This window comes from Pseudogracilibacillus sp. SO10305, from assembly GCF_037072005.1.
Classification (GTDB): Bacteria; Bacillota; Bacilli; order Bacillales; family Amphibacillaceae; genus Pseudogracilibacillus; species Pseudogracilibacillus intestinigallinarum.
Genome location: NZ_JAXHDE010000002.1, coordinates 230,686 through 274,586, shown reverse-complemented (window position 1 = coordinate 274,586; position 43,901 = coordinate 230,686). Strand labels below are relative to the sequence as shown.

The 43,901-nt window shown below is 34.2% G+C and carries 43 protein-coding genes and 1 tRNA gene (1 of these 44 running past the window's edge); 29 read left to right on the top strand and 15 right to left on the bottom strand.

Translation table 11 applies throughout. The features are described from left to right. Positions 1 to 168 precede the first annotated feature (168 nt). From SPD45_RS03925 to SPD45_RS03910, 4 genes are all read left to right on the top strand, one after another. Positions 169 to 1,224, top strand: coding sequence for a DUF5105 domain-containing protein (locus SPD45_RS03925; protein WP_336266378.1), 1,056 nt, complete (start codon positions 169 to 171; stop codon positions 1,222 to 1,224). Continuing rightward, positions 1,225 to 2,274 (top strand): TcaA second domain-containing protein, encoded by a 1,050-nt coding sequence (locus SPD45_RS03920; protein ID WP_336266376.1) that lies wholly within the window; start codon positions 1,225 to 1,227, stop codon positions 2,272 to 2,274. Between the two features lie 119 nt (positions 2,275 to 2,393). Continuing rightward, entirely contained in the window at positions 2,394 to 3,605 is a 1,212-nt protein-coding gene (gene dpaL, locus SPD45_RS03915) for a diaminopropionate ammonia-lyase (RefSeq protein WP_336266375.1), read from the top strand. Between the two features lie 57 nt (positions 3,606 to 3,662). After that, positions 3,663 to 4,724, top strand: coding sequence for a DUF5105 domain-containing protein (locus tag SPD45_RS03910; protein ID WP_336266374.1), 1,062 nt, complete (start codon positions 3,663 to 3,665; stop codon positions 4,722 to 4,724). A 150-nt stretch (positions 4,725 to 4,874) separates the two neighbouring features. Here SPD45_RS03910 and SPD45_RS03905 read toward each other — a convergent pair whose 3' ends face one another. Beyond that, the gene (locus SPD45_RS03905) at positions 4,875 to 5,303 is read right to left on the bottom strand and encodes a MarR family winged helix-turn-helix transcriptional regulator (protein ID WP_336266373.1); all 429 of its coding nucleotides are present in this window, start codon (positions 5,301 to 5,303) and stop codon (positions 4,875 to 4,877) included. Positions 5,304 to 5,502: 199 nt separating this feature from the next. On the opposite strand from SPD45_RS03905, the gene SPD45_RS03900 reads away from it, so the two are divergent. Then, a complete protein-coding gene (locus tag SPD45_RS03900) occupies positions 5,503 to 6,663 on the top strand; it encodes an MFS transporter (RefSeq protein ID WP_336266393.1) in 1,161 nt (386 codons plus the stop codon). A gap of 133 nt (positions 6,664 to 6,796) precedes the next feature. On the opposite strand, the gene SPD45_RS03895 is transcribed toward SPD45_RS03900, so the two are convergent. Beyond that, positions 6,797 to 7,018: a hypothetical protein gene (locus tag SPD45_RS03895; RefSeq protein ID WP_336266372.1), complete on the bottom strand. Its 222-nt coding sequence runs from the start codon at positions 7,016 to 7,018 to the stop codon at positions 6,797 to 6,799. A gap of 311 nt (positions 7,019 to 7,329) precedes the next feature. On the opposite strand from SPD45_RS03895, the gene SPD45_RS03890 reads away from it, so the two are divergent. The 4 genes from SPD45_RS03890 to gnd are packed head-to-tail and all read left to right on the top strand — an operon-like array spanning position 7,330 to position 12,413. After that, entirely contained in the window at positions 7,330 to 8,064 is a 735-nt protein-coding gene (locus tag SPD45_RS03890; protein ID WP_336266371.1) for a GntR family transcriptional regulator, read from the top strand. Between the two features lie 4 nt (positions 8,065 to 8,068). Beyond that, positions 8,069 to 9,580 (top strand): gluconokinase, encoded by a 1,512-nt coding sequence (gntK, locus tag SPD45_RS03885; protein ID WP_336266392.1) that lies wholly within the window; start codon positions 8,069 to 8,071, stop codon positions 9,578 to 9,580. A gap of 16 nt (positions 9,581 to 9,596) precedes the next feature. Beyond that, positions 9,597 to 10,955, top strand: a complete 1,359-nt coding sequence (locus tag SPD45_RS03880) for a gluconate:H+ symporter (RefSeq protein ID WP_336266370.1) — start codon at positions 9,597 to 9,599, stop codon at positions 10,953 to 10,955. A 60-nt stretch (positions 10,956 to 11,015) separates the two neighbouring features. After that, positions 11,016 to 12,413 carry a decarboxylating NADP(+)-dependent phosphogluconate dehydrogenase gene (gene gnd, locus SPD45_RS03875; RefSeq protein ID WP_336266369.1) on the top strand — a complete coding sequence of 466 codons (1,398 nt, stop codon included), beginning with the start codon at positions 11,016 to 11,018 and terminating at the stop codon, positions 12,411 to 12,413. Positions 12,414 to 12,468: 55 nt separating this feature from the next. On the opposite strand, the gene SPD45_RS03870 is transcribed toward gnd, so the two are convergent. The 4 genes from SPD45_RS03870 to SPD45_RS03855 all read right to left on the bottom strand — a co-directional run bounded on the left by SPD45_RS03870 (position 12,469) and on the right by SPD45_RS03855 (position 16,001). Continuing rightward, positions 12,469 to 13,026, bottom strand: a complete 558-nt coding sequence (locus SPD45_RS03870) for a hypothetical protein (RefSeq protein WP_336266368.1) — start codon at positions 13,024 to 13,026, stop codon at positions 12,469 to 12,471. Then, a complete protein-coding gene (locus SPD45_RS03865) occupies positions 13,023 to 13,670 on the bottom strand; it encodes an SCO family protein (RefSeq protein ID WP_336266367.1) in 648 nt (215 codons plus the stop codon). The genes SPD45_RS03870 and SPD45_RS03865 overlap by 4 nt, the downstream gene beginning before the upstream one ends. Before the next feature lie 150 nt (positions 13,671 to 13,820). Next, the gene (locus SPD45_RS03860; RefSeq protein ID WP_336266366.1) at positions 13,821 to 15,512 is read right to left on the bottom strand and encodes a cbb3-type cytochrome c oxidase subunit I; all 1,692 of its coding nucleotides are present in this window, start codon (positions 15,510 to 15,512) and stop codon (positions 13,821 to 13,823) included. A 21-nt stretch (positions 15,513 to 15,533) separates the two neighbouring features. Further along, a complete protein-coding gene (locus tag SPD45_RS03855; RefSeq protein WP_336266365.1) occupies positions 15,534 to 16,001 on the bottom strand; it encodes a cytochrome c oxidase subunit II in 468 nt (155 codons plus the stop codon). A 300-nt stretch (positions 16,002 to 16,301) separates the two neighbouring features. Here SPD45_RS03855 and SPD45_RS03850 point away from each other — a divergent pair, with 300 nt between their 5' ends. From SPD45_RS03850 to SPD45_RS03825, 6 genes are all read left to right on the top strand, one after another. Continuing rightward, positions 16,302 to 17,003, top strand: coding sequence for a Crp/Fnr family transcriptional regulator (locus tag SPD45_RS03850; protein ID WP_336266364.1), 702 nt, complete (start codon positions 16,302 to 16,304; stop codon positions 17,001 to 17,003). Between the two features lie 17 nt (positions 17,004 to 17,020). Then, the gene (locus SPD45_RS03845) at positions 17,021 to 17,980 is read left to right on the top strand and encodes a carbohydrate kinase family protein (protein ID WP_336266363.1); all 960 of its coding nucleotides are present in this window, start codon (positions 17,021 to 17,023) and stop codon (positions 17,978 to 17,980) included. Positions 17,981 to 18,146: 166 nt separating this feature from the next. Continuing rightward, entirely contained in the window at positions 18,147 to 19,004 is an 858-nt protein-coding gene (locus SPD45_RS03840) for a DMT family transporter (RefSeq protein ID WP_336266362.1), read from the top strand. A 90-nt stretch (positions 19,005 to 19,094) separates the two neighbouring features. Further along, on the top strand, positions 19,095 to 20,021 hold the full coding sequence (locus tag SPD45_RS03835) for an AEC family transporter (protein WP_336266361.1): 927 nt from the start codon (positions 19,095 to 19,097) through the stop codon (positions 20,019 to 20,021). Positions 20,022 to 20,090: 69 nt separating this feature from the next. Beyond that, positions 20,091 to 20,522: a nucleoside 2-deoxyribosyltransferase gene (locus SPD45_RS03830; protein ID WP_336266360.1), complete on the top strand. Its 432-nt coding sequence runs from the start codon at positions 20,091 to 20,093 to the stop codon at positions 20,520 to 20,522. Between the two features lie 252 nt (positions 20,523 to 20,774). Further along, positions 20,775 to 21,668: a 3-hydroxyacyl-CoA dehydrogenase gene (locus SPD45_RS03825; protein ID WP_336266359.1), complete on the top strand. Its 894-nt coding sequence runs from the start codon at positions 20,775 to 20,777 to the stop codon at positions 21,666 to 21,668. A 54-nt stretch (positions 21,669 to 21,722) separates the two neighbouring features. Here the strand turns inward: SPD45_RS03825 and SPD45_RS03820 are convergent, their stop codons facing one another. Further along, entirely contained in the window at positions 21,723 to 22,199 is a 477-nt protein-coding gene (locus SPD45_RS03820) for a hypothetical protein (RefSeq protein ID WP_336266358.1), read from the bottom strand. A 132-nt stretch (positions 22,200 to 22,331) separates the two neighbouring features. Beyond that, complete coding sequence (locus SPD45_RS03815; RefSeq protein ID WP_336266357.1) at positions 22,332 to 22,925, bottom strand: class D sortase; 594 nt, start codon at positions 22,923 to 22,925, stop codon at positions 22,332 to 22,334. 268 nt (positions 22,926 to 23,193) lie between these two features. Here SPD45_RS03815 and SPD45_RS03810 point away from each other — a divergent pair, with 268 nt between their 5' ends. The 4 genes from SPD45_RS03810 (at position 23,194) to SPD45_RS03790 (ending at position 27,890) form a co-directional block, all read left to right on the top strand. Next, the gene (locus SPD45_RS03810) at positions 23,194 to 23,598 is read left to right on the top strand and encodes a hypothetical protein (RefSeq protein WP_336266356.1); all 405 of its coding nucleotides are present in this window, start codon (positions 23,194 to 23,196) and stop codon (positions 23,596 to 23,598) included. 563 nt (positions 23,599 to 24,161) lie between these two features. Beyond that, positions 24,162 to 25,244, top strand: coding sequence for a CdaR family transcriptional regulator (locus tag SPD45_RS03800; protein ID WP_336266352.1), 1,083 nt, complete (start codon positions 24,162 to 24,164; stop codon positions 25,242 to 25,244). 146 nt (positions 25,245 to 25,390) lie between these two features. Next, entirely contained in the window at positions 25,391 to 26,518 is a 1,128-nt protein-coding gene (locus SPD45_RS03795) for a glycerate kinase (protein WP_336266351.1), read from the top strand. Between the two features lie 16 nt (positions 26,519 to 26,534). Further along, complete coding sequence (locus SPD45_RS03790; protein WP_336266350.1) at positions 26,535 to 27,890, top strand: GntP family permease; 1,356 nt, start codon at positions 26,535 to 26,537, stop codon at positions 27,888 to 27,890. A gap of 111 nt (positions 27,891 to 28,001) precedes the next feature. On the opposite strand, the gene SPD45_RS03785 is transcribed toward SPD45_RS03790, so the two are convergent. The 3 genes from SPD45_RS03785 to SPD45_RS03775 form a co-directional block, all read right to left on the bottom strand. Next, complete coding sequence (locus SPD45_RS03785) at positions 28,002 to 28,307, bottom strand: DUF3243 family protein (protein ID WP_336266349.1); 306 nt, start codon at positions 28,305 to 28,307, stop codon at positions 28,002 to 28,004. Positions 28,308 to 28,462: 155 nt separating this feature from the next. Continuing rightward, positions 28,463 to 28,711 (bottom strand): GlsB/YeaQ/YmgE family stress response membrane protein, encoded by a 249-nt coding sequence (locus SPD45_RS03780; protein ID WP_336266348.1) that lies wholly within the window; start codon positions 28,709 to 28,711, stop codon positions 28,463 to 28,465. A gap of 1 nt (position 28,712) precedes the next feature. Continuing rightward, a complete protein-coding gene (locus SPD45_RS03775; RefSeq protein WP_336266347.1) occupies positions 28,713 to 29,213 on the bottom strand; it encodes a TspO/MBR family protein in 501 nt (166 codons plus the stop codon). Between the two features lie 775 nt (positions 29,214 to 29,988). Between SPD45_RS03775 and SPD45_RS03770 the strand changes: the two genes are divergently transcribed. Further along, positions 29,989 to 30,150 carry a hypothetical protein gene (locus SPD45_RS03770; protein ID WP_336266345.1) on the top strand — a complete coding sequence of 54 codons (162 nt, stop codon included), beginning with the start codon at positions 29,989 to 29,991 and terminating at the stop codon, positions 30,148 to 30,150. A gap of 187 nt (positions 30,151 to 30,337) precedes the next feature. On the opposite strand, the gene SPD45_RS03765 is transcribed toward SPD45_RS03770, so the two are convergent. Further along, positions 30,338 to 30,604 carry a hypothetical protein gene (locus tag SPD45_RS03765; protein ID WP_336266344.1) on the bottom strand — a complete coding sequence of 89 codons (267 nt, stop codon included), beginning with the start codon at positions 30,602 to 30,604 and terminating at the stop codon, positions 30,338 to 30,340. 567 nt (positions 30,605 to 31,171) lie between these two features. Here SPD45_RS03765 and SPD45_RS03760 point away from each other — a divergent pair. Further along, complete coding sequence (locus tag SPD45_RS03760; protein ID WP_336266342.1) at positions 31,172 to 31,378, top strand: hypothetical protein; 207 nt, start codon at positions 31,172 to 31,174, stop codon at positions 31,376 to 31,378. Between the two features lie 161 nt (positions 31,379 to 31,539). Then, on the top strand, positions 31,540 to 32,559 hold the full coding sequence (locus SPD45_RS03755) for a hypothetical protein (RefSeq protein ID WP_336266341.1): 1,020 nt from the start codon (positions 31,540 to 31,542) through the stop codon (positions 32,557 to 32,559). Positions 32,560 to 32,665: 106 nt separating this feature from the next. Here SPD45_RS03755 and SPD45_RS03750 read toward each other — a convergent pair whose 3' ends face one another. Continuing rightward, entirely contained in the window at positions 32,666 to 32,962 is a 297-nt protein-coding gene (locus SPD45_RS03750; RefSeq protein WP_336266340.1) for a DUF378 domain-containing protein, read from the bottom strand. Between the two features lie 166 nt (positions 32,963 to 33,128). Between SPD45_RS03750 and SPD45_RS03745 the strand changes: the two genes are divergently transcribed. From SPD45_RS03745 to SPD45_RS03735, 3 genes are all read left to right on the top strand, one after another. Beyond that, a tRNA-Val gene (locus SPD45_RS03745) sits at positions 33,129 to 33,201 on the top strand. Positions 33,202 to 33,381: 180 nt separating this feature from the next. Then, positions 33,382 to 35,043, top strand: coding sequence for a ribulokinase (locus SPD45_RS03740; protein ID WP_442961982.1), 1,662 nt, complete (start codon positions 33,382 to 33,384; stop codon positions 35,041 to 35,043). 224 nt (positions 35,044 to 35,267) lie between these two features. After that, positions 35,268 to 36,359, top strand: coding sequence for an N-acetylmuramoyl-L-alanine amidase (locus SPD45_RS03735; protein ID WP_336266337.1), 1,092 nt, complete (start codon positions 35,268 to 35,270; stop codon positions 36,357 to 36,359). Between the two features lie 110 nt (positions 36,360 to 36,469). On the opposite strand, the gene SPD45_RS03730 is transcribed toward SPD45_RS03735, so the two are convergent. Continuing rightward, entirely contained in the window at positions 36,470 to 37,399 is a 930-nt protein-coding gene (locus SPD45_RS03730) for an alpha/beta hydrolase (RefSeq protein ID WP_336266336.1), read from the bottom strand. Between the two features lie 215 nt (positions 37,400 to 37,614). Between SPD45_RS03730 and SPD45_RS03725 the strand changes: the two genes are divergently transcribed. After that, complete coding sequence (locus SPD45_RS03725; protein WP_336266335.1) at positions 37,615 to 39,168, top strand: fatty acyl-CoA synthetase; 1,554 nt, start codon at positions 37,615 to 37,617, stop codon at positions 39,166 to 39,168. 103 nt (positions 39,169 to 39,271) lie between these two features. On the opposite strand, the gene SPD45_RS03720 is transcribed toward SPD45_RS03725, so the two are convergent. After that, entirely contained in the window at positions 39,272 to 39,646 is a 375-nt protein-coding gene (locus SPD45_RS03720; RefSeq protein ID WP_336266334.1) for a nuclear transport factor 2 family protein, read from the bottom strand. 312 nt (positions 39,647 to 39,958) lie between these two features. Between SPD45_RS03720 and SPD45_RS03715 the strand changes: the two genes are divergently transcribed. From SPD45_RS03715 to SPD45_RS03705, 3 genes are all read left to right on the top strand, one after another. Next, the gene (locus SPD45_RS03715; RefSeq protein ID WP_336266332.1) at positions 39,959 to 41,992 is read left to right on the top strand and encodes a copper-translocating P-type ATPase; all 2,034 of its coding nucleotides are present in this window, start codon (positions 39,959 to 39,961) and stop codon (positions 41,990 to 41,992) included. 128 nt (positions 41,993 to 42,120) lie between these two features. Then, positions 42,121 to 42,720, top strand: coding sequence for an alpha/beta hydrolase (locus SPD45_RS03710; RefSeq protein WP_336266331.1), 600 nt, complete (start codon positions 42,121 to 42,123; stop codon positions 42,718 to 42,720). A 291-nt stretch (positions 42,721 to 43,011) separates the two neighbouring features. After that, a protein-coding gene (locus SPD45_RS03705) for a YjiH family protein (RefSeq protein ID WP_336266330.1) crosses the window boundary here: on the top strand, positions 43,012 to 43,901 show its 5' portion. The gene runs 421 nt beyond the window's last position; only the first 890 of its 1,311 coding nucleotides appear in the window; it begins with the start codon at positions 43,012 to 43,014; its stop codon lies beyond the right edge, outside the window.

Sequence of the window (43,901 nt, the reverse complement as noted above, 5' to 3'; positions counted from 1 at the left end):
ATATAATTTTAGCTAATTTCAGCGAATATATAATAATATAAATGAAAATAGTTGCATATATATGAGAGGTAAAATAGGGACTTTTAATGGTAAATTATAATAATGTTTTTAGATATATATACATATATAACTATTTTCTTTCGCAAAGGCATGATAAGGGGGATTTAAATGAAGAAAAGTATTAGTGTTGTTTTAGCAATCGTTATGTTGCTAATATTTACGGCTTGTAGTGCTGGTGAGGATAAAAAAGCAGATTCATCTGGGAAAAGTAAAGTGTTAGAAGCAACAGTAGAAGATGGGGCGTTCATTTTATCGTCTAAAAATGATGAGTTTGATCCTGAAGGAGATACAGGGACGATTAAATTAAATGTTGCTGTAAAAAATAAAACAGACAGTTCAATTAATATATTTCCAGAAAATGATATGCAATTATTTGATGGAGAGGAACAAATTGACGCGGTAAGTATTTTTGATGCTTCCATTGAATTAGAAGTCCCATCAAACACATCAATAGGAGCAGATAAAAAGAAAACGTTTAGTGTGTTATTTGAAGTGGAACGAGACAAAGAATATGAATTAAATATTGAACCACTTTTAATGTCAGGTGAAGAGGTGGAGCCGGTAACATTTAGTGTGGATATGAGTGAATTCGAGGATACATATGAGGTGTTGCAAGAACCAGTAGATGCATTAACGGCTTATATTGACACCATTTATTTTGATGAGAAAGACGATAAGCTAGAGGAAATGATGCAAGTAGATGTGGAAGAGCAGTTAAAAGATGCTGAAAAGGAATTTACGCAGTTTTTAGATGATGCAACATTTAAAGAGATATCCAGTAAACAGGCGGCGAAACTTTATGATACATATGTAGAAACATTAAAAGATAAGGGAGAATTTCATATTCAATTAAAAGGAAACTCTGGTGAAAAAGCGGTAGTGGAAATGGAGTATATTGGTATTTCGGCAATGGATGTTGGTGATGAATTTTCGAATGTCCGAAAAGATTACCTAGAGAAATCTGCTGACTATAATACGAAAAAAGCAGATGAATATGCAATTTCTAAGTTAGATAAAATTATTAGTGGGGTAGATTCTAAAGAGAGCCGTAACAATCTTGAGATTAGAATGGTGAAAAAAGACGGAAAATGGGCATTTGAAAGTGGATACTCAGATGTTGCAAAAGAGTTAAATGAAATCTTTGCAGGTGGAAGAATTTATTAGATGAATAAAAAAATTGGTATTATTATAGGAATAGCAATCATAGTTTGTGCTGTGATTGCTATTTTTCTTCATATGAACCGTTCTAATGATATTGTATCCACATTTAATGATGCTATCGAAAATGAGTCTGTCGATCAGTTAGAAGACTTGTTTAGGATGGAAGATAATCAGTTAGATCGTTTGATTTTAGAAAATTTTTTAGCATTACTTTTAAAAGATGAGAAAAAATTGCATGAAGTAATAACTAGTATAGATCAACAAATAAAAGAAGGGCTGAAAGATACTACTGCGGTCGTACAAGTGAACGAGGAAGAAAAACAGTACGGAATATTTCCGACTTACTCGTTAACATTGCAGAAAAATCAATTACAACTGGAAGGATTAGACTTAAAAGATATAGTTGTAAAGGCGGATAACTTTACATTGAACGAAACGAAAAAAGGTTCTTTCACTTATGGTCCGCTATATGCTGGAACACATACGATAGAAGTGGAGTTTGAAAATGAATTAGGTACATTCCATACAGCAGAAGAAATAACGGTTTGGAAGGAAGATAACATAGAAATTACAATAGACGAAGAAGAGATTGTGAGAAAAGACTCGCATATAATGGAAGAGTTGTTTGAATTTGCTGGGTTAATTACAAAAAGCTTACCAGAAATTCCAATAAATGAGTTTGATGATCGTAGACTTCGTATTGAAGATGGTTTAGAAGAAAAACTTCTGAATGAGAGTAGTTCTGTCTTAGATCGTCCCGCTTTAACGTTTCAGGAAGCAAGTGTGGAAGAAGCCTCTTATCATATGCTCTTCATTGATCATCTATGGCAAAGCGAAGTACGTCTTATAGCAAAGTATAAAGATGATAAAGGGAAAGAATTATATGTTTTATATGAAATGGACTTTTTCTTTGACAGTTATATAAATGAATGGATAGCACAATTTATTCATCTTAGTGAAGGGGAAAAATCAGTGCTTGAATTATGGGATAGTGAGTACTATTATCATTCGGATGATTTAATAGAAGGCGGTACATTTGATTCTGTTATGTGAATAAGAGGGTAGATTTTGTCTCATTTTTTCTTTTAAACCTCGTTATCCATCTCATATTGACGAAATTCGATTTCATAGTATGCTTATCTTTATATATATTGTAAAGGGGATAAAGCAAAATGAGAGACAAAGTGAAAGCGGTGCAAAATACATTTTTTGATGCAACATTTAATGAAACCGAGTTACAATATTTTTCAAAAGACGTTATGCAAAAAGTTTTTCAATTTCAACAGACGAGTGAAAAGTTTACGAAAACCCCATTCATCCCATTAGATCAATTAGCTGCTTATATAGGTGTTGAAAAAGTCTTTGTAAAAGATGAATCTAAACGATTTGGCTTACATGCGTTCAAAGTAATGGGTGGTATTTATGCAATTGGAAAATATATCGCTCAATTACTAGGAAAAGATATAAGTGAAGTGACATTTGAACAATTACGATCTGAAGAAGTAAAAGGAAAAATTGGAGAAATCACGTTCATTTCTGCAACGGATGGAAATCATGGACGAGGTGTTGCTTGGGCAGCAAGGGAATTAGGACAAAAAGCGATCATTTATATGCCAAAAGGTTCTTCCAATCATCGTCTACAAGCGTTAAAAAATGAAGGGGCACAAGCAGAGATAACAGATGTAAATTATGATGAAACTATTCGTATTTGTCACCATCTTGCGGAAGAAAATGACTATGTCATGGTTCAAGATACGGCATGGGAAGGATATGATGAAATTCCATTATGGATTATGCAAGGCTACGCAACGATTGTCCAAGAAATTTATGAAGACTTAAAAACGATGGATGAAGCACCACCAACACATGTATTTGTTCAAGCTGGTGTCGGTTCTTTTGCGGCGGGAATAGTTGCTTCATTTATCCAGTTATATGGAACCGAGGAGATGAAGTTTTTCGTTGTAGAACCTAATTTAGCAGATTGCTATTATCGCTCCTTTGCGAATAATGGTGGAAATATGGAGGCGGTCACAGGGGATATGAATTCGATCATGGCAGGATTATGTTGTGGAGAACCGAACGTAAGAGCATTTCGGATTTTAAAACAATATACGAATACATTTTATTCTTGCGAGGATGATGTCGCTGCATTAGGTATGCGTATATTAGGGAATCCTTTAGAACGTGATGAAAAAATTGTTTCAGGGGAATCTGGTGCGGTTTCTCTTGGATTAGTATATTATTTGAAAAAGTATGCTACTTCATTGGCAGAACAAATTGGTTTAGATGAGCATGCACGTATCCTTGTTATTAATTCAGAAGGGGATACAGACCCTGTCCATTATCGTGATGTCGTTTGGTTAGGTAAAAATGCAAATATGTAATTAAACCGTTTCCATTTAATGGTATAATATGTGTAAAGGCATTAGGAGTGGTATGGTATGGGAAGGTTAGTTTCAATCCTCGTTATTATTGTTGCAACAATTTTACTTATCTTTAACATTTATCGGCAACAAGCGCCGGAGGATGTTCAAAAAGATAGTAAAACTAACGGGAATTTAGAAGTGCATATTGAAGATGTACAGTTTGTTCAAGTGGAAAATGGTCCTTCATATAATCCTGAAAATGAAGAAGGTACGGTAAAGATAGAGTTGAAAATAAAAAACAAAACATCAAACACTTTACCGGTCCGTCCAGAATTCGATATTGTTTTATATGACGATGATAAACAAATAGATGCATTACAAAACGTATCAGATCCACTTATAAGGAATCAGCTTTATCAATCAAGTTCCATCTTGGCTGGAAAGCAAAAATCATTTATTGCTTTTTTTACGGTAGCATTTGATACAACATATGATATGCATATTTCACCTAAAGCGAACTACGGAAATGAAGAAGTGGATGATGTTACGATTCCATTAGATGTTAGTGAATATGAGGAGACATATGAACAAATCAATGAGCCAGTAGAGGTATTACAAGCTTATGTAGATGCAGTCTATTTTCAAGAAGATGTAGATGTAGATTTAGAGGGGGAAATGGATGTAGATATTAAAGCACTACAAGCGGAGGCGAAGAGTGATCTCCTTCAATTAATTACATTTAGACGTTCGGAAAAATTACCAGATAAAATCGCTGACCGATTTTATCAAACATATATTAATATGTTAAAGAAAGAGGGAGAAGTGAATAGCTCGATCATCTCTTATAATGAAAATAATGCGAGAATGCGTTTAACATATCGCTTACCAGATTACTCCAAAATATTAACAGATATGTCTGAAGTTCGGTTAACATTACGAGAGGAAAAGCAAATAACCGAATTAAAAAATGCAGACGAAGATACGTGGAAAGAAATAGATGGATTAATTGAAGGGGTACAGATGGGAAGTGGCCAAATTGAAGTTGATTTGATTAAAAAAGACGATAAATGGATGTTTGATTCTAATTATTCCGACGGTGAAAAGCGAATTAAACGTATATTTGGTAAAGGGTATTAATGAAAAGATGAGGCGGGAACAGTGTAGAACAGAAGAAAGACTTTCGGTGAAAAAATTTACCGAAGTCTTTTTTTATTAGCTTCATTGTTTGGAGTTTTTTTACTGATTTATTTGTTAAGGATAAAGGGTCTAATCAAATCTTAGCCTCTTTTATGATTCGTTTTGTTCCAAATTTTCGCTTAGTTGCTGCAAGATTCTTCGTAAGATTAACTTTTCTTCTACTATAAGGCCATCTAATAAAATGTCCCGATGTTCTCGCCAAATCTGATAGACAGGTTCTTTCAAGTTTCGTCCTTTTTCAGTTAAAAAGACGTTGATGACACGACTATCCGTTTCCCCACGTTTGCGTTCAATAATACCATCATCTGCTAATTTTTTAAGCATATTGCTAATCGTAGATGCTTCTGTTCCAATGCGTTCACGTAATTGTGTTTGTGTTAAACCATCTTCTATCCATAAATGATATAAAACATGCTCTTGTCCACGATGGAGTCCTATTTGTCGAAAGGCTTTTGCAAATTGTTTTCGTGTTAAAGAAGAAATGGTATGAAGGTGTTCTCTAATTTCTTGATCTATCATCATGCATTCCACCTTTTAGTTAGTATGCTAATTATAATATTTGTTCGTACATTTGTCGAATCATGTACATATATATAGTTAGTTTCCTAACTATTATTAATTCGATTTTCCTTTACAAATCATTTATTGCTCTTTATAATGGGCTTTATGTTTAGTTAGTGTCATAACTATTTTTGAAAGGGAGATTGAATTGAATCGAATGCTTAAGCCGACGATCATATCGATCGCAATGGCAACTGTCATGGCAGCTGCTGCAATATCTCCTGCACTTGGACTTATTGCACAACATTTTTCGGAAGCGGATGAAATTTGGATTAAACTCGTTTTAACTGCACCGTCCTTAACCGTTATTCCATTTTCGTTTCTATCAAGTTATTTAACGAAAAAGTTGCCGAAAAAGGTTATCGTATTAATCGGGATATCTATTTATATTATTGCAGGTGTAGGGGCACAATTTTCTCCTTCTATTGAAGTATTATTAGTATTACGGTTCTTGTTAGGGGCAGGAGTAGGACTTGTGATGCCACTTGCACTGACATTAATTAGTGACCATTATGATGGGAAAGAACGAGCAAAAATGTTCGGATATAACACCGCATTTAGTAATGTTGGTGGAATTGTTACGATACTACTAGCTGGATATTTAGCTTCCTTAAGTTGGAATGCTGCATTTAATGTTTATTGGTTAGGGCTCGTTATTTTTGTGCTCGTTTTATTTTATTTACCAACGAATGAGCCGATAAAAGTAGATAAACATAAACGTCGTGAAAAAGTGCCGTTTTATGTCTATGGATATGCGTTAGCAGCTTGTGGTGTCATGCTCGCGTACACGGCAATCGGTACGAATATGGCATTGTTTTTAGAACAAAATAATTTTGGTAGTTCACAAACTGCTGGTCTTGTACTAGCATTCTCCACAGTGGGTGGATTAATGACGAGCTTATATTTCGTTCATTTGCAATTTTTGTTTAAGGATCATTTAATTGCAGCTGGATTGCTAGTGATGGGGCTAGGATTTGTCATCATTATATTCAGTCCAATCGTTTGGCTTATTTTAGTCGGTGTTTGTTTCGTTGGATTTGGACAAGGAATTTTATTCCCTGTAATTAATATGAAAGTATTAGCAGAAGCATCTCCGACAATTAGTGATAAGGTTGTTTCGATAGTATCAAGTATGATTTATGTAGGACAGTTTATTTCACCAATTTTATTAGATGGAATTGGAAAAATAATGTCGATGGGAACGGTTCGTTTTCAATACGGTGTATTAGCGACTGCACTTATTATTTCAGTTGTTAGCATGTATGTATATCGCTTCTTTTTTACGAGGAAAAATGAATCTGTATCTTCATCTGCGTAATAGGAAAGATGGAGTTTGGAACAATGTGTATGTTCTTTACAGGACAGAAATTGTTGAAAAACATTAAAGTTTACAAAGTAATTTTATTATTTACTTTTAATGTCTTGTGTAACATGTTCCAAACTCCATTATTTTATTGTTGTACGAGAGATTTCAGTGTTGCAAATGCGTCTTTTGCGTGTTCTAGATTTTCATGAATTTGATGCACATACTCTCTTGGTGATCCAAGATGTGCATAAATTGATCGACATTGCACTTTGAATTTTGAACCAATTTTTACAATTTCTACAAATACTCCTTTTTCTCCTTTGTACGTGCCATCCTCAAACTTTTCTTGTTTTACAATTTCAGCCAAATAAAACCCTCCATCATAAAATTTTACTCCGTATAAGGAATGTAGAGTAATTATGTACCTCATTCCCTTTGCTTAAAAGATAAAACGTCTTTTCTTGTTTATTTTTAAAAATATCTTTTCTACAAAATGAAATCGCTTTAAAAATGTCATACTTTTAATTGTGTACTTGTATACAAGTTGTGGTAAAATGAATTTGAATATAAAAACAGTACAAAAATGAACAGATAATTGTTCGACTTTTGGGAAATGAAAAAACGACGAAGCTCTATATATAGCAATAGATAGGAAAGAATATGTAAAGGAGAATGCATATGGGTGTCATTAACATATATCCGAATAAATATGTGTTACAACATTTATCTATCGGAAAGCAATTAGAGAAAGAATTGCGTATACGAATTATTTCACAACATATTCAAGTGGGGGAAATATTATCAGAGAATCAAATTGCGAAAGCGTATAATGTTAGTCGTTCGCCAGTTCGTGAGGCGCTACGTACATTAGAAAGTGAACGATTGCTCCGTCTAGAACGAATGGGTGTCGTCATATTAGGCATGTCAGAAAAAGATATTGAAGAAGTATATGATGTTAGATTAATGATTGAATCATTTGTCATGAAGCGACTGTTAGAAAGGGAAAATAACGATGCACTCGTAAAGGAATTAAGAAAAATACATGAAATGATGCATGTTGCGATTAAATTTCAAGATATGGATGAGTTTTCATTACAAGATATGAATTTCCACGAAACGATTATTCGCTCAATCCAACATCAACAAATGACCATCGTTTGGGAACAACTTCGCCCTGTGATGGAATGTTTAATAATATTATCGATGCGTTATCGTGGATTAACGAATTACAGAGATTTCGAACGAATCCTTACGAACCACGAACTCATTATTGATGCGATTGAAACGAAAGAGAATACTAAAGTAGATTTAGCATTTGAAAGCAATTTTAATGACGTTCAAAATGGTGTCGAAGATTTATGGACGAATCCCGAGATGTTAAAAGAAGTGAGGGAGTATGTTGAAGAGAACTAATTATATGATCGGTGTCGATATAGGAACGACAAGTACGAAAGCTGTTTTATTTAAAAAAAATGGAGAAGCCGTCTATAAATCGGATGTTGGCTATCCACTTCATTCACCGAATGTGGCAGTTGCGGAACAAGATCCGGAAGAGATTTTTCAAGCTGTAATAACAACGATCAAAGATTGTGTTGCAAAAGCAGGAGATGGAACGATTCATTTTATTTCATTTAGTGCGGCAATGCATAGCGTGATTGCAATAGATGAAAACGATCAAGCTTTAACGAAATGTATCACTTGGGCTGATAACCGAAGTGCTAAATGGGCGGATCTCATTCGCAAATATCATAATGGACATGCAATTTATCGGAATACTGGAACACCAATCCACGCCATGTCCCCTTTAAGTAAAATAATGTGGTTAGAAAATGACCATCCAGAAATAGCGATGAAAACGAAAAAATATATTGGGATTAAAGCATATATATTTTTCCGTCTGTTTGGACAATATGTAGTGGACCATTCGATTGCTTCCGCTACAGGAATGATGAACTTAGAAAAATTGACTTGGGATGAAGCTGCATTAAATATAGTGAAAATTACGGAAGAAAAACTTCCGAAACTTGTGAAAACGACGAAAAAGTTTCATGACGTAAATAGTAAATATGCAGCTGAAATGGGCTTAGATGGGGAGATACCCTTTATCATTGGAGCAAGTGATGGCGTATTATCAAATGTTGGGGTTGGCGCAATCGAAGAAGGAGATGTCGCTGTAACGATAGGTACGAGCGGTGCAGTACGAACGATTATTGACCAACCAAGAACAGATGAAAAAGGCCGGATATTTTGTTATGCATTAACAGAAAAGCATTGGGTTATTGGGGGACCAGTTAATAATGGTGGCATGATTTTACGTTGGCTGAAAGAGGCATTAGCGACGAGTGAAGTAGAAGTTGCTAAAAGTCTCGATAAAAATCCGTATGATATGTTAACAGAGATTGCAGCAGATGTCCCAGCAGGAGCGAATGGATTATTATTTCATCCATTTTTAGCGGGAGAAAGGGCACCATTTTGGAATCCGAATATGCGTGGTTCATTTATCGGTTTATCGTTAACACATGAAAAGAAACATATGATTCGCGCCGTATTAGAAGGTGTTATGTTTAATTTATATAGTGTATTAATTGCTTTAAACGAAGTAATGGATACGTCGATTCATACTGTAAAGGCTACAGGAGGTTTTTCTCGTTCACCACTGTGGCGTCAAATGATGGCGGATATTTTTGATTTAGAAGTGTCTATTCCACAAAGTTATGAATCATCCTGTTTAGGTGCATGTGTACTCGGCATGTATGCAAACGGAGAAATAGATGATTTCTCTCACGTTACATCGATGATTGGTACGACATTCACACATACACCAGAAGTAGAAACGCGTAAGACGTACAAAGAGTTAATGGCTATTTTTATTCGTACATCACGAATATTAGAAAAAGAATACGAACAATTATCAAAACTACAAAGATAATTTAGGAGGGAATACAATGAATGAATTTTACCCGTTAATCATTGTTGCTTTAGGTGTCATTGCGTTATTAATTTTAATTATGAAATTACAAATTAATACATTTATATCACTTATTATCGTTTCATTTTTAGTTGCATTCGCATTAAAAATGCCGGTAGATGAAATAGTCGGGACGATTACGGATGGAATGGGTGGAACACTTGGAAGTATCGCACTTATTTTTGGTTTAGGGGCGATTTTAGGTAGACTCGTATCGGATGCTGGCGGAGCACAACGAATTGCGATGACATTGATTGATAAGTTTGGAGAAAAGCATATTCAATGGGCAGTCGTTATAGCTTCGTTCATTATTGGTATTGCATTGTTCTTTGAAGTAGGTTTAGTTTTATTAATTCCAATCGTTTTTCAAATTGCAAAACAGCTACGTGTATCCATGTTATATTTAGGGATCCCGATGGCGGCAGCATTATCTGTCACACATGGATTTTTGCCACCACATCCAGGTCCGACCGTTATTGCACAACAATTTGAAGCGAACATCGGTTTAGTTTTATTATATGGATTTATTATTGCTGTTCCAACAGTTATTATTGCAGGACCGGTTTTTGCTTATGTATTAAAGAAGGTCGCACCAGATGTATTTACAAAAAGTGGCGATGAAAGTGCCATTGGCGAAGTGAAGGAGTTTAATTTAGCAGACACGCCAAAGTTTGGTATAAGTGTGTTAACTTCCTTATTTCCAGTTATATTAATGGCAATATCAACGATTGTAATGTTATTACAAGATGTATACGGCTTACAAGAAAATATCGTCACAAAATCATTACAATTTATCGGAGAACCGACAACGGCATTATTGATTTCCGTCTTAATTGCGATTTATACGATGGGAGTTGCACGAAATATTCCAATGAAACAAGTGATGCATTCCGCAGAAGAATCGATTAAAGCAATTGGTATGATGCTTCTAATTATCGGTGGTGGCGGTGTATTTAAACAAGTTCTCATTGACGGTGGTGTCGGTGATGCTGTAGAACAAATTTTCACAGGAGTAAATATTTCTCCTATTTTACTCGCTTGGATTATTGCTGCTGTTTTACGTATTGCATTAGGTTCTGCAACAGTTGCAGCATTAACGACAGCAGGACTTGTTATTCCTCTCATGCAAGGGTCTGATGTCAATGTCGCATTAATGGTACTTGCTACAGGAGCAGGAAGTTTAATTGCATCTCACGTAAACGATGCGGGATTTTGGATGTTCAAAGAATTTTTCGGTTTAAATATAAAAGAAACATTTTACACATGGACATTATTAGAAACTATTATTTCGGTTGTCGGGTTAATTTTCGTTTTATTATTAAGTGTATTTGTATAAAAATAAAAACAATATGAAACATGAATATTTTCATGTTTCGATTAGAAAGGAAAAATGGAAATGAAAAATACAATTGGGTTGTATGGACTTGGTGTCATGGGGGCGAGCCTTGCGAAAAATATGTTGAACAAAGGTGAGCGTGTTGCATTATACAATTATACGGATGACTTAACGACACAATTTATGGAACAGTTCCCACACGAGCATGCTGATCCTTATACAGATCTTTCTTCATTTGTGCAATCATTGGAAAAACCGCGGAAAATTTTTCTAATGGTTACGGCAGGAGATGTAACAACATCTGTCATTGATAGCCTTTTTCCGTTGTTAGATGAAGGTGACATTATTATGGATGGCGGGAATGCAAATTTTATCGATTCGAATGAACGTTACCAAACATTGCGGGAACATGGCATCCATTTTATTGGTGTTGGTGTATCTGGTGGAGAGGAAGGAGCGCTTCACGGCCCATCATTAATGCCGAGCGGGGATAAAGCAGCATATGCAAAGGTTAGTCCCATTTTAGAAAAAATTGCTGCACAAGTTAATGGGGAACCGTGTTGTACGTATATAGGGAAGGAAGGCGCAGGCCATTACGTTAAAATGGTGCATAATGGCATTGAGTATGCCGATATGCAATTAATTACGGAGACATATCAGTTTTTACGTTATGTCGTTCATCTAAGTCCAGATGAGATTGCGAATATTTTTGAAGCGTGGAATGAAACAGAATTAAATAGTTATTTATTAAAGATAACGACACATATTTTACGTCATAAAGATGAGGAAACTGGTAAACCGATTGTCGATATTATAATGGATAGAGCCGGACAAAAAGGTACTGGAAAATGGACGAGCATGAATGCTTTAGATCTTGGAATTCCGTCAACGACTATTTCGGAAGCAGTTTTTGTTCGATTTTTATCTGCATTAAAAAAAGAACGGATGATAGCAAAAGATGTATTACAAGGTCCTATAAAAGAAGAAATTCAGCAGAAGGAAACAGCAATACAACATGCAAAAGAAGCTTTACTTTTTGGACGTGTAATAGTGTATACACAAGGATTTATGCAATATAAAGTTGCATCAGAAACATATGGGTGGGATTTACAATTAGACCATATTGCTAAAGTGTTCCGTGGTGGATGTATTATTCAATCCGATTTATTACATCCAATTCGTGATGCATACCGTAAAAACCCGGCATTAACGAATTTATTGCTAGATGATTATTTCAAATGTCTCGCAAATGATCATCAAGCAAGCATGCGTGCATTTTTAATGGATGGAATTGCAAGTGGTGTCTCCCTACCAACATATAGTGCGGCGATGGCATTTTATGATGGATATCGTGCAGAGCGAAGTGGAGCAGAGCTTATTCAAGCACAACGTGATTATTTCGGTGCTCACACATATGAAAGAGTAGACCGTGAAGGTGTGTTTCATACAAAATGGTAAAAGAAAAATCTCTCCGTAGTTTTGTACTACGTGAGAGATTTTTTGTTAAAAGCAATTATTCATATTGGGAGTAGTCGATAAATGTTGCTTGTAAAACATAGACTGTTAGACTGATTGCGATAATTAAAAATCCCCATCCAAGTGCTATTTGTTCGACAAGTAAGTAATTATTACATAATTGTTCATCGATGAAAATATAGATAAATCCCATAAGGAAATACAACCCGCTTATAAGGGACAAACTAATAGTTTTACCTCGGTCTGTCAGTTTACTCCAACTATCACGTAATGGTATACCAACTAAAAACGGCCAACTTATAAATTTAAATATCTCTACTGATGTATTCATTAATGCTTCATCCATCGTTCGGGGGAATAGCCAATAAATAACGATGATGAAAAAGAGTAACATCCCAGGGATTCCATTTTCATTCCACTTATGAAAAAAAGTAGGGAACCACTTTTTAAATTGTGGGTACATAAGCAACCCAACGATTGCGAGAAATGGCATTTGCATATGCATATGAATACTCATAATAGATTCTGTTAACTCGATGACAGGGGGCATCATGAGAAATACATATAAAATAACTCCATAAATAAATTGTTTCATGATGTTTTCCCCCCTTTTTTAATGGTTGAACGGTTGGTTTGTAATAGATCATTTACTGTTTCAGCTGCTTCATCAATTTCTGTAAAGTCGAGAACATTGATTAAAGTTCCTTCACGGTCCACCATATAGAATGCTGAGTTATGTTGGAAATGGCCATTTTCATCTGGTATGACGATGACACCGAAAGAATCTAATAGTTGTTGCAATGCTTTTTTATCATTGATTCTTGCCATGCGCCATGTTTCTCCATCACTATGAAAAAATTCACGATAACGTTCTAATACTTCAGGTGTATCGTTTTTAGGGTCAAAACTAATACTTAAAAAGACGATATCCTCTCCCTTATATGTCTCAGGAATTTGTTCATATACTTCATACATATTCAGTTCGAGTTGAGGACAAACATCGGTACATGCGGTGTAAATAAATGTAATAAAAACATACTTCCCCTTAAATTCATCGAATGAATACGTACGTTTTTTAGAATCTTCTAGTTCAACATTCGGGAATGTAGGTTGTTGTTCAATCAGTTTATGAGTACGTGCTGTTTCCGTTGTGAATGCTTGAAATCCATCAGTACCGAAGAAAAATAATCCAAGCCCGAACAATAAAATGACAGTGATCGATATTTTTGTCTGTTTCATTTTCCTCCCTCCTACCATTAGAAATGATATATACGTATGAAGAAATGTACGGGAACTTCTGTAAAAACATTGCACATTTCTTCATGAACTGGATGTTCCACTAAAATCGAGCTATTTCATAAATATCTTAAGCTCCAATTAAAAGCGATATTACCAAGTTTTAAATGGTGGAGAGCCTGGTGGTGCATTTACAATTAAGTCGACTAATGGAATCACATATCCCATCGATACGACAATGACCATAATTAAAATCCATAAACTCCAACGCTCTGTCCATTTTGGGGTAGCTGGTGCATCTTCTTCCACTTCGGCGATAGGGAATTCTGTTTCTCCTTTCGGTGCTTTAAACATTAAATGGAAAACGATATACACTACGAGACAGACTGAGATAATTAACAATGTTCCACCGATAGCGATAAGCATGTAGTAAGGATTCCACCCTGCCGCTTGTAAACTATCAAAGTAATCAGTGAATGCGGTACGACGTGGTGCTCCGAATAAACCGACTGTATGCATTGCACCGGACATTATGAGCATTCCGACGACCCATAAGGCCACTTGTATAATGGCTAGTTTGTTCATCGCGCTTGTCATGACACGTTTCGATAAATGTGGCACAAGCCAGTAAGCGATACCGAAAAACGTTAATGCAACTGAAACTCCTACGGTAATATGAAAGTGTCCTGTAATAAACAGAGTATTATGAACGACTTGGTTTAATTGGAAGTTTGTTTGGGCAATTCCACCTGCACCTCCAGGGATGAATGCAACCATTGCGATAAATGGTGCAAGAAAACGTACATCTTTCCAAGGTAGCATTTTTACCCAACCGAATAATCCTTTGGCCCCTTTTTTACGTCCAGTACGTTCAAAGGTTGCAAACATCGCAAATGCAGTCATTAAGGAAGGAAAACCAATTGCCAGACTCATAAATACGTGCATATATTTTAAACCTTCTGTAAAGCCAGGATCGACGATTTGATGGTGAAATCCACCAGGTATGTTCATAATGACAAGTAAAAATACGACCATTCTTGCGAGTGTGTCACTAAACTGACGACCACCGATGATTTTTGGTACTGCTACATACCATGCAGATACAGCGGTTAAATACCAAACATTTACGAGCGTATGACCGAAACTCCAAAATAATGTACGACTTAACATTACATTAATAGTTTCCGTCCAACCAAGCGCCCAAGGTATTAACATAAATACTTCCACTGTCACACCAATTGTTCCACCGAATAAAAGAATGAAAATACCAGTTGCAAAATAGGCGAATAATGGAATATGTTGACCTTTATGATTCTTTCTCCAATGTGCAACATTGATGAATATACCAAATGCAGCAGTCCATAATCCTAAAACGATAAAGACAAGTCCGATATAAAATGCAGGGGATGCAGCCATTGGTGGATAAAATGTATATAAGACGGAAGCTTCCCCAATGACGACTTGGGAGGTTGTTAGAACCGTACCAAATGTAATGAGACCAAATGATGTCCACCCCATTTTTCGTACTTTCGGTAGAAGTCCCCCTAGAACATGTGATACACCTCCATATAAGTAACCGATTAAGAATGCTCCAGTAAAGACGACGATTAAAATAAATCCATGTGCTGTTAATGTTTGATAATAATCAAACCAAGTCGGCATTGTCATGACTCCTGCACGTTCAAGACCTTGTAATAATCCTAAAATTCCACCGATTAAAAGAGCAATAAATGATACTACAAAAAATGTTAAAGCCAATGTTGAATCTTGCTTATTCGTACCTAAAAATTTATGTTCACCAGTTATTGGTGTATGATCATATAATTTCTTTGCTGGAAGTCCCATTTTACTTCCTCCTTTCTAGTTTTATTCGACAATAATTGTACCGCTCATCATTTGGTGACCTGCTCCACAATATTCGTTACATAACATAAGAAACTCACCGGATTCATTAAACGTATGGGAGATTCTTTGAATATGTCCAGGAGTAACCATTGCATTAATATTTGTATCAACGACTTGAATACTATGAACGACATCTTTGGATGTCATAATAAAGTTGACTTTTGCTCCTTTTGGAATGACAATTTCACCAGGATCAAAACTAAATGTTTGTAATGTCATGATGACATCATATTCATTTTCACCGACTTTATAGATGCCTGGTTCATCGAATGGCGCCGTTTCTGATACTTTCTGTGGATCAATTGTTTCCTTGCCGCTTGGTGGTCCCCATCCTAATGCAAACGTTTGATAACCTGTCACGAGCATGGACCCGATAATGATAATTGAGGCAATCGTTAAAAATATTTCTTCAAATCGATGCATTTTCATTTTCTTTTCCTCCTTTTATAATCGTGTTAAATAGAAATAAAATAAGATTATGATGAAACTCAATATACCTCCTCCAACGAAGACAATTGTTGAAAATAATGTGCCACGTAGAGATTGTTCATGTTTATTTTCTTGTACTTTTGTATCTTTCATAATGAACTCCTCCTTTTGTTTATGTTACATTCATTTTATAATGGAATAAGAAGCGACTTAGTGACTTGTATCACTATGTTGCTGTGATACGTGCCACATATTTGAATGGAAATTCACATAAACGTCATAGGAAGGGAAGAAAATGTGATGGAACGAAGGAAACAAGGACTCGTCCCGTATTTAAAAAAGATTCACCTTTTTAGCCATTTGAATGAACCATCTATAGAACAACTGGCACTTTGGATGAACATTCGTACGATGCGAAAGGGCAGTCACGTATTTTTTAAAAATGATCCGATGCTACAATTATTTTTTATCGTGCAAGGAAAAGTAAAAATTTATGAAATGGACGTTTCTGGAAGGGAACAAATTATTAATATTTTAAAAGAAGGGGAGATGTTTCCGCATCGGGGCATGTTTGAAGAACATGATTATCCTGCAAATGCAATTATTTACGAAGAGGCACAAATTTTAACGATAAGTAAAGATGAATTTAGTAATATGCTATTGCAATTTCCGAGTATCGCAATTGAAATGTTAAAAATGCAAAATAAACTAATTGATGATTTACATATTCGTTTAAATGAAAAAATGATGCATGATGCAAGGGAGCAAATTATAAAGTTACTACTTCGACTGACACAATCACATGGTGTTGATTTAGGAAATAAACATTATAAATTAACGACCGCGTTTACGAATCAAGAATTAGCGAATATGATTGGAACGAGTAGGGAAACAATTAGTCGAACATTAACGAATTTTAAAAAGAAAAAATTTATTTATGAATCAGATGACGGACATTTAGTTATCGATTTTCACCTCATTCATGATGAAGTTTTGTATTAAAAGGAGTTGATTCTAGGGTGGTACATGTAACAGCAATAGGAGAGATTTTAATTGATTTTACACCAGTATCTAGTACAGACACCCCTACATATATGCAACATGTCGGTGGGGCCCCTGCAAACGTACTTGCAGTTTTATCAAAATTAGGAAAAGAAACAGCATTTATAGGTAAAGTTGGAAAAGATAATTTTGGAGCATATATTCGTCGTATATTAAAGGAATTTCACATTGACACGACACAAGTAGTGGAAACAGAAGCGGCACATACGACAATTACGTTCGTTCATTTAGATGAAACAGGAGACCGTAGTTTTACATTTTATCGAAAATTAGGGGCCGATACACTGCTTTCGGTAGAAGAATTAGATGAAGCGAGTATTCAAAATACGGAAGTATTTCATTTCGGTTCGATATCTTTAACACATGACACTAGTTGTGAAGCAACGTTTCAGGCAGTAAAAATTGCGAAAGAGGCTGGAGCATTGCTTAGTTTTGATGTGAATCTTCGGGAAGATGTATGGGATGATGTCAATGTGGCACGAGAACGGATTGAAAAGGCGCTTACTTATGTGGATGTCGTAAAATTTTCGGAAGAAGAATTAACTTTTTTAACTGGTGAAACTGATGTGGAGAAAGGTGCTGCCAAAATAAGAGAAACTTATCATATACCGTATATTTTTGTCACATTAGGAGCGGCTGGTTGTTATTATATGTGGCATGATTTTTCTAGTTATGTTTCTTCCTATATAGTGTACACCATTGATACGACTGGTGCGGGAGATGCGTTTATGGGAAGTATTTTATATGGCATATTGCAAAGCAAAACATTATCAACATTATCTATTCAGGAAGTAGAAGAGATAATTTCCTTTGCAAATGCTGTTGCAGCATTAACGACGACAAAGTTGGGCGCATTTGCGAGCTTTCCGAAATTAGAAGAAGTTAAAGCGTTTATTGGGGGAAATAGTACACTGTAGAGCTATATTCGTATGTGGGAAATGTTACCCATCTATACAATATGTGTAATTTGTATCTACATAGAAATCAAAATTCTTGCACTGTATGTTCTTTTATAAGAAAATATATCATTGTGGGATTTTTTCACAGAGTATAAGACACATCGTAGTAGTAGGAGTGTATTTTTTGAACAACATAGTTAAAGGTATCATACTAATGTTAATTTCATCGATTGGATTTTCTATCATGACCCTCTTCGTTAAATTGGCGGGAGATCTTCCATCGATTCAAAAAACTTTTTTCCGTAATTTTGTATCAGCGATTATCGCATTTATTTTTGTGATGTATAATAAAGAATCGCTCTTTGGTAAAAAGGAAAACCAATTAGTTTTACTCGGACGATCGATATTTGGGACGATTGGGATTATTTTTCTTTTTTATGCAATTGATCATTTAGTTATGTCTGATGCAGATATGTTAAATAAATTAAGTCCGTTTCTCGTGATTATTTTTTCAGCAATATTTTTAAAAGAACGTGTTTTACCATTTCAAGTAGTGACAATTGTATTTGCATTTATCGGTATGATATTCATTGTGAAGCCATCATTTTCTATTGATATTGTGCCGTATGGTGTAGGAGTTTTATCAGCCATCTTTGCTGCGGCAGCCTATACATTATTACGTGTGCTCGGAAATCGGGAAAAATTTTATACAGTCGTTTTTTATTTTTCTTTTTTCTCAACAGTTGTTTTACTACCATTTCTTATATTTTATTATGAACCGATGACAATGAAACAATTAACATATTTATTACTAGCAGGATTTTTTGCGACAATTGGTCAGTTTGGAATTACCCTTGCGTACAAATTTGCGCCGGCAAAAGATATATCTATTTTTACGTATTCAACAGTTATTTTCACTACCATTTTAAGTTTTACTGTTTTTGGTCAAGGTCCTGATACATATAGTTTAATCGGGTATGTCATCATATTAAGCTCCATGGTTTATATGTTTTTAAAAGGAAGAAAAGAGACGACAGCATAAATAAATGCGCACATCTAATTTGATGTGTGTATTTTCTTTTCTAGTAGATGGTAGTTATAATGAATGTAGAGAGAAAGAAGGGATAGACAGATGGACTTATTTTTCAGTATATTAATCGAAGTAATCGCACCAGTATTTATCCTTATCGGTATGGGAATTTTTTTACACCGTATGTTTCATTTTGATTTAAAAACTTTATCCAAAATTACGACATATTATTTATTACCGGTCGTCGCATTCGTAAATTTATATGAAAGTAATTTAGATAAAACGATTTTTTTTGAAATATTAAAATTTCAACTTATTTTTAGCATTATATTAATGGTGTATGGTGCAATAATGTCAAAAATTTTGAAACTAGATCGTGGAATGACAGCGAATTTTAAAAATAGTGTTGTCCTAATGAATTCGGGGAATTTTGGACTTCCTGTTAGCCAATTAGTATTCGCGAGTAATCCAGTAGGGGTAACGATTCAAATTGTCGTCATGACGATTCAAACGTTTATTACCCATACATATGGATTACTAAATACGGTTAGTGCAAAATATGATAAGTCTAAAATTGCCCGTGAAATATTAAAAAATCCTATTTTATATGCTTTATTGCTAGGATTTTTATTTAATACATATCATATTCCCATTCCAACATTTATTTGGATTCCTTTAGAAGGGGTCAATGCTTCATTTTTACCGATTGCTTTATTAGCTCTAGGTGCACAAGTAGCTTTTATGAGTCTGAAAATGATGAATTGGACATTATTATTAAGTTGTATTAGTAGATTGCTCATTGCTCCAGCATTAGCATTGGCACTTATATATATCCTCGGTCTTGACGGTGTCACTGCACAAGGATTATTAATAGCTAGTTCATTTCCAGCATCAAGAAATAGTGCACAAATGGCGTTGGAATACGATGTATACCCTGAGTTCGCTGGACAAACAGTTCTTATTACGACAGTGTTTAGTGTCGTTACAGTAACAGGTGTCATTTATTTATCGCAATTATTATTTGGATAAACATTGCAATAGTAAAAATACTTCTTTACGATATAGATGAATAATGAGAAAGAAAGAGGAGACAGCACGATGAAATTTTATATTGCATCACCATTTTTTAATAAGGAAGAATTAACACATGTGAAAGATATTGAACAAGTTTTACAAGAAGGTGGACATCAAATGTTTTCACCGCGCCAAAATCAATTGCCTGAATTTGAATTTGCTTCATTCGAATGGCGTACAAATGTATTTCGAAACGATATAAACCATATTAAATGGTGTGACGCATTAATTGCAATATTAGATGATAATTACGGTGATACAGGGACAGCATTTGAAGTTGGCTATGCCTATGCCATCGGTCGGCCAGTATACTTATATAATCCATCAGGAAATATTATTAATTTGATGATTACAGATGCACTTCATGGTTATTTTGAGTCCTTAGACGAGATTCGAGCATATGACTTCGAGCTGGCACCAGCAAAACCTTATATGAAAAAAATTAAAGATGTGTAAGAAGAGACCTTTTTAAAAGTAGATAATTTTAATAAATATTGAGGCGGTTAAGAGATGATTCCGATATTAATTTTGGGGTCATTTTTTTATATAATAAGTTGAATTTTTGTATTTTTCTCACTTTATTTAAATGAAATCAGTTCTTTGCAACCATATTTTAAAAGGTGTACATTAGAGTTAGGAAGGCAAAAATAAACACATTACGTTGATTAAAAATTAGCTGGATTTCAATCCTGGAAGGAAGTTTTTTACATGGAAATAAACAATATAATGGTTGCAGGTTCTGGTGTGTTAGGGAGTCAAATTGCATTTCAATCCGCAGTACATGGTTTTGGTGTACATGTATATGACATTAATGAAGTGGCGATCGAAGCGGCAAAAGAGCGATTTGACGTATTAAAAGAAAGATATAAAGCTGATCTTGGCTTAACAGATGAAGTACTAAATGAGGCTTATAATAGAATTGTTTTTTTCACTAGCATTGAAGAGGCGGTTGGTGAAGTACAATTAGTTATTGAAGCAGTACCAGAATTACTTGATATTAAGCAGAAGTTTTATGAAGAATTATCTGAAAATGCGAGCGACGAAGTTATTTTCGCATCGAACTCATCAACTTTAATTCCGAGCCAGATTAAACAGTTCGTAAAAAAACCTGAAAGATATGTACATTTACATTTTGCGAATGAAATTTGGAAATTTAATATTGCTGAAATTATGAAACATGAAGGAACAGAAGAGTTTGTTTTTGATCGTACAATTGAATTTGCGAAAGAAATTGGAATGGTTCCAATTCCAATATATAAAGAACAACCAGGATATGTATTAAACTCTTTATTAGTGCCATTTTTAAATTCTGCACAATATATGGTTGTAAACGGGGTAGCAGATCCACATACCATTGATAAGACTTGGATGATTTCAACAGGTGCTCCAATGGGGCCGTTTGCGATTCTAGACATTGTAGGAATTAATACACCTTATAACTTATCAAAAGCTGCGGCGGCTGCTGGAGATAAAGAGGCAGAAAAGATTGCTGCATTTTTAAAGGAAAATTTCATTGATAAAAATAAATTAGGTGTACAAAGTGGGGCTGGATTTTACACGTATCCAAATCCAGCGTATAAAGAGGCAGATTTCTTAAAATAGACAAATAGAATACCCTTAGAGTTAGATATTTAGTATCACTCTAAGGGTTTTTGTTTAGCTCACTTTTCCTTTGAAGATCATACCACCGTTTAGATCGATAATTTTTAAGAAGTTTTTCTTTTTCACATAAATTGTTTTATATTGTTTATGTCCATTTTCATCTTTTATTAACATAATACGTTTAGATGGGTTATCTTCCACGACATCCATCGTATGACCATTCATATCTACTTTACTTTCAATTATTTTTGTTTCTTCAAATTGATATGTTTCTGTTGTGTCAGGTGCTTCCGTTACTGCTTCCTCCTTTGCAGGAGCTTTGTCTACATCCGCTGTATCAACTTCATCTTCCACTTCAGCCTCTGAATCTACTGGAATTTCCTCCTCAGCTTTAGTACCTTCATCTTTTACATATTCATCTTGATTTATGTTATGATCGTCGACGGTAATTTCATCCGCTTTTGTAGTTAAACCGAACCCAATTCCTAATATGACAACTAGAGCAACTGCTAAACCAATAATTTTTTTCATATTCTCTCTCTCCCTTCAACTCATACTTATATACTAAAGGAAAAAAATGATAAAAAAGCGAGAAGAAAATGAGAAAACGCTAAGAAATTCGTATAAAAAATCTCCGATAAATTTTCTCGGAGATTAGATGTATTACTTATTTGATTTTTCTGTTACAGGGTAAGAATGTAAAATATATCTGTCAGGTGCATCCCCAATATAGGAGAATGGATAACAGGTCGAAACAGTTAATACTTCATCTTCACGACTTGGATCGATGATAGTCGTATCATTTGCTGGTACGATGACTGTTTCACTATCACGAATGGCATAGACAAATGTTCCGTGCTCCATTTGGATATGGAATTCATCCCCATCTTCTAGATCACCAAAATTCCGAAAAACAGTATCACGGTGGCCAGAGAGTAAGATTTGTTTGTTCTCATCTGGAAAGCCTGTACCTGAATAATGTCCGACACCTTGAGCTAATTCTTTTTCATCTGTTCCTTCAACAATCGGGATTTCACGATCCAGTTTTGGAATATATAAGACACCAATTGTATCTCCTTCGCCAAAAACACTATAATCGAAATCAAAATTACCTTCCCTCACATCTGTTGAAACAAATTCTTTCGCTTCGCTTAAGCGTTGCCCCTCATTATATTTGGAAGTGAAATATTCATACCCACCATAACCTAATAATGCTAATCCAGCGATGATAAATAAAACTGAAATTGCACGAAACATAGGCAATACATTCCTTTCTAAAAAGATCCACTCTAATAATTACCTTTATCATACTATATACTTTGAAAAAATACATTATATAATGGTATTCATAATTTTTATAGGTAATGAAAATTGTAAAATGAATTATTAGTTTGAAAAATTAACAAATTTTTGATGGTGAAAGCTGAATTAATAAAAAGAAGTTGCAAAAATGATTGAAATGGCAAATAGTATTCTTTAAGCTATACTAGATATAGAGAATGATTTACGTAGGGGGGGGATTTGTTTGTTATTAAAAGAAGAAATGGTCACGGATTATGTGAATGAAAAGGGACTTATATCAGATGAAAAAGGGATTGCTGTTTGGGGACAAATTATGCCTAAGCTTACAGATCATATGATAGGCGGTTTGTTTTCAAGTCTACAAGTGCAATACAATGTTTTATATGTAACAAATTCCAAATTAATTATTATTCCGATTAATAATGTGACAGGAAAGATTGTAGAGGAAAACCATGTTATTCTTACCAAAGAAGAGATTACATCCGTTAATTGGAGAAAAAAGTTGTTTGGATATGAATTATATTTGGAGAGTATACATGGGATTCTAACGTTTAAAGTGAATAAATTCATGATTGGTGCAAAATGGCATAAAGAAAATTTAGACCAGTTTATAAAATTGCTAGGATGATAATCTTAGCATTAAAATTTTAAAAATTTACGAGATCGTTTTACTAAAACATTCTTATGTACTTTGAAGATATAGTGTTATTTTTAAGTACATAAGAATATTTTTTGTATAAGGTATATCATTATACACTTGATTTCTTTTTCTCATAGTTAACTAAATAAATACTTAGACCGACTAATAACATCCCAATAAATAATTTATTCGTCAATGGTTCATCTATAAAAATAACACTTATAACGACAGATAAAATCGGGATCAAAGAATTGATGCTAATTTAAATTTGCATCAATTTTTCTTTTTATGATGATATTTAATGATTTTTTAATCAATCAATATGATATATGTATAACGTTATCAATATATATAGGTTTTTAATGGACATTTCTTTCATATTAGATATGTAATTTAATGTAAACAAAAAAGTTTAAGGCTAGTGTAGCACAAATTATAATATTGTCGTGTAAGGAAGCCGTGAAGTGAAAAAAAGTAAAAATGATAGAAAGATTCGTGATATAAGTAGGAAAGCTACAATGATAAGATGTATGTTAAAAGGGGTGTGAAAATTGAAGATTACAAACGAACTTGGGGATAAGATTATTCAAGCAATTGTATCCTATGTTGCATTAGAAATTAATATTATAGATTTACAAGGGAAAATTGTCTCAAGTACAGATAAAGAAAGAATGAATACAAAACATGCAGGTGCTATAGAAGTTATCCGAACGAAGGATGTATTAACGATTACAAAAGATAATATCGGCAATTATATAGGGGTAAAAGAAGGGGTAAACATGCCAATTGTACATAAGAATAAGATATTAGGTGTCGTTGGTGTAAGTGGTAATCCTGAAAGTTTATATAAAATGTCTGGTTTAGTAAAAGCAACGGTAGAACTTGTGTTAGATCAAATCGATTCTCAACAAAAATTATATGAACAAGATCGAAAACTCCATTACTGGTTGCAACAATTATTACATCCAAAGGGAATAGAAGAACAAAGTTTGTCGATGGAATTACAAAATATATTGATGATTAATCCAAATGCAAAATGGAGAGTAATTATTTTAACGGGAGAAACATTACAAGAAAAAGTAACTGAGATAAATAGTTTGTTCAAAAGACTAGAAGTAGAGCCATTATTTGTATTAGCTTATATAACAGAAGAAATTATTATTGCTTTAGAAGAAAACGTGATGGATATAGATGTAATAACGAAGGAACTTTTAAAAATGATTAATGAAGATTCTAGAATTGGTGTCGGAGAATTATATAAAGGATTAAATGGAATTAGAGAATCTTATCACGAGGCGAAAAGAGCTTTATATTTATCGGAAGGACTAGAAGTAGTTACTTTTAGCAGGGATTGGAAGTTGTCACAGCTTATTCATTCCATCGATCATGCAACTTTTCATAAAATATGTACGCCCTACGAAGAGAAGTTTGCATTGTTAGATGAAGAATATAAAAAGACAATGGAATTATATTTCAGTTCTAATTTATCAATAAAAGACACGGCAAATAAATTACATATTCATCGTAATACATTAAATTATCGATTAAATCAAATTACTAAAAAAACTGGTTTAGATTTCAGGAACTTTTATGATGTGATGATGGCCGCAATTGTATCCTTGTACAAAAAATAAAAGAATAATGACATAAATATAGCCTCTTTTTGTGCATGTGAACAAAGAGAGGTGCTTTTTTATTCTGAAAATTGTGAATTTACCATATTGCATCCTGAAGTAGAATACGTTTAAATTAGATGTAATTCATATAAAGGAGTAGCAAAATGAAAATAGTAATCGCGCCAGATAGTTACAAAGATAGTTTAGAAGCTACAGATGTTTCTGAAATAATTGCTCAAGCAATACATGATGTAGAACCGTCGATCAGAACCGTTTTAAAACCGATGGCAGACGGGGGCGAGGGAACATTAAACAGTTTATTTCATAGGGGAAATATTGAAAAAGTTGACGTATTTGTTACAGGAGCACGAGGAGGAAAAATAAATACGTATTATGGAATATCAGATGATCATATTGCATTTATAGAAATGGCATTAATTGCTGGTTTAGAACAAGTACCATTTTCAGATAGAAATCCATATATTACAACTTCGTATGGTTTGGGAGAAGTAATGGAGGATGCTTACCGTCGTGGTTGTCGACAATTTGTCATCGGTATTGGTGGGAGTGCTACTAACGATGGTGGATTAGGAATGTTACAAGCGTTAGGTATGAAAGCATACGATATTAATGGAGAAGAGGTTTCTGTTTTTGGTAAAGATTTATCAAATATTCATACAGTAGATGTAACCGCTTTAAAAAAATGGCAATCAGAGGTGGAAATAAAAGTAGCTTCAGATGTAAATAATCCACTTTGTGGAAAACGAGGAGCAACATATGTATATGGCCCACAAAAAGGTTTATTCTCTTCTAATTTAGAACAATTTGATCAAGCGATGGATCGATATGGTGGTATTTTAGAGACTGCTTTTCAAAACAACTTTAAAAATCAAGAAGGAGCGGGGGCTGCAGGGGGAATAGGATTTGCTCTTTTATGTTTACATGCAAAGTTAAAATCAGGGGCTAAATTAATTGCTCAAATGATTGAATTAGAACAAGAGTTGGAAGATGCAACGTTCGTCATTACAGGGGAAGGGAAGACAGATGAACAAACATTGTATGGGAAAGCTCCGAGCTATGTAGCTACATTAGCGAAGCAATATAATGTACCGACTGTTTTATTTTCAGGATCCATCAAAAGTAACCATGAAAAATTACAAGACCAATTTGCAGGGTGTTTTTCCATTGTCAATGGACCGTTAAGTTTAGAAGAGAGTATGAGTCAAGCGGAAACATTGCTATACGAACAAACGAAACAAATAATGTCATTGATTTTAACTTTTTATAAATGAAAAGGAGTGAATGTAGGTGGAAGGTATTGGTTTAATTATCTTAATTATTTTATCTGTTCTATTTATTATTTTTGCTACAGCAAAGTTAAGATTACATCCATTTTTATCGTTATTGTTTGCTGCATTTGGTTTAGGAATCTTTGCAGGTATTCCCTTAACTGAAGTTGTGACTGCGGTGAATGAAGGCTTTGGTGGACTAATGTCTGGTATTGGATTAGTAATTATTTTTGGTACTATTATCGGTGTTATTTTAGAAAAGTCAGGTGCCGCTTATCGAATGGCAGAATTTGTTTTGAGAATTATAGGACCTAAACGTCCACAAATGGCAATGAGTGTAATCGGGGCAATTGTTAGTATACCTGTTTTTTGTGATTCTGGTTTTGTTATATTGTCTTCTTTGAAAAAAGCAATTGCTAAGCGAGCAAAAGTAGCAGTGGCCTCTGTTTCTATTGCATTAGCTACAGGTTTATATGCGACACATACATTAGTGCCACCAACACCGGGGCCAATTGCTGCTGCGGGTAATATTGGAGCAGAAAACTATTTAGGAACAATCATTTTAATTGGATTAGTTGTAGCTATCCCAACGGTAATAATTGGTTACATTTGGTCGATAAAAGTAGGGACAAAAATAAAAATTGATGGGGAAGATGACTTCTCACTTGATTATGAAGAAATTGTCCAAGGATTTGGGGAAATGCCTTCTACGTTGAAATCATTTGCACCTATACTCGTGCCAATTCTTTTAATAGGTTTTAGTTCCATTATTAATTTTGCAGAATGGTCGGGAACTATTTTTGATATATTTGTGTTTTTAGGATCACCATCTGTCGCTTTATTAGTTGGCATATTATTTGCTTTTATGTTATTACCTAAATATGATGAAGAAACGTTAACAGATTGGATTGGAATTGGAATTAAAGAAGCGGCACCAATTTTATTAATTACAGGTGCTGGTGGAGCATTTGGAAAAGTCATCAGTTCAACATCTATTGTTGATTTTATTGAATCATTTGGTAACAATACATTCTTTACAGGAGCAGCCTTTGTTTTTGTACCATTTATTATAGCTGCTGCGTTAAAGTCAGCTCAAGGTTCTTCTACAGCTGCATTAGTAATTACTTCAACTTTAATAGCACCTTTACTTCCAGGATTAGGAATTGAAGGAGCACTTCCTTTAGCACTTGTTGTGATGGCAACAGGAGCTGGATCAATGGTTGTATCTCATGTGAATGATAGTTACTTTTGGGTTGTAAAAGAGTTCAGTGGTATGTCTGTTACTCAAGCATACAAAGGACAAACGATGGCAACATTATTACAAGGTATTGTTGCGATTATAGTGACATTCATATTATGGATTATTTTTATTTAATTATATATCCCCTAGAAAAAATAGTGATTTCTAGGGGATATAAGTAATAGTATCGTTATAGTTTACTTAAAGATCTTTGAAGAAATCATTGTTATATGGAAAATAAACGCTTTAAGACTTCTTAATCATTTCCAGGATCATATGAGAAAGTGATTGTTGCTCTTCTTTCGAACCGGATTTCCATAACTCCATTAACAGATGTTCTTCCCGATTACGAGGTTCTTCATGTTTTGCGAGATAATTTGCAACTAATTCCGTTGCTTTTGCAAGCTTATCATCGCCTAATCCCATACTTTCTCCAATTTCGATTTTTTCTAAAAGGTATTGTTTAAAGCGATCAAAATTTTCTAGGATGGAATCTTTTTGTTCGCTATCCAAATTATTTAGTTCTTTTTGTACTTTATTTTGCATCTCCATGTCAAATCACTCCTTTTTAATTTCTATGTATAATTATGAGCTAATTGATGTAATATTAACCATGGTAAAAAATACAAATAATATTTTTATTCAAATAAAAATCCCTAGCATTAGGTGTGTATTCTAATGCTAGGGATTTACACATAATAAACAAATTATTTTCGCATACTACCCATAATGAAGCTTATGATACCAATTACAATAATTGCACCGATTAAGGTTGGGATAATAAAGAAACCGCCTATTTCTGGTCCAAAGTCTCCCATTAACATAGAACCTAACCAACCACCAACGATACCAGCAATAATATTCCCAATGACTCCACCAGGTACATCTCTACTTATAATTAACCCTGCTAACCAACCAAGAATACCACCAACAATAAGTGTCCATAAAGTTCCCATTTTATTCCTCCTCTAATTTTGATAAATTTCTATTCAAATACCATGTACTAGCATTTAAGTATGTGGCAAAAGTTGTCCACATAACATAAGGTATCATTAACTTTCCAGCAGTTTTTGAAACTTTCCCAAATTGATACGTCGTTAATAATATTGTGGATAAAAGAATAAAACATTCTATTAAAGCTATTCCACGTAATCTTAAACCAAAAAATAAGTATGACCATAACATGTTTAATCCTAGTTGTGAGTAATAGGAAGTACTTTCTACATTTGAATGCTTTCTTTCTTCTTTAACAAGATGGTGCGCAATCCCCATTGTCGTGTACAGTCCAGTCCAAACTATTGGAAAAACAATAGGAGCAGGTGATCCAGGTGGTGATTTCAATTTACTGTATTGCTCTTTTGTTGAATGAGACTCGTTTACACGATTCGCTATATAGCCTGAAGCAACCCCTCCAATGACAGGGATAGATACACGAACAAGCAGTTTTTTCCAATTCATTTTGATCACCTATTCTAAAAGTACTTGTTATAACGAAAATGTTTTTCCTATATAAAAAGGTATATGTTATTTTCGTGATAACAGCAAAGCTTTCAAGTTTGTTTTCACTTGTCATATTATGGTTTGTACTTATATTCCCACAAAAAGGAAATGATAAACTATATCGGTTTATGTGGAACTAATCCAGAGTTCCATTTTTATTATTCTCGTACATTGAGGTTTTATGAATGAAAATGGATATAATAAAATTAGTTACTACATAAAAGGCGATCCTTACTAATCGTTTTATTTTTGGAATCAGTATTTGTTCCTTATTATTTTGTGCATGTAACATGAGAACTAATGTAAACTTTGGGGATGTTCAAGCTACAACTATTATATGAAAGATGTTATATTTTTTGCTGTAAAGCAAGACCAATATTAATCCATTTTGATATTCTACTTAATCACTAATCTGACCTCATCTGAAATTAACATATTGATTAAATAAGGAGATGACTGCTTATAATATACTTATTTTATCCGGTATTTAAATTTGTAATTAGAAAGACGACATTTATGAATCAATGGATTCCGATGGGTAGATTAACACTCAGTTCATTGCTACACTTTTTACTAAAAAGTAAATATGTTAGGAGATATAAAAATTGTAATTGTAATCGATTTATTTAGTAACAAACTAATATATTAAATCATGCTAGTAATTCATCTTATAAAAATGACTTTCACATTTCCTTGGTGTATGATTAAAGAAATTATTTTTGGGGGTACTACGATGAATCAAAAATTTTCTTTCATTTTAATTGCTATTGCATTAGCTATGGGTGTTAGTACGTTCGTTTTAAATATATTAAACGAGATAGATATAAGTACAGCGCTTAGTTTATTATCGATTAGTATTATTTGTTTGGCATTGGTGAGGCTTAAGGGAAGATAATTTCCATTAATACACTTATAAATTGGACGTGTTTTTTTAAAAAAGAAATAATTTATATGCAAGGCTTTGGTTGTTTTGTTTTAAATTTCTAATTGCAAATTTTTGCATTTTAAAAGCTCTAGAATAAATCTCTAGAGCTTATAGGGATATTTGATTGTTTTTAAAAGTTAAAAATATATTTTATTAATTATTCTAAAGGGATAACAAATTTTCCATATGTTAAAAATTTACCATCTTCACTTACTTCGTATGCATTGTCTTTGTATAAGTTTATCGTTTCTTCATCTGTTACTTTAGAGAAAACTTCGATTTTTCTGCCAACATTCTTATACATGAAGGGAAATTCTTTTTTATATACAAAAATACTAAGTGATATTTTTTCACGGCTCACTGGTGTATGTAACAATTCTACTAAATAGGTATCGTTTAAGTATTCACTTTTTACTTCTGTCACATCTTCTATTCCTAATTTAAAAATAAAATGCAAAGGTAAATAAGCTACTATAAAAATCATTAAAAGGATAGGAAGGATTTTATTTTTAAAATATATGGACGTAGCTATAATATTGATGAAAATAATAAATAAGTCTAAATAATACGTTATTTCTTTTAAATTTAATTGTAAATTATGAGAATAAATAAGATACCCGTAGTTATGCACTATGAATCCGGTAGAAATCCTTAATAGTAAGTAAATGATCGAAAAAATAATAAATATTAAACTTAACATTTTTAAAAACGGAAGTATTGTCCGTGAAATCAAAAGTATCACCAACTTTTTATTGTTATCATATTAACTATGTTGCACTATAAATGGCCAAACCGCAACAAAATATGGTAATTAGATGTATGACTAATAGATGTTTTATTTATGTATTTCATATTTTCCTTCCTAATAAGCGTAATACTGAATCTCAGTTTTATGATATTTGATAGAATACAAATGGATGGTATTTCCAAAGGGAGTAAAAATTTTGTATGATGTTTAAAAGAAAAACTTTTATGATGAGGAGTTTTAAAAATGAAATTTGTATATTTCAATAACACAAATAGAGTCGTTCATATACATCCTGCAACGATCATACATGGCTGTGATGTTTTGAATACGTCCATACAACCTCTAGAAGAACGTGTATTTAAATTACCTAACAATACATATCCATGGGTTAAAATGTGGGATAATGAAAATGGTTTAACGATATTGGTGAGTCCTAAAAAGGATGAATAGGAAAGAAATAACATACATAATATTTTAATTATTCACCACTTATAACATTTTTAATAAATTAGAGCATACTTACGAATCGATGCTATCTTTTTTTATATGTACATTATTATCCTAGTATGGTATAAATATGAATATTAACGAAAAATATAGGAGGTATTATATTGCGGAATTTTTTCAAAGTATTCACGATAGTGACACTTTCCTGCATTATTGTTATGGGGTGTAGCGAAAATGACAATGTTTCCGACAATGATGTGGCAAAAGCCGACGAAAACGAAACAACAAATGAAGCTACAAATCAAGAAGAGGAACAGGGTATTGAGGAAGAGGAAACAGATGCTCCTCAAAATTTAGAATTATATCCTAATACGATTGATGTTTACGAGGAATTAAATACAGCTTGGGATAATATTGAATCATTTTATGTTCCAAAAGAGCTTCCTTATCCTAAAGAAGAATTAACAGGGTCGACTACATTCTTCAGTTCACTAGACTTAGATGATATGTCTATACACTTTAGACATAAAGATTATGAAACAATTAGCATTCATTCTACAGACAACGAATATAAAATGAAAGATGATGATACTGAATTATTTGATACAGTAAATGATATCGAGTTTTATATAAATGATGATAAGTTGATGTATACATATGAAGATATGGATTATAGCATAAACATAGATGATTTTGAAGAAGACGAATTAGATGAAGTTTTAACCTCTATCTCAGATCTAGAGTTATTAGGTGAAAAACCTGTAACTTATGATTTCACGAAATATCCAATGCCGACAAAGTTACCTTTCGAAGACGGACAGGAAGTATCAATTGAAATTTTTACAGTTTTAAAACCGGAGGAATTCCGCGAAAAGGATAATAGTCATGAGTTCAAACTTACGTTTAAACAATCGTCAGATATAGAAGGTTCTTCAGATGCACCTTCTTTAGAATTTAAAGTGCGCGATGATGAACCACCATTTTTCATGAATGCTGATGAAGAACACGGAGAAATCGTGGAATACGAGGGCAAAGAATATCATGTTCGAGCTGTAAAAGATAATTACGTTGAAATTATGTGGCAGGAAGAAGAAGCAGAAATGTATTACGATGCAGAAGTTAAAATAGAAAATCCTGAGGAAAATATGGATTTTGTTTTAGGATTATTACATTCGTTCGAATAAACACAAAATATGTGCACCCTTTAAGTTAAATCAGGATCTAACTTAAAGGGGGTTTTTCATTAGCAAAAAGATTCCGAGTTCTAAAGAAAACTTTATTACTCTCTAGTTAATCTATATCATTCCGATTTGTATAATGATCGAAATCATCACCAAACTCTGTACCATAATTCGGTCTGTTCGATCTCATTTCATCATCGACAAAATCATCGTCCATGCCAATAAAGAATAAAGTTAGTGCGTATAAGCCACTTAACCCAACTAATGCATAAATAATTCTAGATAAGATTGCTCCTTGTCCACCAAAGATAGATGCAACTAAATCGAATTGAAACAAACCAATCAAGCCCCAATTAATAGCACCTATTATAACTAAAATTAAGGCTAATATTTGTGACCAATTCATAAGCCAAAACCTCCTTTTTTATATTCTTTACAAAAAAGGTTTTATTATACTCGAATAATATTCTCGTTATGAATCAATAAAATGTGTAGAGATAATGTCATTGATTATGTTATTTGTTGACAAAGCCGTATATATTGGCTATTATAATACATGTTCTTACATATTCGACTCCGTAGCTCAGCTGGGAGAGCGCTACCTTGACAGGGTAGAGGTCGTTGGTTCGAGCCCAATCGGAGTCATACAAGGGACCCCTTGATGCATATAGCATTGAGGGGTTTTTCGTTTCATATTATCTTTAAAACACATTACTTATCAAATATGTACCGAAAAGTAAAAATGTAATTCGTCAACAAATATTATAAGTTGTAGGATTTGTGAGAAAGTTTTGCTATTATTAACATAAATACAACTTATGAAGGATGGATAGTATGGGAAAGTATGCGATTGGAATAGACTTTGGTACTGGTTCGGGTCGAGTGATTGTAATGAATGTTCAAACGGGCGAAGTAGTTGCTACAGATGTAACGGAATATTGCCATGGCGTTATTACTGACAGATTACCGAATGGTGCCGCGATTACAAAGAGAGAAACAGCGCTTCAACATCCGCTTGACTATATAGAAGTATTGGAAACATCCATTCCAGCTAGTATACAAAAAGCGAATATCGAAAAAGAAGATATTATCGGAATAGGATTGGATTTTACATCGTGTACAATTTTACCAGTAAAAGAAGATTTTTCTCCATTATGTTTGGATGAAAAATGGGAGAGCGAGCCAAATGCTTGGTTAAAGTTGTGGAAACATCACGCTGCTCAAGAACAGGCGACAAAGATTAACGAATTGGCTAAGGTACGTGGGGAATCATGGTTACCAAGATACGGTGGAATTATTTCATCTGAATGGATGTTACCAAAAGTATTAGAAGTTTTGGAGAATTCACCTGAAGTATATGATGCGACAACTTTTTTCGTCGAAGCGGCAGATTGGTTAACCTTTCAAATGACTAATTCGTTTAAACGTAATAGTTGTGCAGCTGGATTTAAAGGAACCTGGCATGAAGAAGAGGGATATGTTAGCGAAGATTTTTTAGGAGCATTACATCCAAAACTTGCTTCGTTATATAAGACGAAACTGGGTGGCGAGGTGGCATCGGTTGGCGAGCTAGCTGGTCGACTAACGGAAGAGTTTGCGGAGAGAGTTGGTTTACAAGCAGGAATTCCAGTTGCGATGGGAATTATTGATGCACATGCAGGTGTACCTGGTGCGGGGGTTGCAACGCCAAATAAAATGGTGCTCGTTATGGGAACATCGACATGTCATATGTTACTAAGTAAAGAAGAAAAAAATGTACCTGGCATAAGTGGAGTGGTCAAAGATAGTATCATCCCTAATTATTATGCGTATGAAGCTGGTCAGGCTGCAGTAGGTGACATTTTTGCCTGGTTTGTAAAAGAAAATGTTCCAGCGTACATAGTGGAAGAAGCAAATACAAGAAATATTTCGGTGCATGAATTGTTAGAAGAAAAAGCTACTAAATTAGGACCAGGTGCAAACGGCCTATTAGCATTGGATTGGCATAATGGTTGTCGTACCCCTCTTGTGGATGCGAAATTATCCAGTGTGTTTATTGGGCAAACATTAGCGACGAAGCCAGAAGAAATGTATCGTGCATTAATTGAAGCAACCGCTTTTGGCACAAAATTAATAATTGAAACATTTCAAAAAGAAGGAATTTTAATTGAAGAGTTAATTGCATGTGGAGGTTTGCCACAACGCAATAAATTGTTAATGCAAATTTATGCGGATGTAACAGGAAAGCCGATTAGTGTATCTGCAAGTGATATTACACCTGCTATTGGTTCGGCAATGTATGGTGCAGTCGTTGCAGGCTCTAAAAATGGTGGATATGATTGCATAGAGGATGCTTGTGAAAAAATGGTTCCTCCAACACAAACGATATATACTCCGAATCAAGTTAATGTGACAAAATATGAAGAAATTTTTGCTTATTATAAGCAAATGGTTCACTTTTTTGGAGTAGAACAAAAGGAAATGATGGAATATTTAAAACAATTATAAAAGTAGACTTTAGTCTCACGATTTAAAATAAAATGTATTTGTTGTAAAATAAATACTATTTTTCTAGATTTTTCTAATACATTCTACTCTTTTTCTTATTTTACATATCTTGTAAAATATAACCACTACCTTTTACTAATTTATGGCAATAGGGAGTGGTTATTCTGAAGAAAAGAATTTTATTTTTATGTACAGCATTTATACTAGTTACTAGTTTTATATGGTTGGACAAGTCATATGCTGCAGAGAAAACATATGACATCGGGGTAGATGCAGTAGATGTGAGGGATGATGCGGCAGCTGATGCGAATGTCGTTGGTCAATTAAAAAAAGGTGATCAAGTGACAGTTTTTAAAGAAGCACATGGCTGGGCGCAAACGTATTATGATGGAGACATTGCTTGGGTTGCAGCACATTATTTAATACCAGCAGATAATTCAACAAAAAAGGTAGAAAAGAAGAAAAAGCAATCGAAGGCAAGTTCTTCTAACGGTAAAACAGTTCAGGTCACGGAAGATATTGTAAACATCCGGGCAAATGCAAGCACGCATGATGAAGTAGTTTATATTGCAGAAAAAGGAGAAAGTTTTCCGTTAATTGAAACGGTAAATGAATGGCATAAAATTAAGTTGCCAGATGGCTCGACTGCTTGGGTTGCTTCTTGGGTAACAACAAGTAAAGCAACAGGACAAGCTAAAAGTAGTTCGAATAGTAGTTCGAAAAAGAGTACTAAAAAGTCATCGTCCAAACAAACAACATCTGCTACACCAAATGTGTCATTAGATGGAAAAAATATTATGTTAGATGCAGGGCATGGAGGGAAAGATCCTGGTGCAATTGCAGCTGACGGAAAATATGAAAAAGATATGACATTAGCATTAACGAATAAAATTGCCGAGAAATTACGTGCACATGGTGCTACTGTTACGTTAGTACGTACTTCAGATAAGACGATGTCATTAAATGAGCGAATTGCTTTTAATAAAATGTATTGGACGGATGCATATATAAGCGTTCATTTTAATGCATTTACAAAGTCTGGAAGTCGAGGAATTAGTACGCATTATTATGCGAATAAAAAGGATGAACAATTAGCATATTCTATCCAACAAGCACTTGTACAACATACTGGTTTAAATGACCGTGGAGTGCAGAAAGATAACTATTTTGTCTTACGTGAAAATGCAGATGTATCTGTTTTAGTAGAATTAGGATTCATTAGTAATCCCGATGAATTAAGTGTTATTCAGTCTGACGCATATGATGAAAATGTATCAAATGCAGTATTAGAAGGTTTAGGAAATTATTTTTATTAAATAATTGTGGAAATTAAAAAGGCAATGTACCGAATGTTTCGGATGCATTGCCTTTTTTGTATGAATCGTAAATTAGTAAGAAAAGGAATTCAGTTTTATAATCAAATACTTTATTCATTGATCTTTTTTAAAAATGCGTCGATATCATTAATTGTTTTTTTAATTTGTTCGAAAAACACTTCAGGTGTTGTAAAATAGGCATGGACAAGTCCATCCTCCGTAATTTGTTCTACTTGTACACCTGCATGTTTTAATCTGTTGCCATAGCGAATTCCTTCATCACGAAGTACATCGTTTTCTGCAGTAATGATGAGCGCTGGTGGTAAATCTGTTAGATTATCATGAAACAATGGGGATGCCACTGGATTTAGAACATCATTTTTATCTGTTACATAATAATCTATACACCATTTCATTAGGTTTTTCGTCAATCCAAAACCTTCTTGAAATTGATCGTATGAATCAGATTCCATCGTTAAATCTGTTACAGGATAAATTAAAATTTGTGCATTAATTTTTGGTCCTTTATTTTCTCTAGTTGCAATAGCTGTAACTGTCGCTAAGTTCCCACCAGAACTATCTCCACAAACAGATATATTCGTTTGAATACCATTTAATTCTTTGGCGTTTTCATGTACCCACGTAAATGCAGCATATGCATCTTGTACTGGTACTGGAAAAGGGTACTCTGGTGCTAAACGATAATCGACAGAAATGACGATATGTTCTGTTTTTGCACAAATCATCTGGCAACTAATATGTGAAGTGTTTAAGTCGCCTGTAACCCAACCGCCACCATGATAATATATAATAATCGGAAAGGGTCCTTCGCCTTTCGGTGTATATATACGTAACGTTATTTCTCCTTTATCGACTTTAATCGTTTCATCCACGATGTTGCCAATAGGGTCGAGCTCGGCTTCAAAAGGTGCTCCTGCCGCCATTATTTCTCTAGCTTCTTCATAATTTTTTTGATGAAGTGTTCGTAATGGTACTGCGTTTTCGACAAATAGTTTAGCTTCCTTTGATAATCCACTCATATTCATACCCCTTTTCATCATAAGTTCATGCCTCTAAAGGTAATTCGACAATTTTAGTATAACATTATTAGAGCGTTTTTTATACATGGAATATGTAAGTTACATAAAATTTTACGTTATTTTATACGTTTTATAGAACTTTTTACGGGTATAAATAATTTAAATGATAGCGTTTGCATAATCTGTATATAAAATAATAAAGGGGGAATTATAAATTGGATAAGCAAATTCAACGAACGAGACGTAATACATTAGGTGATTTATTAACGAGAACAGTTGCGAGGTATCCGAAAAAGCGAGCATTTTTGTATAAAGATCGTGATATAACATATGAAGAATTAGATATGCTCGTAAATCAGACGGCAAATGGTCTATGGCATGATGGGGTGAAAAAAGGTGACAGATTAGCAGTTCTGTCGAAAAATAATTTGGATTTTGTTATCGTTACATTTGCTCTTGCTCGTATCGGCGCGGTAATGGTACCGATGAATTATATGTTAAAGGAAAAAGATATTGCATACATTTTAAAGGACGCTGAAGTGATTGGCATGTTTGCAGAAAGCGAATTTATTACGGTGTTAGACGATGCGAGTGAAGGATTAGAAATTCGGCATCGGTTTGTTATAGAATCGCTTGAGACCCCAGAATCAGACGTATGGATTTTGCTTGATGAATTACAAAAAAGTCAACCGATAGATCATGTGGAAGAGACAATTTTAGATGATGATTTAGCACATGTTTTATATACGAGTGGAACAGAATCGGATCCTAAAGGTGTCATGTTATCACATAAAAGTATTATTCATGAATATGTTAGTTGTGTTATTGATGGGTATATAGATGTCGATGATATTTTCGTGCATGCATTGCCATTTTATCATAGTGCTCAATTACATGTGTTTTTAGGACCGAGTATTTATATTGGGGCAACAGGGATTATTTTAGATGTAGCGAGTCCGGAAAAAATGATGGAGACGATTGAACGTTATGGTGCGAATCAATTGTTTGCACCACCGACTGTGTGGATTGCTATGTTACGCCATCCAAAGTTTGATGCATTTAATTTAACGACATTAGAAAAATGCTATTATGGAGCGGCAATTATGCCACGAGAGGTTTTAAAAGAATTGACGGATCGATTGCCGAATGCGAAATTTTGGAATTTTTATGGACAGACCGAAGTTGCGCCGCTTGCAACAGCATTACAACCAGAAGATCAATTAAGAAAATTAGGTTCTGCTGGTAAACCGGCATTACATGTTGAAACGAAAATTGTCGATGATGATGGATTAGAAGTCGCACGTGGTGAAATAGGAGAAATTGTGCATCGGACGCCACATGCGATGATTGGTTATTTGAATAATCCAGATAAAACGTCTGAAGCGTTTCAGAACGGATGGTTTCATAGTGGCGATTTAGGTGTCATGGATGAAGAAGGATATATCACGATTGTCGATCGGAAAAAAGATATGATTAATACAGGGGGGATCAATGTTGCGAGTCGTGAGGTGGAGGAAGTCATTTATGAGATGGAAGAAGTAGCAGAAGTAGCGGTTATTGGTGTGCAAGATGATTATTGGATTGAAGCAATCGCTGCTGTCATTGTTCAAAAGGATGGACAGATAATAAAGGAGGAAGCGGTTATGGAGTTTTGTAAAGCCGTTTTACCAAGTTTTAAAGTACCAAAACAAATCCATTATGTGGAACAACTTCCGAAAAATCCGAGTGGAAAAGTGTTAAAAAAAGATTTACGCGACAAGTTTCAATAGATGAATTAAATAAAAAACCGCTAACCTTACAGTTGTGACCTTCCAAATTAGATTTTCTACTCTATATTTGAGGAGGCAGTATCATTAGGTAGCGGTTTTAACTTTATACGTAAATGAAATAGGAAGTTATTTTTTTAATTTTTGCTTGTTTACGAAATGTCCCAAATTGAAATATATTGCTAAAGGCAATTTTCTTCCCGTTTTGTATATAATGTCCATTCGTTGATCCAACATTTCCGTGTGTAATAATATGGTCTAAATGTAAGACGGTCGTTTTTCCGTCGTGTAGGGCATGTAAAGCTTCTTGAATATCATCTATTCCTTTAATAGTTCGATTGCCGATGATTTCCCATGTTGCATTATTACTTAACTGTTCGGTAAAATATGCGACATCATTTTCTGCGAGGGCAATCGACATGTTTTTTAGCATCCCTTTTTTAGGGGAGTTTTTCGTCACAATATCTCCTTCAATTTCCATATGAAGTCCTCCTTATATAATATGTTTAAACCATTTTTCTTGCCTAATAATTTATTTTTTCTATACTTTGTTATTTTTCTCCTCTTGTGGATGCATTCAGCGGATCGGATTTATCCAACCAACAGATGAACCTCACTGCCATCGTTTATACTTTATTACAATTTGATCATGCAATCATTATTTATTTTGCTTCTCGCATAGTACCGCAAGCCTTTTCTGTAGTTTATCATATTAGAATTCTCTAATGAAAGTAGTTGATACCTGTTATAGCTAATATGTTGTCGGGTATAAATAGAGTAGGAGGGAAATGCTATGAAACATTCTACACATGACAAAGCAATGACACACTATCATGAAGAACAACATGGAACAGATCATAGTCATCATGATGATCATCATGGCCATCATGATCATGGCCAAATGGTAGAAGATTTTAAGAAAAGATTTTTTGTTTCGATTATTATAACAATACCAGTTTTAATTTTGTCTCCATTGATTCAACAGTTTTTATCTGTTGATTGGCGATTTACGAATGATTCTTATATTTTATTTGTATTATCATCTATCATTTTCTTTTATGGTGGATGGCCATTTTTAAAAGGGGCTGTCGATGAAGCGAAAGAAAAAAATCCGGGAATGATGATGTTAATTGGTTTAGCGATCACAATTGCATATGTTTATAGTGTTTTCGTTGTATTCGGATTTGATGGTCATAATCTATTTTGGGAGTTAGCGACATTAGTTGACATTATGCTACTTGGACATTGGATTGAAATGCGTTCGGTGATGGGTGCTTCGAATGCTTTGGAAAAATTAGTAGCCTTACTTCCAAATAAGGCGAATAAGTTAGAAGATAATGGTGATATAAAAGAAGTACCACTTGACTCTTTATTAGAAGGGGATAAAGTGGTCGTCAAACCGGGTGAAAAAATTCCAATCGATGGGATTATTTTAGAAGGAGCGACGACGATTGATGAGTCAATGTTAACGGGCGAATCTGTACCAGTTGAAAAAGAAAAAGGAAATGAAGTAATTGGTGGTTCGATTAATAATGAAGGGTCATTAACGATTCAAGTGGAAAAAACAGGTGAAGCTTCATACTTATCACAAGTGATTCAAGTTGTTAAGGAAGCACAACAGTCTAAATCACGTACACAAGATATAACGAATAAAGCGGCAAAAGGATTATTTTATATTGCTATTTTTTCAGGAGTTATAACGTTTGTTATTTGGATTTCGTTTGGGTTTAGTTTTGACACGGCGATTGAGCGAATGGTGACAGTCATGGTTATTACTTGTCCACACGCACTTGGGTTAGCAGCTCCATTAGTAGTTGCGGTATCTACGTCTTTGGCAGCAGAAAAAGGATTGCTTATACGAAATCGAGCTAATTTTGAATTAGCCCGTAAAGTAGATACAGTCGTATTTGATAAAACCGGTACATTAACAGAAGGTAAATTTGGTGTAACCGACATGATTCCAACAGACGATATGGAAGAGGAACAACTGCTTTCTTGGATAGCGAGTGTCGAACAACATTCAGAACACCCGATTGCAAATGGGATTGTGAATGAAGCGAGAAACAGAGAGCTCTCACTTATGAAAGTGGATAATTTTGAATCTATTACTGGTGCCGGGATTGAAGGGATGGTAGATGGCAAACGTATTTTAGCTGTCAGTCCTGGTTATGTAAAAAAACAAAATGTATCGTTTGATGAGGAAAAGTATGAATCGTTAGCGGAAGAAGGAAAAACAGTTATTTTTGGTATATTAGATGGGAAACTGATAGGGATGATTGCATTAGCTGATATTGTTCGTTCTTCTGCAAATGAGGCAATCCATACATTGAAAGAAAGAGGAGTCGAATCGATTATTTTAACTGGAGATAATCAAAAGGTCGCAAATTGGGTTGCCGAACAGTTAGAGGTAGAAAAGGTGTATGCGGAAGTATTGCCAAATGAAAAGGCGGAAAAAATTTCAGAAATAAAAGATGAAAATAGGAAAGTTGCGATGACAGGGGATGGCGTGAATGATGCACCGGCTTTAGCGACTGCCGATATTGGTATTGCTATTGGTGCGGGCACAGATATTGCGATGGAATCGGCAGATATTGTATTAGTTAAAAGTAATCCGGTAGATGTAGTTGAGTTGCTGGATTTATCTAATAAAACATATAAAAAAATGGTGCAAAATTTATGGTGGGCATCTGGATATAATATTGCCGCTATCCCATTAGCTGCGGGGGTGTTAGCCCCAGTTGGCATCGTATTAAGTCCAGCAGTCGGAGCAATATTGATGAGTTTAAGTACGATTATCGTAGCAATTAATGCAAAATTATTGAAGTAAATGTCGATTTAAATTTTTGACTTTATACACAAATTTCACTATGATTAAATAGAGAAGTTCGAAATAGAGATAATTATATGAAATATTACCCAGGAAATAGTATGGATAAACTAGAAAGGAATGATTGCATGAAACATATATTTGAAAAAGGCTCCTCTGATATAACTTTACTTTTGTTACATGGAACAGGTGGAACAGAGCATGATTTAATACAATTAGGAAAAATGGTTGCACCAGAGGCATCTATCTTAAGTGTACGAGGAAATGTTCTTGAAAATGGTATGCCACGATTTTTTAGACGGCTTGAAGAAGGTGTGTTTGATGAAGAAGACCTTATTTTTAGAACGAAAGAATTGTATGAGTTTTTAGATGAAGCATCGGAAAAATACGATTTTGATCGTACAAAAATCGTAGCGATCGGTTATTCGAATGGTGCAAATATCGCTGCAAGTTTATTATTCCATTATGAAGATGCATTAAGTGGAGCGGTTTTACATCACCCGATGGTACCGCGCCGTGGAATTTCATTACCTAATTTAAAAGAGGCACATGTATTAATAACTGCGGGAGAATTAGATCCGATGTGTCCAGCGCAAGAGTCTCTAGATTTAGAGACATTATTAGCGGAAGTTCAAGCAGATGTAGAGGTTTTTTGGACACCTGGCGGGCATCAGTTAGTGCAAGGAGAAGTAGAAAGAGCGAAAGATTGGTTTCATGAGAAATTTTAAGATAATTTTATGATCAAATAAAGTGATACAAGCTAGTTTATACATGCTTGTGTCGCTTTTTTATGTCTGTGTGTGAATGGAGAAGGGCATTTGCCTTATTTGCTATACAAAGATAATAAAATATTGCCCTGTTAGGAAGGCATTTATAATTAAATTCTATAAATCTATAGTCATTTAGTATTTGTGTATATAGCTAATTTGACATATACTGAATTGTATTAAATGTACGTATTTTCAATTAATTTATGAAAGCGTTCTATTTATATATTATGATTGAAAGGAAGAGTAAAAATGGGAAATGAGAAGAGCATTTATAACACGGGCAATTATATAAAGTTTTTTGTACTTAGTTTTATCGGAATATTCACTTTCTTTATCCCGATTACGATCAATGATAACCGAACGATTCCGCTAGACCATATTGTTACGTTTTTAAAGGAAACGTTTGGGCCAGCAATTCCCTATTATATTTTAATTGTTATTATTATGGGAGCGGCCTATCCGTTTTTGAAAAAGACGTGGAATAAAAATATTGTCGAAATCATTTTATCTATTTTTAAAGTAATCGGAGCAGTCGTTACGATAATGTTAGTGTTCGATTTCGCTCCTGCTTGGATGGCAGACCCAGATATGGCACCGTACTTATTTGATAAACTAGTAATGTCAGTAGGGTTAATTGTACCTGTCGGTGCGGTATTTTTAGCATTATTAGTTGGGTATGGGTTGTTAGAGTTTGTAGGAGTATTTTTACAACCAGTGATGCGACCGATTTGGAAAACACCGGGACGATCAGCGATTGATGCTGTTGCTTCTTTCGTAGGTAGTTATGGAATCGGTTTACTTATTACAAACCGGGTGTTTAAAAAAGGGATGTATACTGTTCGTGAAGCGACCATTATCGCTACAGGATTCTCGACAGTTTCAGTTACATTTATGATTATTATCGCGAAAACTTTAGATATTATGGATATTTGGAATATTTATTTCTGGGTCACATTAGTCGTCACATTTCTAGTAACGGCGATTACTGTTCGTATATGGCCATTAAGTAAATTAAGTGATGACTATTATGAAGGACAAGAAGGGCATCCAGAACAAATTGTCAAAAAAGATAAATTAAAGGTCGCATGGAGCCAAGCGATGGAAGTAGCAGATAAGGCACCATCTTTACCGAGAAATAT

Bases quoted from the DNA above. Each gene is read 5' to 3' on its own strand.
- SPD45_RS03925 (WP_336266378.1), top strand. From the start codon at position 169: ATGAAGAAAAGTATTAGTGTTGTTTTAGCAATCGTTATGTTGCTAATA.
- SPD45_RS03920 (WP_336266376.1), top strand. From the start codon at position 1,225: ATGAATAAAAAAATTGGTATTATTATAGGAATAGCAATCATAGTTTGT.
- dpaL (WP_336266375.1), top strand. From the start codon at position 2,394: ATGAGAGACAAAGTGAAAGCGGTGCAAAATACATTTTTTGATGCAACA.
- SPD45_RS03910 (WP_336266374.1), top strand. From the start codon at position 3,663: ATGGGAAGGTTAGTTTCAATCCTCGTTATTATTGTTGCAACAATTTTA.
- SPD45_RS03905 (WP_336266373.1), bottom strand. From the start codon at position 5,303: ATGATAGATCAAGAAATTAGAGAACACCTTCATACCATTTCTTCTTTA.
- SPD45_RS03900 (WP_336266393.1), top strand. From the start codon at position 5,503: ATGCTTAAGCCGACGATCATATCGATCGCAATGGCAACTGTCATGGCA.
- SPD45_RS03890 (WP_336266371.1), top strand. From the start codon at position 7,330: ATGGGTGTCATTAACATATATCCGAATAAATATGTGTTACAACATTTA.
- gntK (WP_336266392.1), top strand. From the start codon at position 8,069: ATGATCGGTGTCGATATAGGAACGACAAGTACGAAAGCTGTTTTATTT.
- SPD45_RS03880 (WP_336266370.1), top strand. From the start codon at position 9,597: ATGAATGAATTTTACCCGTTAATCATTGTTGCTTTAGGTGTCATTGCG.
- gnd (WP_336266369.1), top strand. From the start codon at position 11,016: ATGAAAAATACAATTGGGTTGTATGGACTTGGTGTCATGGGGGCGAGC.
- SPD45_RS03870 (WP_336266368.1), bottom strand. From the start codon at position 13,026: ATGAAACAATTTATTTATGGAGTTATTTTATATGTATTTCTCATGATG.
- SPD45_RS03865 (WP_336266367.1), bottom strand. From the start codon at position 13,670: ATGAAACAGACAAAAATATCGATCACTGTCATTTTATTGTTCGGGCTT.
- SPD45_RS03860 (WP_336266366.1), bottom strand. From the start codon at position 15,512: ATGGGACTTCCAGCAAAGAAATTATATGATCATACACCAATAACTGGT.
- SPD45_RS03855 (WP_336266365.1), bottom strand. From the start codon at position 16,001: ATGAAAATGCATCGATTTGAAGAAATATTTTTAACGATTGCCTCAATT.
- SPD45_RS03850 (WP_336266364.1), top strand. From the start codon at position 16,302: ATGGAACGAAGGAAACAAGGACTCGTCCCGTATTTAAAAAAGATTCAC.
- SPD45_RS03835 (WP_336266361.1), top strand. From the start codon at position 19,095: ATGGACTTATTTTTCAGTATATTAATCGAAGTAATCGCACCAGTATTT.
- SPD45_RS03830 (WP_336266360.1), top strand. From the start codon at position 20,091: ATGAAATTTTATATTGCATCACCATTTTTTAATAAGGAAGAATTAACA.
- SPD45_RS03825 (WP_336266359.1), top strand. From the start codon at position 20,775: ATGGAAATAAACAATATAATGGTTGCAGGTTCTGGTGTGTTAGGGAGT.
- SPD45_RS03820 (WP_336266358.1), bottom strand. From the start codon at position 22,199: ATGAAAAAAATTATTGGTTTAGCAGTTGCTCTAGTTGTCATATTAGGA.
- SPD45_RS03815 (WP_336266357.1), bottom strand. From the start codon at position 22,925: ATGTTTCGTGCAATTTCAGTTTTATTTATCATCGCTGGATTAGCATTA.
- SPD45_RS03795 (WP_336266351.1), top strand. From the start codon at position 25,391: ATGAAAATAGTAATCGCGCCAGATAGTTACAAAGATAGTTTAGAAGCT.
- SPD45_RS03785 (WP_336266349.1), bottom strand. From the start codon at position 28,307: ATGGAGATGCAAAATAAAGTACAAAAAGAACTAAATAATTTGGATAGC.
- SPD45_RS03780 (WP_336266348.1), bottom strand. From the start codon at position 28,711: ATGGGAACTTTATGGACACTTATTGTTGGTGGTATTCTTGGTTGGTTA.
- SPD45_RS03775 (WP_336266347.1), bottom strand. From the start codon at position 29,213: ATGAATTGGAAAAAACTGCTTGTTCGTGTATCTATCCCTGTCATTGGA.
- SPD45_RS03770 (WP_336266345.1), top strand. From the start codon at position 29,989: ATGAATCAAAAATTTTCTTTCATTTTAATTGCTATTGCATTAGCTATG.
- SPD45_RS03760 (WP_336266342.1), top strand. From the start codon at position 31,172: ATGAAATTTGTATATTTCAATAACACAAATAGAGTCGTTCATATACAT.
- SPD45_RS03750 (WP_336266340.1), bottom strand. From the start codon at position 32,962: ATGAATTGGTCACAAATATTAGCCTTAATTTTAGTTATAATAGGTGCT.
- SPD45_RS03740 (WP_442961982.1), top strand. From the start codon at position 33,382: ATGGATAGTATGGGAAAGTATGCGATTGGAATAGACTTTGGTACTGGT.
- SPD45_RS03730 (WP_336266336.1), bottom strand. From the start codon at position 37,399: ATGAGTGGATTATCAAAGGAAGCTAAACTATTTGTCGAAAACGCAGTA.
- SPD45_RS03720 (WP_336266334.1), bottom strand. From the start codon at position 39,646: ATGGAAATTGAAGGAGATATTGTGACGAAAAACTCCCCTAAAAAAGGG.
- SPD45_RS03715 (WP_336266332.1), top strand. From the start codon at position 39,959: ATGAAACATTCTACACATGACAAAGCAATGACACACTATCATGAAGAA.
- SPD45_RS03710 (WP_336266331.1), top strand. From the start codon at position 42,121: ATGAAACATATATTTGAAAAAGGCTCCTCTGATATAACTTTACTTTTG.